General features: G+C 71.9%; 59 protein-coding genes and 2 rRNA genes (1 of these 61 running past the window's edge). 28 read left to right on the top strand and 33 right to left on the bottom strand.

Translation table 11 applies throughout. The features are described 5' to 3' along the window. Both PV364_RS29720 and PV364_RS29715 read right to left on the bottom strand, forming a co-directional pair. Positions 1 to 290: the beginning of an HAD-IA family hydrolase gene (locus PV364_RS29720; RefSeq protein ID WP_319663509.1), read on the bottom strand. 460 nt of this gene lie to the left of the window's left edge; 290 of the gene's 750 nt are visible here — the first part of the coding sequence; its start codon is at positions 288 to 290; its stop codon lies off the left edge, out of view. Between the two features lie 10 nt (positions 291 to 300). Next, positions 301 to 1,158 (bottom strand): winged helix-turn-helix domain-containing protein, encoded by an 858-nt coding sequence (locus PV364_RS29715; RefSeq protein WP_319663508.1) that lies wholly within the window; start codon positions 1,156 to 1,158, stop codon positions 301 to 303. Between the two features lie 335 nt (positions 1,159 to 1,493). On the opposite strand from PV364_RS29715, the gene PV364_RS29710 reads away from it, so the two are divergent. Further along, positions 1,494 to 1,661, top strand: coding sequence for a hypothetical protein (locus tag PV364_RS29710; protein WP_319663506.1), 168 nt, complete (start codon positions 1,494 to 1,496; stop codon positions 1,659 to 1,661). A 56-nt stretch (positions 1,662 to 1,717) separates the two neighbouring features. Further along, positions 1,718 to 1,897: a hypothetical protein gene (locus PV364_RS29705; protein WP_319663505.1), complete on the top strand. Its 180-nt coding sequence runs from the start codon at positions 1,718 to 1,720 to the stop codon at positions 1,895 to 1,897. A gap of 4 nt (positions 1,898 to 1,901) precedes the next feature. Here PV364_RS29705 and PV364_RS29700 read toward each other — a convergent pair whose 3' ends face one another. Together PV364_RS29700 and PV364_RS29695 are read right to left on the bottom strand one after the other, a co-directional pair. After that, positions 1,902 to 3,146 (bottom strand): GNAT family N-acetyltransferase, encoded by a 1,245-nt coding sequence (locus PV364_RS29700; protein WP_319663504.1) that lies wholly within the window; start codon positions 3,144 to 3,146, stop codon positions 1,902 to 1,904. 113 nt (positions 3,147 to 3,259) lie between these two features. Beyond that, positions 3,260 to 3,787 carry an ABC transporter substrate-binding protein gene (locus PV364_RS29695; protein ID WP_319663502.1) on the bottom strand — a complete coding sequence of 176 codons (528 nt, stop codon included), beginning with the start codon at positions 3,785 to 3,787 and terminating at the stop codon, positions 3,260 to 3,262. Between the two features lie 223 nt (positions 3,788 to 4,010). Here PV364_RS29695 and dtd point away from each other — a divergent pair, with 223 nt between their 5' ends. Further along, positions 4,011 to 4,436 (top strand): D-aminoacyl-tRNA deacylase, encoded by a 426-nt coding sequence (gene dtd / locus PV364_RS29690; RefSeq protein WP_319663501.1) that lies wholly within the window; start codon positions 4,011 to 4,013, stop codon positions 4,434 to 4,436. A 40-nt stretch (positions 4,437 to 4,476) separates the two neighbouring features. On the opposite strand, the gene PV364_RS29685 is transcribed toward dtd, so the two are convergent. The 7 genes from PV364_RS29685 to PV364_RS29655 all read right to left on the bottom strand — a co-directional run bounded on the left by PV364_RS29685 (position 4,477) and on the right by PV364_RS29655 (position 10,230). Beyond that, on the bottom strand, positions 4,477 to 5,457 hold the full coding sequence (locus PV364_RS29685) for a folate-binding protein (RefSeq protein ID WP_319663500.1): 981 nt from the start codon (positions 5,455 to 5,457) through the stop codon (positions 4,477 to 4,479). A 9-nt stretch (positions 5,458 to 5,466) separates the two neighbouring features. After that, positions 5,467 to 5,919: a Fur family transcriptional regulator gene (locus PV364_RS29680; protein ID WP_319663499.1), complete on the bottom strand. Its 453-nt coding sequence runs from the start codon at positions 5,917 to 5,919 to the stop codon at positions 5,467 to 5,469. An 89-nt stretch (positions 5,920 to 6,008) separates the two neighbouring features. Continuing rightward, positions 6,009 to 6,572, bottom strand: coding sequence for an FABP family protein (locus tag PV364_RS29675; protein ID WP_319663497.1), 564 nt, complete (start codon positions 6,570 to 6,572; stop codon positions 6,009 to 6,011). A gap of 239 nt (positions 6,573 to 6,811) precedes the next feature. After that, on the bottom strand, positions 6,812 to 7,786 hold the full coding sequence (locus tag PV364_RS29670) for a hypothetical protein (RefSeq protein WP_319663496.1): 975 nt from the start codon (positions 7,784 to 7,786) through the stop codon (positions 6,812 to 6,814). After that, positions 7,783 to 8,667 (bottom strand): hypothetical protein, encoded by an 885-nt coding sequence (locus PV364_RS29665; protein ID WP_319663495.1) that lies wholly within the window; start codon positions 8,665 to 8,667, stop codon positions 7,783 to 7,785. The genes PV364_RS29670 and PV364_RS29665 overlap by 4 nt, the downstream gene beginning before the upstream one ends. After that, a complete protein-coding gene (locus tag PV364_RS29660; RefSeq protein ID WP_319663494.1) occupies positions 8,664 to 9,497 on the bottom strand; it encodes a hypothetical protein in 834 nt (277 codons plus the stop codon). The genes PV364_RS29665 and PV364_RS29660 overlap by 4 nt, the downstream gene beginning before the upstream one ends. A gap of 28 nt (positions 9,498 to 9,525) precedes the next feature. Then, a complete protein-coding gene (locus PV364_RS29655) occupies positions 9,526 to 10,230 on the bottom strand; it encodes a hypothetical protein (protein WP_319663493.1) in 705 nt (234 codons plus the stop codon). 161 nt (positions 10,231 to 10,391) lie between these two features. Between PV364_RS29655 and PV364_RS29650 the strand changes: the two genes are divergently transcribed. Continuing rightward, the gene (locus PV364_RS29650; protein ID WP_319663492.1) at positions 10,392 to 10,754 is read left to right on the top strand and encodes a DsrE family protein; all 363 of its coding nucleotides are present in this window, start codon (positions 10,392 to 10,394) and stop codon (positions 10,752 to 10,754) included. Positions 10,755 to 10,762: 8 nt separating this feature from the next. On the opposite strand, the gene PV364_RS29645 is transcribed toward PV364_RS29650, so the two are convergent. From PV364_RS29645 to PV364_RS29615, 8 genes are all read right to left on the bottom strand, one after another. After that, on the bottom strand, positions 10,763 to 11,032 hold the full coding sequence (locus PV364_RS29645) for a DUF3099 domain-containing protein (RefSeq protein WP_319663490.1): 270 nt from the start codon (positions 11,030 to 11,032) through the stop codon (positions 10,763 to 10,765). A 76-nt stretch (positions 11,033 to 11,108) separates the two neighbouring features. After that, positions 11,109 to 11,399, bottom strand: coding sequence for a DUF1416 domain-containing protein (locus tag PV364_RS29640; protein WP_319663489.1), 291 nt, complete (start codon positions 11,397 to 11,399; stop codon positions 11,109 to 11,111). A 46-nt stretch (positions 11,400 to 11,445) separates the two neighbouring features. Then, positions 11,446 to 12,291: a sulfurtransferase gene (locus tag PV364_RS29635; protein WP_319663488.1), complete on the bottom strand. Its 846-nt coding sequence runs from the start codon at positions 12,289 to 12,291 to the stop codon at positions 11,446 to 11,448. Between the two features lie 150 nt (positions 12,292 to 12,441). Further along, complete coding sequence (locus PV364_RS41350) at positions 12,442 to 12,522, bottom strand: putative leader peptide (RefSeq protein WP_389255642.1); 81 nt, start codon at positions 12,520 to 12,522, stop codon at positions 12,442 to 12,444. 160 nt (positions 12,523 to 12,682) lie between these two features. After that, a complete protein-coding gene (locus tag PV364_RS29630) occupies positions 12,683 to 13,396 on the bottom strand; it encodes a DUF2993 domain-containing protein (RefSeq protein WP_319663487.1) in 714 nt (237 codons plus the stop codon). Positions 13,397 to 13,492: 96 nt separating this feature from the next. Then, on the bottom strand, positions 13,493 to 14,398 hold the full coding sequence (locus PV364_RS29625; RefSeq protein ID WP_415924620.1) for a hypothetical protein: 906 nt from the start codon (positions 14,396 to 14,398) through the stop codon (positions 13,493 to 13,495). Between the two features lie 4 nt (positions 14,399 to 14,402). Beyond that, entirely contained in the window at positions 14,403 to 14,666 is a 264-nt protein-coding gene (locus tag PV364_RS29620) for a MoaD/ThiS family protein (RefSeq protein ID WP_319663486.1), read from the bottom strand. Between the two features lie 236 nt (positions 14,667 to 14,902). Further along, positions 14,903 to 15,727, bottom strand: a complete 825-nt coding sequence (locus PV364_RS29615; protein WP_319663484.1) for an alpha/beta hydrolase — start codon at positions 15,725 to 15,727, stop codon at positions 14,903 to 14,905. Between the two features lie 191 nt (positions 15,728 to 15,918). Between PV364_RS29615 and PV364_RS29610 the strand changes: the two genes are divergently transcribed. The 6 genes from PV364_RS29610 (at position 15,919) to PV364_RS29585 (ending at position 21,441) form a co-directional block, all read left to right on the top strand. Beyond that, complete coding sequence (locus PV364_RS29610; protein WP_319663483.1) at positions 15,919 to 16,686, top strand: response regulator transcription factor; 768 nt, start codon at positions 15,919 to 15,921, stop codon at positions 16,684 to 16,686. 66 nt (positions 16,687 to 16,752) lie between these two features. After that, positions 16,753 to 17,775, top strand: a complete 1,023-nt coding sequence (locus PV364_RS29605) for a LacI family DNA-binding transcriptional regulator (protein WP_319663482.1) — start codon at positions 16,753 to 16,755, stop codon at positions 17,773 to 17,775. 156 nt (positions 17,776 to 17,931) lie between these two features. Beyond that, positions 17,932 to 18,987: a S1C family serine protease gene (locus PV364_RS29600; RefSeq protein WP_319663481.1), complete on the top strand. Its 1,056-nt coding sequence runs from the start codon at positions 17,932 to 17,934 to the stop codon at positions 18,985 to 18,987. A gap of 28 nt (positions 18,988 to 19,015) precedes the next feature. After that, a complete protein-coding gene (locus PV364_RS29595; protein ID WP_319663480.1) occupies positions 19,016 to 19,201 on the top strand; it encodes a hypothetical protein in 186 nt (61 codons plus the stop codon). An 84-nt stretch (positions 19,202 to 19,285) separates the two neighbouring features. Then, a complete protein-coding gene (locus tag PV364_RS29590) occupies positions 19,286 to 20,023 on the top strand; it encodes a response regulator transcription factor (protein ID WP_319663479.1) in 738 nt (245 codons plus the stop codon). Continuing rightward, positions 20,023 to 21,441, top strand: coding sequence for a HAMP domain-containing sensor histidine kinase (locus PV364_RS29585; RefSeq protein ID WP_319663478.1), 1,419 nt, complete (start codon positions 20,023 to 20,025; stop codon positions 21,439 to 21,441). The genes PV364_RS29590 and PV364_RS29585 overlap by 1 nt, the downstream gene beginning before the upstream one ends. Before the next feature lie 28 nt (positions 21,442 to 21,469). Here the strand turns inward: PV364_RS29585 and PV364_RS29580 are convergent, their stop codons facing one another. The 5 genes from PV364_RS29580 to PV364_RS29560 form a co-directional block, all read right to left on the bottom strand. Beyond that, positions 21,470 to 23,242, bottom strand: coding sequence for an RICIN domain-containing protein (locus tag PV364_RS29580; RefSeq protein ID WP_319663476.1), 1,773 nt, complete (start codon positions 23,240 to 23,242; stop codon positions 21,470 to 21,472). Between the two features lie 149 nt (positions 23,243 to 23,391). Continuing rightward, complete coding sequence (locus PV364_RS29575) at positions 23,392 to 24,318, bottom strand: RimK family alpha-L-glutamate ligase (protein WP_319663475.1); 927 nt, start codon at positions 24,316 to 24,318, stop codon at positions 23,392 to 23,394. Between the two features lie 60 nt (positions 24,319 to 24,378). Beyond that, the gene (locus tag PV364_RS29570; protein ID WP_319663474.1) at positions 24,379 to 25,566 is read right to left on the bottom strand and encodes a glutathionylspermidine synthase family protein; all 1,188 of its coding nucleotides are present in this window, start codon (positions 25,564 to 25,566) and stop codon (positions 24,379 to 24,381) included. Further along, the gene (locus PV364_RS29565) at positions 25,566 to 25,859 is read right to left on the bottom strand and encodes a hypothetical protein (RefSeq protein ID WP_319663473.1); all 294 of its coding nucleotides are present in this window, start codon (positions 25,857 to 25,859) and stop codon (positions 25,566 to 25,568) included. The genes PV364_RS29570 and PV364_RS29565 overlap by 1 nt, the downstream gene beginning before the upstream one ends. A 228-nt stretch (positions 25,860 to 26,087) precedes the next feature. Beyond that, positions 26,088 to 27,881 carry a bifunctional metallophosphatase/5'-nucleotidase gene (locus tag PV364_RS29560; RefSeq protein WP_319663471.1) on the bottom strand — a complete coding sequence of 598 codons (1,794 nt, stop codon included), beginning with the start codon at positions 27,879 to 27,881 and terminating at the stop codon, positions 26,088 to 26,090. Positions 27,882 to 28,072: 191 nt separating this feature from the next. Here PV364_RS29560 and PV364_RS29555 point away from each other — a divergent pair, with 191 nt between their 5' ends. From PV364_RS29555 to pstB, 9 genes are all read left to right on the top strand, one after another. Next, on the top strand, positions 28,073 to 29,305 hold the full coding sequence (locus PV364_RS29555) for an MFS transporter (RefSeq protein ID WP_319663470.1): 1,233 nt from the start codon (positions 28,073 to 28,075) through the stop codon (positions 29,303 to 29,305). Beyond that, positions 29,302 to 30,255: a mycothiol synthase gene (gene mshD / locus PV364_RS29550; protein ID WP_319663469.1), complete on the top strand. Its 954-nt coding sequence runs from the start codon at positions 29,302 to 29,304 to the stop codon at positions 30,253 to 30,255. The genes PV364_RS29555 and mshD overlap by 4 nt, the downstream gene beginning before the upstream one ends. Positions 30,256 to 30,602: 347 nt before the next feature. After that, entirely contained in the window at positions 30,603 to 32,903 is a 2,301-nt protein-coding gene (locus PV364_RS29545; RefSeq protein WP_319663468.1) for an RNA degradosome polyphosphate kinase, read from the top strand. Continuing rightward, positions 32,884 to 34,152, top strand: a complete 1,269-nt coding sequence (locus PV364_RS29540) for a CHAD domain-containing protein (protein ID WP_319663467.1) — start codon at positions 32,884 to 32,886, stop codon at positions 34,150 to 34,152. Before PV364_RS29545 ends, PV364_RS29540 begins: the two co-directional genes overlap by 20 nt. 46 nt (positions 34,153 to 34,198) lie before the next feature. Continuing rightward, positions 34,199 to 34,618: an NUDIX hydrolase gene (locus PV364_RS29535; RefSeq protein ID WP_319663613.1), complete on the top strand. Its 420-nt coding sequence runs from the start codon at positions 34,199 to 34,201 to the stop codon at positions 34,616 to 34,618. A 209-nt stretch (positions 34,619 to 34,827) separates the two neighbouring features. Further along, positions 34,828 to 35,973 (top strand): phosphate ABC transporter substrate-binding protein PstS, encoded by a 1,146-nt coding sequence (pstS, locus tag PV364_RS29530; protein ID WP_319663466.1) that lies wholly within the window; start codon positions 34,828 to 34,830, stop codon positions 35,971 to 35,973. A gap of 106 nt (positions 35,974 to 36,079) precedes the next feature. Continuing rightward, entirely contained in the window at positions 36,080 to 37,069 is a 990-nt protein-coding gene (pstC, locus tag PV364_RS29525) for a phosphate ABC transporter permease subunit PstC (RefSeq protein ID WP_319663464.1), read from the top strand. Continuing rightward, on the top strand, positions 37,066 to 38,139 hold the full coding sequence (gene pstA / locus PV364_RS29520) for a phosphate ABC transporter permease PstA (protein ID WP_319663463.1): 1,074 nt from the start codon (positions 37,066 to 37,068) through the stop codon (positions 38,137 to 38,139). Before pstC ends, pstA begins: the two co-directional genes overlap by 4 nt. A gap of 43 nt (positions 38,140 to 38,182) precedes the next feature. Beyond that, on the top strand, positions 38,183 to 38,959 hold the full coding sequence (pstB, locus tag PV364_RS29515; RefSeq protein ID WP_319663461.1) for a phosphate ABC transporter ATP-binding protein PstB: 777 nt from the start codon (positions 38,183 to 38,185) through the stop codon (positions 38,957 to 38,959). A gap of 109 nt (positions 38,960 to 39,068) precedes the next feature. Here the strand turns inward: pstB and PV364_RS29510 are convergent, their stop codons facing one another. Beyond that, the gene (locus PV364_RS29510) at positions 39,069 to 40,067 is read right to left on the bottom strand and encodes an inorganic phosphate transporter (RefSeq protein WP_319663460.1); all 999 of its coding nucleotides are present in this window, start codon (positions 40,065 to 40,067) and stop codon (positions 39,069 to 39,071) included. A 5-nt stretch (positions 40,068 to 40,072) separates the two neighbouring features. After that, positions 40,073 to 40,693 (bottom strand): DUF47 domain-containing protein, encoded by a 621-nt coding sequence (locus PV364_RS29505; RefSeq protein WP_319663459.1) that lies wholly within the window; start codon positions 40,691 to 40,693, stop codon positions 40,073 to 40,075. 198 nt (positions 40,694 to 40,891) lie between these two features. Between PV364_RS29505 and PV364_RS29500 the strand changes: the two genes are divergently transcribed. After that, complete coding sequence (locus PV364_RS29500) at positions 40,892 to 41,263, top strand: metal-sensitive transcriptional regulator (RefSeq protein WP_319663458.1); 372 nt, start codon at positions 40,892 to 40,894, stop codon at positions 41,261 to 41,263. Here the strand turns inward: PV364_RS29500 and PV364_RS29495 are convergent. Continuing rightward, entirely contained in the window at positions 41,260 to 41,442 is a 183-nt protein-coding gene (locus PV364_RS29495) for a hypothetical protein (protein ID WP_319663623.1), read from the bottom strand. The genes PV364_RS29500 and PV364_RS29495 overlap by 4 nt on opposite strands. A gap of 80 nt (positions 41,443 to 41,522) precedes the next feature. Further along, the gene (locus PV364_RS29490) at positions 41,523 to 42,377 is read right to left on the bottom strand and encodes a hypothetical protein (RefSeq protein ID WP_319663457.1); all 855 of its coding nucleotides are present in this window, start codon (positions 42,375 to 42,377) and stop codon (positions 41,523 to 41,525) included. 92 nt (positions 42,378 to 42,469) lie between these two features. Between PV364_RS29490 and PV364_RS29485 the strand changes: the two genes are divergently transcribed. Together PV364_RS29485 and PV364_RS29480 are read left to right on the top strand one after the other, a co-directional pair. Then, positions 42,470 to 42,622 (top strand): hypothetical protein, encoded by a 153-nt coding sequence (locus tag PV364_RS29485; RefSeq protein ID WP_319663456.1) that lies wholly within the window; start codon positions 42,470 to 42,472, stop codon positions 42,620 to 42,622. 109 nt (positions 42,623 to 42,731) lie between these two features. After that, positions 42,732 to 44,312: an FAD-binding oxidoreductase gene (locus PV364_RS29480; protein WP_319663455.1), complete on the top strand. Its 1,581-nt coding sequence runs from the start codon at positions 42,732 to 42,734 to the stop codon at positions 44,310 to 44,312. A gap of 47 nt (positions 44,313 to 44,359) precedes the next feature. On the opposite strand, the gene PV364_RS29475 is transcribed toward PV364_RS29480, so the two are convergent. Together PV364_RS29475 and PV364_RS29470 are read right to left on the bottom strand one after the other, a co-directional pair. Then, entirely contained in the window at positions 44,360 to 45,058 is a 699-nt protein-coding gene (locus PV364_RS29475; protein WP_319663454.1) for a phosphatase PAP2 family protein, read from the bottom strand. A gap of 170 nt (positions 45,059 to 45,228) precedes the next feature. Continuing rightward, positions 45,229 to 46,170 carry a bifunctional lytic transglycosylase/C40 family peptidase gene (locus tag PV364_RS29470; protein ID WP_319663612.1) on the bottom strand — a complete coding sequence of 314 codons (942 nt, stop codon included), beginning with the start codon at positions 46,168 to 46,170 and terminating at the stop codon, positions 45,229 to 45,231. A 400-nt stretch (positions 46,171 to 46,570) separates the two neighbouring features. Between PV364_RS29470 and PV364_RS29465 the strand changes: the two genes are divergently transcribed. From PV364_RS29465 to PV364_RS29440, 6 genes are all read left to right on the top strand, one after another. Next, positions 46,571 to 46,879, top strand: a complete 309-nt coding sequence (locus PV364_RS29465; protein ID WP_319140882.1) for a hypothetical protein — start codon at positions 46,571 to 46,573, stop codon at positions 46,877 to 46,879. Positions 46,880 to 47,011: 132 nt separating this feature from the next. Then, entirely contained in the window at positions 47,012 to 47,836 is an 825-nt protein-coding gene (locus PV364_RS29460) for a hypothetical protein (RefSeq protein WP_319663452.1), read from the top strand. Further along, positions 47,826 to 49,112, top strand: a complete 1,287-nt coding sequence (locus PV364_RS29455) for a hypothetical protein (protein ID WP_319663451.1) — start codon at positions 47,826 to 47,828, stop codon at positions 49,110 to 49,112. Before PV364_RS29460 ends, PV364_RS29455 begins: the two co-directional genes overlap by 11 nt. After that, positions 49,109 to 50,659, top strand: coding sequence for an SCO6880 family protein (locus PV364_RS29450; RefSeq protein ID WP_319663449.1), 1,551 nt, complete (start codon positions 49,109 to 49,111; stop codon positions 50,657 to 50,659). Before PV364_RS29455 ends, PV364_RS29450 begins: the two co-directional genes overlap by 4 nt. Positions 50,660 to 50,811: 152 nt before the next feature. Continuing rightward, complete coding sequence (locus PV364_RS29445; protein WP_319663611.1) at positions 50,812 to 52,197, top strand: ATP-binding protein; 1,386 nt, start codon at positions 50,812 to 50,814, stop codon at positions 52,195 to 52,197. A gap of 14 nt (positions 52,198 to 52,211) precedes the next feature. After that, positions 52,212 to 53,801, top strand: a complete 1,590-nt coding sequence (locus tag PV364_RS29440; protein ID WP_319663448.1) for a type VI secretion protein — start codon at positions 52,212 to 52,214, stop codon at positions 53,799 to 53,801. Here PV364_RS29440 and PV364_RS29435 read toward each other — a convergent pair. The 3 genes from PV364_RS29435 to PV364_RS29425 all read right to left on the bottom strand — a co-directional run. Then, positions 53,798 to 54,307: a GNAT family N-acetyltransferase gene (locus PV364_RS29435; RefSeq protein WP_319663446.1), complete on the bottom strand. Its 510-nt coding sequence runs from the start codon at positions 54,305 to 54,307 to the stop codon at positions 53,798 to 53,800. The two genes, PV364_RS29440 and PV364_RS29435, sit on opposite strands and share 4 nt — an antisense overlap. A gap of 66 nt (positions 54,308 to 54,373) precedes the next feature. After that, positions 54,374 to 54,490: ribosomal RNA gene (gene rrf / locus PV364_RS29430) — 5S ribosomal RNA — on the bottom strand. An 89-nt stretch (positions 54,491 to 54,579) separates the two neighbouring features. After that, positions 54,580 to 54,782, bottom strand: a 23S ribosomal RNA gene (locus PV364_RS29425); the annotation flags it as partial.

The following is a 54,782-nucleotide window of genomic DNA, read 5'->3' as shown; positions in this document are numbered from 1 at the left end:
ACCATCGCCGCTTGGCGCTCCGCATCGACAAGGACGCCATCGAGTCCCTTGACTATCTCCTCGGGAAAGCCGGCGAACGCCACATCCTGCAGGAGCTGGTGCGTGTCGGTGTACCCCTCGAATTGCGGCAGCAACCAGCCCTTGTCCGCGAGGAACTCCTTCATGTGTCCGGCCACCGACTCGGCGCTGTACCCGGCGAACAAGTCACAAAGCGGCCCATCAAAGTCGAACAGGACGACCTTGACTCCTCGTAGTCGGTTCAGGAGCCGCTCAGGGTCTGTCGAAGCCATTCAGTGAGTGTCACACCGATTCGGCGATTGTGGTCCACAGTGAGTCGAACCACTGCCGGCACTCCTCGAGCTGGGCGGGTCCCTGCGGGTAGAGTTCCGCACCGACACCGAGGACGTCGTAGATGGCCACTCGCGTCCCGTCGTCCAGGACGACGTTGTTGTCCACCACTGAGTAGTACCCCGTGAGACCTTGATCCCCGTTCAACAGATAGATCTTGGTCATGGGTGTGATCGGCACCGTCTTGGTTTCGATCTTCACCGAGGTCAGCTCGCGGTTTTCCAGATCACCCAGCAGGTTCCGCAGGACGCGAGTCTGGAGATCTATCAGGCCGGCCAGACGGTGCCGGGGACGCGCGTCGTCCGGGTCCTCCACGTTCCGCGGGATGGCCAGCAGCGCGTCGGGGCTGGGCAGCAGGAGCCGAACCGCAATCGAAGAAGGACGCAGCTCACCGCGCAGGATTCGGCCGACCGGACGGCTGAGGGCCGCGTTGAGCGACTCGCTCGTCAGGCAGTAGGCGTCGATCGTGATGTGTTCCGCCTCGAACGCCTCCGCGATGGCGTCCTCCAGCTCGACGCTGGCCGAATCCGTGCGGTGAGCCGCGCCGTTGGCATGTGCCGGTGTCGGGTTGCGCCAGTTTCGGGCGAAGACTCCCTTGCCCTGGATTGACTCTACGTAACCCTCGTCCTGGAGCTCCTTGAGTGCCCTCTGGACCGTGGCGCGCGCTACATCGAACGTCTCCACCAGCTCAGCCTGGGTGGGGAGTTGCTCGTCGACCGGGATCTCGCCGGCCTCGATCTGGTGACGCAGCGAATCGGCCACGCGCTCCCATTCGCGCCTGACTCCACCGTTTCCTCGCGAGCCGTTCACGCGAGAAGCCTACATCTTCCGGTCAGGCAAGTGGAGTTGACTGCGACGAGTTTATGGACCTGTAGTCATCGGGAACAACCTAGACATGAGTGCAGTCAACTGCTCCGACCGACAGTCAAGTTGGGGCGGTTGACACCACGGGGACCGCGGCGTCCCGGCCCAACGACGCGCTCGGGACAGCCGCGGGTGACAGTGCAGCGCCATGTCGCATCGCACGCACACATCAGCACCAGGCTTCCGCTCTCGCCACGTGTCGACCTTCGGGTCAACTCTCCCTCCTCCGTGCTCTACGCGCGGAGAGATCGATCCCACGCGCCTCGAAGGAGTGAAACCCCATGCCCGCACTCGCTCTGTGCGCCTTCGCGTTCGAGCAGCTCGTCCAATGGCGGTACGGCGCGGCAGGCGCCTTCGCCGTCGGATTGTTCACGGTGGGCCACAAGGCCCGGAACACGACGTTCACCTGTGTCGGACTCGTGGTGATCGCGCTGCTGCTGACCCGCTAGGGGCAGCGGCAGCGGGGCCCGCGCCGTTCGGCGGCCGCCTTGGGAAGGGGTGGGTCATGCTGTGGAGTCACGTGATGGCGGCGATCCTCGAGGAATACCTCGGCCGGCAGTTCGGCCCGCTGATGGGGCTGGGGATCGTGCTGGTCGCGGTCGGGTCGAAGGCGCGGTCGAGCTACGCGATGTGCGTGGGCGGGGTGCTGGTGGTCCTGGTCCTCGTCTCGTACGGCGGGCGCTGACGCCTCAGAAGCCGTCGATCGCCCACGGCTTGCGCGAGGTGCGGAAGAGCGCGTCCACCCGGGCCGCGGCGCCAGGGTGGGATTCGGTGGCCTGGCCGACCGTGGCGAGGCGGACCGCGGACTCGTCGCCGAGGTAGAGGGTGGCGAGGTCGGCGGCGGTGAGGGTGAGGTCCGGGGCGACGGAGGGGGCGGCTTCGGCGGTGGCGGTGCCGTCGGGTGCGGCTTCGACACGGAAGCGGCCGGCGGCGTAGCCGTACGGGTCGACGACGTCGAGGACGACGGCTCCCGGAGCGGCGTAGGTGCGGGCGGCCAGCGCGCGGGGCACGTCGATGAAGCGCAGCCACAGGAAGTCGGAGCTGTTGTCGATCCGGGCGGCCCGGCGGTCCCCGAGCAGCAGCGGCATGACGTCGTCATGGGCGCGGAAGCCGGTGCGCACGGTGGTGACCCAGTCGATCGACAGCAGGAAGCGCCACAGGGCCCGCTCGGCGGCCGGGGTGGCGGCGATGAGCTGCTTGACCTCCAGGGGGGACTCCGGGTACATGCCGCGCCACTTGTCGTCGACGGTGTACGCGGCCAGACCGTCGATGCGGCCGGCGGAGTCCCGGTAGAAGGCGAAGATCGGTTCCTTCCAGGGGTCGCCGCCCGGCACCTGGACCTTGCCGGTGAACAGCTCCCACCACCGGTCGTTGCGGTTGATGGAGCCGGGGGCCTGGAGCCGTACCCGCTCGTGCAGTTCCGGACCTGACTTGAAGACGTCTGCGGGGTCGACGAGTTCGACGCGGCCGTCCTCGTCGTCGGCGGGCGGGCGCAGGCCCGCGCGGGCGGTGTCGACGTGCCACTCGGTGACGCCGGCGGCGGCGCCGAAGCCGAAGCGGCCGTAGATCGGGAACTCGGCGGCGATGAGGATCGCGAGCGGCTCGCCTCGTTCGGCGGTGGCGGCCAGTTCGTTGGCCATCATGCGGGAGGCGACACCGCGGCGGCGGTGCGTGGCGGAGACGGTGACCTGCGTGATCGCGCTGCTGGGCAGCACCGCCCCGCCGGGCACGGTGACGTCGCGCGGCATGCTGCGGAACGTCGCCACGCAGCGGCCGTCGTCGAACGCGCCCTGGGCGCGAGCGAGGTCCGTGTAGGGCCGCCGGAGCTCGATCTCCTCGTCGCTGACGGTGGCGGAACGGAGGAAGCCGAGTCGCGTGGCGCGCAACCAGCCGGAGTAGTCGGATGCTTCGAGCGTGCGGACCTCAAGGCTCATGTCCCGCACGGTAGGCGCCGGTCAGGCCTTCGCGCATCCCTTTTTCCCGCGGGATTTCCCCGCGGGATTTTCCGCGGGATTTTCCGCGTGGCCCGCCGCGGTCCGCCGAGCCCTCAGTCCCCCGACAGCAGATCCTCGACCCGCGCCTCGCCCGCCCGGTACCGCCGCGCGATCTCGGTGCTGCAGCCGTCGACGGTGCGCTGCAGCGAGTGCCGGCAGCGCGACACCTGCTGCTCGTGGCGGACCAGCCGCCCCATCGCGTCGTGCAGTTCCTGGTCGGTGCGGGCCTCCAGGTCGGACAGCTCGACCTCGGCGAGCATCTCCTCGGCGAGCTGCCGGTACCGCTCGCTGCGCGGGGTGCGCAGGGTGACGTGCCGGGCGGAGGTGCGGTGCCGGGAGGGGGTGTCGGTGAGGATCTCCGAGAGCCGGTCCAGCACGGGCGCGTCGGGGGCGGTGCGCCGGGCGAGCTCGGCGCGCAGGATGTCGATGCGGCCCTGGAGCAGGCGGCGGAGGTAGGACAGGTCGGCCTCCTCCAGCTGGGCTTCGCGGCGCGCGGTGCGCAGGCCGGCGAGGGTGAGTCCGGCGAAGTCGGGCTGCGGCGCGTCGGGGAACGGGGAGCGCGGGCCCGGTGCCTTGAGCATGCGTTCGCCTTCCGCCGTCCCGGTGGTACTCGTCGTACCGGTGTGCTTCATCTCTGTCCGTCCCCTCGTCCCCCGCGTCGGGCAGATCTCGATCGTGCCACCGAGTACCTGCGTCCCGCAGGCACCTGCACCCGAACGGCCGCCCCGGACAGTTGTGCGTGAGCCCAACCGGGCGTACGGCCCCGATGCCGCGCGCCCCTTCACGCCCGGGAGAATGGGGGTCATGCGAGCGGTGGCCCAGCGGGTGAGCGAAGCGAAGGTCGTGGTGGACGGCGAGACGGTCGGCGAAATCGCCGGACCGGGGTTGTGCGTGCTGGTGGGGGTCACGCACGACGACACCGAGGAAAAGGCGGCACAGCTCGCCCGGAAGCTGTGGAGCCTGCGCATCCTGCCCGACGAGAAGTCCTGTTCCGACATCGGCGGGCCGCTGCTGGTGATCTCGCAGTTCACTCTCTACGGTGACGCCCGCAAGGGGCGCAGGCCGACCTGGAACGCCGCCGCGCCCGGCCCGGTGGCCGAGCCGCTGGTGGACGAGGTGGTCGCGCAGCTGCGCGCGCTGGGCGCGGACGTGGCGACGGGCCGCTTCGGAGCGGACATGAAGGTCTCGCTCACGAACGACGGCCCGTTCACCGTGGTCCTCGATCTCTGAGTGGTCCTCGGTCTCCGAGATCCCTGCCGGTCATCGCCCGTCAGGGCTCGACGACGGTCTCCTGGTTCGCGGCCGTCCCGTCCGCCAGCAGCGGGGCGTCCACGGGGGTGTTGCGTTTGATCACCGCGAGGGCGATCGGGCCCAGCTCCCAGTGCCGGGCGGAGGAGGTGACGGTGCCGATCTGGCGGCCGTCCGGCCCGTCGGCGGCGATGCGCACGGGCGTGCCGTGGCCGGGCAGCTTGACCTCGCTGCCGTCGAGGTGGAGGAAGACCAGGCGGCGCGGCGGCCGGCCGAGGTTGTGGACCCGGGCGACGGTCTCCTGGCCGCGGTAGCAGCCCTTGTCGAGGTGGACGGCGGTGTCCAGCCAGCCCAGCTCGTGCGGGATGGTGCGGTGGTCGGTCTCCAAGCCCAGCCGCGGGCGGTGGGCCTCGATGCGCAGCGCCTCCAGGGCCAGCACACCCACCGGGGTGCCCGCCTCCCGGGCGAAGGCCTCCAGCTCGGCACGCGGCACGAGGACGTCGCGGCCGTGCGCGACCTCGCGCACCGGCCAGCCCTCGGGGACGGCGGCGATGCTGCCCGCGGGGAGGTGGACGACGGCGTGCTCGCCGGTCACGTCGGCGACGTCGACCTGGTAGAAGAACTTCATGCTCTCCAGGTACGCGACGAGGTCGCCCTGCGTACCGGGCTCGACGTGCATCCAGGTGGTCGTGCCGTCGTCGACGAGGTAGAGCGCGTGCTCGACGTGGCCGTGCGCGGAGAGGATCAGCGCCTCGGTGGCCTGCCCGGGCGGCAGGTCGGTGACGTGCTGGGTGAGCAGGAGGTGGAGCCAGGCGAGCCGGTCCTGGCCGGTGACGGCGACGACACCGCGGTGGGACAGGTCGACGAAGCCCTTGCCGTCCGCGAGGGTCCGTTGCTCGCGGAAGAGGTCCCCGTAGTGCGCGGCGACTCCCTCGTCGGGGCCTTCTGCGGGGACGGCGCCGGGGAGCGACAGCAGGGGGCTGGTCAGTGTTTGTCGCTGCATGGAACCAGCCTACGTCTCGGTAGTTGAACCCTCAGACGTTCGGGCCTTCCGCGCGCAGTCCGCGCACCGGCCGAAGATCGCGAAGTGCTTCATGTCCGTCTCGAAGCCGTAGGTCGCGCGCAGTCGGTCGGTCAGCGGCGCGGCCTCGGAGATGTCGGCCTCGGTGACCGACTCGCAGTCCCGGCACACCAGGTGCATGTGGTGGTGCCGGTCGGCGAGGTGGTACGTGGGGGCACCGTGGCCCAGGTGGGCGTGGCTGACCAGGCCCAGTTCCTCCAGCAGCTCCAGCGTGCGGTAGACGGTGGAGATGTTCACCCCGGAGGCGGTCCTGCGCACCTCGGTGAGGATGTCGTCCGGAGTGGCGTGCTCCAGGACGTCGACCGCCTCCAGGACAAGCTGTCGCTGCGGCGTCAGCCGGTAGCCGCGCTGCCTGAGATCGCTCTTCCAGTCCGTGGTGACCACAGGGACAGTCTAGGCGGAAGGCCGCCGTCGGCGGCCCGGCGCGGCACGACGGCGCCGCCCCGGGCGGACGGCACCGGCTCGCGGACGGCTCAGCGGAAGAAGGCGATGCCGTCGTCGGGCAGGTCCTTGAGGTCCTTGGCCCACTCGCTGGGGTTGACGACCTTCTTCAGGTGCGCCGACATGTACGGGCGCAGCGGCACCTCGGGGGTGGCCTTCTCGCCCACCCACATCAGGTCGCTCTTGACGTAGCCGTACAGGCGCTTGCCGCCGCTGTAGGCCGGCGCGTCGGCCAGCCGGGCCACGGCGTCGGTGACGAGGTCGATCTGCGGCTTGCTCTCGGCGAGTTCGCCGTACCAGATCTCGATGACGCCGTTGTCGCGCGTCATGGTGATCTCGACCTTGCGGTCCTTGTCGATGCGCCAGAAACCGGACTCGCTCTCCAGCGGCTTCGCCGGCTTGCCCTCGGCGTCCAGGACCCAGGTCTTGGAGGTGTACTCCAGGAAGGGGCGGCCGTCGTGGGTGAACACCACTTCCTGGCCGAAGTTGCACTTCTCGGCGCCGGGGAAGTCGAAGACGCCCGCGCCCTCCCAGGTACCCAGGAGGAAGGCGAGCGGTACGAGCTCCGGGTGGAGGTCGGAGGGGATTTCGATCATGTTCAGCGCTGTCCCTGGTAGAGCTTCTTCACCGCCAGAACGGAGAACGCGAGGACGCCAAGGCAGACCAGGACAAGCATGACGTCGAAGAAGATCTCAATGGCGCTCACGAGCGTGCTCCTCGGGCAGGCGCGGACGGTCGGCGGCCCGGTGGGGCCGTCAACGAGTCTAGTCGGCCGGTACGGGCGCGATGCGCTGAGGTCGGCCCCCGCGCACCGCGCCCGTGGGGCGCAACCCGGTCAGCCGAGCAGCTGCGACTGCAGCAGCACGGTCTGGTGGAACGGGACGGCCGGCTGCGTCCCGGCCTTGCTCATGGCGATGACGGCGATGGTGTCCCCGGAGACGATGAACGCGGATCGCACGTGCTCGCGGCCGCGCGGCTTGTCCTCGGAGTACGTGCTGACACTCATGTCTCCCGGGAAGGTCATCCCGCGCTTCCAGTCCTGGTCCAAGACCTTGATCGGCGCGCCGGAGAGTTCCGCGATCGTCGTCATGTCGAAGCGGCCCTCCTCCGCGTACGGCGCGCTGATGAACTGCAGAAGGTAGATCTCCGTCCTCGTACCGTCCGGCATGTCCCACGCACGGGCGGCGATGTGCCGCAAGCCCGCCTGCGGCAGACGCTCGGCCAGGCCCTTGCGGTCGGCCTCCTCGAACGCGTCGATGAAGCGTGCGGTGGGCAGCCAGCCGTCCTTGCCGTCGAACGACCTGTCGACCTTCGCCCCGCGGGCGGCGGGGAGCAGCAGCGCACGCAGGTCGGCGTAGTGGACGCCCCCGGGATTGCGGTCGCCTGCGTACGCCCGCGGCGCACCCGCGGGCAGCTTGGGCAGCCTGAGCGCGGGGTACGTCCAGCGCCCGTCGTCCGGTGTCTCCAGGCCCGGGACGTCGGTGCGCCGCGGCAGCGTGACCGCGTACGCGGTGGCCCCGCCGAGCACGGCGAACACCAGCACGGCCGAGGTCCAGCGCAGTGCGGCCCGCAACCGGCGCCGGTCCCGCGGTGGCGGGACGGGGGCGGGCGCGCCGGGATCCGCCGAGAGCACGGGGTCCTGAACGGCTACAGGGTGCGCCGGGGCCCCCGGGGCGTCGACCGGCCCAGGGATCGCCTCGACCCCGGTCACAGCGGCCCCGGGCTCCTCCGCCGCCACCGACTCCGCCGTGCCACCCACGCCCGCGAGCGCGGGCGCCGCCGCGGGCGGGGCTGTCTGCTGGTCGCTCATGCTGCCTCTCCGGGGTCCTGGATACGGTCGAGCTGGTGGGCGAGCACCTCGGCCGCGGCCTTCTTGTCGAGGGGGGCCACACCGGAGACCGACATCGTCACCAGGAGGTCCCCCTCCGTGGCCTGGCACTCCATGAAGTCCAGGTCGGCACCCGGCTTCTTGGGCGGCAGGACGCAGCGCGCCTTGTCGTGGCCCGCGATCGACGGACCGTTGCGGAAGACGCCCAGTGCCTTGGTGAAGTCGGTGAAGAACTCGGTACCCGCGCGTGCGGCCTGCTTGTTCTTCATCTGGACGATCCGGATCTCGATGAGCATCTCGTGGTCATCCGTGGCGTAGCTCCGCATGCCGATGCCCTGGATCCGCAAGCGATCGACCGCCTTGAGCGCGGCGTCCCGGCTCTTCTTCGGCAGGTCGCGGTAGCCCTCCGTCATCGCGGACACGGCCTGCTTGTCGGCCAGCTCGACATCGTTGCCGTACGGGGCCATGTCGGGGCCGGGTGCGTAGCCGGCGGGCATGGGCAGCAGGAGCTTGCCCAGCGCGCCGTAGTGGCTGCCGCCGGACTGCACGCCGTAGCTGCCGGTCTTCTGCGGCTCCGGGGCCTTCCACGGCTTCGCCGTGGTCTTGCCGTCGTCGTGCTGCTGGTGCTTGAGCATTGCGAACCCGATGCCGCCGCCTCCGAGCACGGCCACGAGGGCAGCCGCGACGCCGAGTGCGAGCCCCCTTCGGCTCGTGCGGCTCGGGGCCTCGGGAGCGGGCTCCGCGACGGCGGCGGCCCCGGAAACCGGCTCCTCCTGGGGGACCTGCACCGGCTCCTGCTGCCCCTGCACCGCCACGGGCTCCGTTGCGGGCTCCTCGACGGGAGTCGTCTTCTCGTCGCTCACAGCCGCTCCAACTGCCGCTCGGCCAGGGACATGATCGTCGACCCGGGGATCGGGTGCGCCGAGGTGACCCAGATCAGCATCTCGATGTTCGCCTTCCGGGCGACGGCTGCCGACTTGTACAAGGGGAGGTAGCCGGCCTTGCGGATCGGCTTGGAGTAGACGAACGCCTTGCCGTCGACCGAGCCGGGGATCTCTCGGCCGTCGTTGCCCGCCTCGTCCTTGCCGCCCGTGAACGCGATCTGGCCCGTCGCGTTGCTTTCCGTGGCGGTGAACGCCAGGTCGCGGTACTGGACGAGCCGGATCTCCACCGAGCTGTCGCGGGTCTCCCAGGTGGTGGTGGCGGCCCGACGGAAGCCGTCGCCCAAGATGTCGCTGAAGCCGTCCTTCGCGCTCTCGTAGGTGTCCGCGAACTCGGCCGGCGCCAGCCAGCCGTCGATGCCGGGCGGCACACGCCAGTCCTTGGCGCCCTTGGGCCGCTTCAGCAGCAGCTTGCGCAGGTCGCCGTCGTACGTCACGAGGGTGTCCTCGGCCGCGGTGAGTGGCTTCGCCTTCGGCGCGGCGCCCTTGGGCTGCACGAGCGCCCGCTGGGTGAGCGGGGGAAGCGGGGTCTCGGGGCGGTCGTACTGGATCGCGTAGCCGGTGCCGGCGCCCGCGGCGACACCGAGAACGGCGGCGGCGAGGACGAGCAGCGTGGTGCGGCCGCGGCGGCGGGGTGGGCGGGCCGCGGGGAGCGTCTCCGGAACAGCCGCGGCGGGTGTCTCCGCGGCGGCCTCCGGGGGTGCTTCCGGAGCAGGCGGTGCCTGCTCCGGGACAGGGTTGTCCTGGGACAAGGGGTTCTCCACGAAGAGGTCCGAAGGCTCAGCGGCCGGTCGCGAGGCGCTGGTACTGCTGGTCGAGCAGCCGCTTGAGCAGGTCGCGGCCGGGCAGCTTCTCGCCGGTCACGGTGATGCTGATGTGCACGTCCCCCTGGTGGGACAGCGCGGCCACCGCGTCGGTGCTCTCGGCGGAGCCGGAGGACAGGCGGTAGGCCTTGGCGGGGTGGGTGCTGCCGATCGTCAGGGCAGGCGAGTCCAGGGAGAAGTCGTCGTAGTAGCCGGAGGCGCCGGCGGCCGAGCCGAAGCGCAGCAGCTCGACGGAGATCTCGTACTCCCCGTCGGCGGTCAGATAGGTGCGCTGGGCGCCCTTCTTGAAGCCGTAGCGGCTCAGCGCCCGCTTGATGTCGCCGCTGACGCCGACCTCGTCACGCGTGACGGAGGTGCCCGCCTCGTCGCCGTAGATCTCGGCGTCCTTGGGCGGCGTGAGCAGGAACCAGCGCAGGTCTCCGCTGTGCGCACCGTCGTGGACGGAACCGGTGACGGTGCTGGAGGGAGAGGGCGAGGCGCCGGGTCCGGAGGTCCCCGTGGGGTCCGGCGTGGGCGACGGTGCCGCCGGCGCCGAGGTCGTCGGCGCCGTCGTCGACGGCACGGCGGCCGCCGAGGTCCCCGACGACGACGATCCGATGGCGACCACGGCCCCCGCCGTGAGCGTCGCCAGGACGACCAGTCCGACGACCACGACGATCATCGCACCGGTCCGTGCGTTCGTACGCGCTTCCACAAGCCCCCCCGGGCAGACACACAGCGCTCGTGCGCGATCTGCGGGCGAGGCCAACCGCATTATGTCGATCTTCGGCAAGCGCTTCACACTTTTTTCGCTGTGAGACCGGCCACCTTAGGCTGTGGACCATGGCGAAGAAGCTGGTGATCAAGGTGACGGCGGGCGCCGACGCGCCCGAGCGGTGCTCGCAGGCGTTCACGGTGGCGGCGGTGGCCGTGGCGAGCGGCGTGGAGGTCTCGTTGTGGCTGACCGGTGAGTCCGCGTGGTTCGCACTGCCCGGGAAGGCCGCCGAGTTCGAGCTGCCGCACTCCGCGCCGCTGCCCGACCTGATCGAGGGGATCTTGGCCGGCGGGCGGATCACCTTGTGCACGCAGTGCGCGGCCCGGCGGGACATCGCGGAGAAGGACGTGCTGGAGGGCGTGCGGATCGCGGGGGCGCAGGTCTTCGTGAGCGAGGCGATGGCCGACGGGGTGCAGGCGCTCGTGTACTGATCCGGGCGTCAGCGCTGGTCGCGGTGGTCGTCGCGGCGGTCCAGCTCACGCCACCACTCGTCGGACTTGGGGTCGCCGGTCTCGTCCCACCAGTGGTCGTCGGGACCCCTGCGGTTGGCCACGATGGCCGCGACCGGCGGGATCAGCATCGCGACGACGCACATGGCCACGGCCGCCGGGACCGACCACAGGCGCACCACACTCCACGCCAGGACGAAAAGCAGGACACACCCGCTCATCATGGCGAAGTACCAGCGCCGCCGACGCCTTGTGGACACCCTTCCAAAGTACGTCGCGAAGGGCCGCACCCCCACTCGGGTGGTGGTGCGGCCCTTCGCCGATTCCGGCCGTGGGTCAGACGGCGATGGCCACCTCGGTGAGGTTGCCCTGCTGGGCGACGACCGAGCGGTCCACCGTCGCGCCCGGTACGAGGGCGCGCAGCGTCCACGAGCCCGGGGCCGCGAAGAAGCGGAACTGCCCGGTCGCGGAGGTGGGAACCTCGGCGGTGAACTCGCCACCGCCGTCCAGCAGGCGCACGTAGCCGGCGACGGGCTCACCGTCGCGGGTCACGGAACCCTGGATGATCGTCTCCTTCGCCACGTCGACGCCGGCCAGGTCGGGGCCGCCGGCCTTCGCTCCGCACATGGTGTCTTCCTTCGGGTCGGGGGTCGGGCGGGTCGGGGGTCTGGCGTTACTTGGCCGGGCCGAGCTCGATCGGCACGCCCACGAGGGAGCCGTACTCGGTCCAGGAGCCGTCGTAGTTCTTCACGTTCGGCTGGTCGAGCAGCTCGTGCAGGACGAACCAGGTGAGCGAGGAGCGCTCACCGATGCGGCACAGCGCGATGGTGTCCTTCGCGAGGTCGACGCCCTCGTCCTCGTAGAGGGCCTTGAGCTCGTCGTCGGACTTGAAGGTGCCGTCGTCGTTGGCGTTCTTCGACCACGGGATGTTGCGCGAGGTCGGGATGTGGCCCGGCTTCTGCGACTGCTCCTGCGGGAGGTGGGCCGGGGCGAGGAGCTTGCCGGAGAACTCGTCGGGCGAACGGACGTCGACCAGGTTGAGGTTGCCGATCGCGGCGACGACCTCGTCGCGGAAGGCGCGGATCGAGCTGTCCTGGGCCTTGGCCTTGTACTGGGTCGCCGGGCGGGCCGGGACCTCGGAGCCGTCGACCAGGTCGCGGGAGTCCAGCTCCCACTTCTTGCGGCCGCCGTCGAGCAGCTTGACGCCCTCGTGGCCGTAGAGCTTGAAGTACCAGTAGGCGTACGCCGCGAACCAGTTGTTGTTGCCGCCGTAGAGGACGACGGTGTCGTCGTTGGCGATGCCCTTGGCCGACAGCAGCTCCTCGAAGCCCGCCTGGTCGACGAAGTCGCGGCGCACCGGGTCCTGGAGGTCCTTCTTCCAGTCGATGCGGACGGCGTTCTTGATGTGGTTCTTGTCGTAGGCCGACGTGTCCTCGTCGACCTCGACGATGACCACCTTCGGGTCGTCGATGTGGGCCTGGACCCAGTCGGCGTCCACCAGGACGTCACTGCGGCTCATTGCTGATCTCCTCCGGGGCAGTAGCGGATGTCTCGGCACACGGACGGGTGCGCACGGGGGCCGGGCTGCGCTGCACGGGCGCGTCGCGGCGATGCGCGGAGCGGGGAAGGTGGGGCCGGGAGTGCGGCGCCGTCGACGGCGCGAAAGCCCCTACGGCAGGCGACAGAGCATGGCGGCGACACGGCACAGGTCGACTGCCCGCCGCTTCGTGAGATCCGCCTGTCGCTTCATGTGCTCGATCGTAGGGAAGGGAGTGCGCGGTGTCACCGCCGGTCCGTATCACGAGATGAGATTGTCCACATTGCGGGACGGAAACGGGGCGCCCGGTCCCGCCGGACGGAGCCGGGACCCGGCACCCCGCGCGAAGGACTGCGGAGCGGACGCCGTCGTCTCAGTTGGCGAGCACGACCTTGGTGCCGGTCGCCTCGACGGTGATGCCCTCGGGCGTCGCGGTCACCGACTTCAGCTCGATGCCCTGCGGCAGCCCGGCCAGCGCGCGCGTGAAGTCGATCCGCTGGCGGAGCAGGTCGCCCACCTCGGAGGGCAGGGCGTCCAGGCCGGGGATCTCGCCGGCGGTCAGTTTGATGCTGTTCTTGGCGGTGACGCTGATCTCGCTCACCACGCTGCGCTGGATGTCGCCGATCGGCGTCGAGATGTCCGCGCTGACCTTCACCCGGCCCTTGCCGTCGGCGTCGGTGCCGCCGTAGGCGACCTTCACCCCGCTCGGCGCGGCCTTGCTCAGGTCCTCGTAGCTGAGGGTGGCGGATCCGGTCGCGGTGTCGGCCACGGCGCTGGAGAAGCCGTTCGACATGCGCACGCCGTGCAGCTCGGCCTGGAAGCGGTCGACCCGCAGCGTCTGGCCGCCGGTGCCGGTCGCCTCGATGCCGTCCGCCGTCACCTCCACGTCGTCGAGCTTCTCGCCCAGCACCTGCGTCAGGAACGGGAAGCCCTTGATGTCGATCTCGGGCTTCGAGGTCAGGCCCTGGGTCTGCTGGACCCGGTCGGCGGCCTTGGACTCCGCGAGGTGCACCGCGATGCGGTCGACCGCCACGAAGAGGGCGCCGAATATCACGACGAGGATGAGCAGAATCCGTAGTGCACGCATGAGGTGTCCCCCGCAGTGATGTTCACGTTTCCGTCGGTGGCTTCCGGCACTGTCCGGCACTCACGTGTGCCGGTGCCGCCGCCCGACCCTAGCGGGTCAGCCCAGCAGCGCCCTGGCCATCACGTAGACGGCAGGCGCCGCCGCGGTGAGCGGCAGTGCCACGCCGGCGGTGAAGTGCACGAACCGGGACGGGAAGTCGTAGCTCGCCACCCGCAGGCCGATCAGCGCGCACACCCCGGCGACCAGCGCGATCACCGCCCCGTCCGCCGTCTCCAGGCGGCCGAGCGCGATCCCGCTGCCCGTGGCGGCGGCGAGTGCGACCAGCACCGACACCACGGCCGGCAGCGGCAGGGCGCGCGCCAGGGCCGCCACGGCCACCGCGACGACGGCGGTCACCACCGCGTCCTTGCCCGCCGGGACGGCGGTGGCCGCGAGGAAGCCGGTGGCCAGCACGGTGATCAGCGTCGAGGCGGCGGTCGCGGTGAGCGAGGAGAGCCGTTCCTCGGGCGTCCCGTGGTGACGCAGGTGCATGACGAGCACGAACAGCAGCCACACACCGAGCGTGCCGACGATGACGGCGGGGGCGTTCCCGGCCCCGTCCACCAGCACCGCGACCTCGGCCGTCACCCCCGCCAGGAACGCCAGCGCGATGCCCTGCCGGGCGGGCCACATCCCGTTCAGCCGGAACCAGCCGGCCGCGGTCACCGCCTGCAGCAGCACGGCCGCGGCGGCCAGCGCCGGGCGGCCCAGCAGGGCGCCGCCCGCCAGCAGCAGCGCGAGGGCCGCGGTCACGGCGGCGGGCTGCATGCCGGGCGCGATGATCGGGGACCCGGTGCGCTCCACGGGGGTGCGGCCGGCCTGGCGGCGCCGGGCGGCCCGCCCGCCGGGGGCCGGGGCAGCGGCCTCCTCGTCGCCGACCGGCGGGAGGACGGCCGTGCTGTCGTGGGTGTGCGCCGGCATGGGCCCGGGGCCCGGGGCGTACCAGTCGTGGTGGTCGGTCACGCGCTCATCCTCCCGCGAACGGCGGGAGCACCTCGACCGTGCCGCCGTCGGCCAGCTCGATCCCGGAGTGGTCCCGGGTGCCGACGGGGTTCCCGTCGACCAGGAACGAACAGTTGGACAGCACCCGGGCGAACTCGGGGCGCGCCGCGTGGCGTTCGCGCGCGGCGGCCAGCGCCTCGGCGAGCGTGCCCTCGCGGTACGGCTCCTCCGCGGCGCCGGCGGCGGCCTTGGCCGCGGCCCAGTACCGGATCGTGCCGTGTGCCGCCATGGCGGCTCCTTCCCCTTGCCCTCGCGGGTCCTGCCGCCGTCCATGATGACGCAGTGCCGCGCGGCGGCGGCGCCGCGGGTCGCCGCTGGGCCCTTTCGTCACATTGGCGCCGGCCGCCCGGCGGGCGGGCCCCGCTGTCCCCCGGCTGCCGCTGATCAGTGCCCCCAGGTGCGGTGCGTCGCACGACGGAGAGTCGTCCGGGCGCTGCGGGGTGGGGGCACCCCCAGCGACAGGGCCTAGGAGACGCGGGCCGCCGCCCAGGCGGCGATGCGGCGCAGGAGCTCCTCCGGTGCGGCGTTCTCCGCGTGGCCGAAGCCGGGCTCGATCCACAGTTCGGCCGCGTCGCCTGCCGCCTCCGCCAGCGAGCGGGGGTGGTCGAGCGGGAAGTAGCCGTCGCGGTCGCCGTGGACGACCAGGAGCGGGGTGGGCGGGATGAAGGGCACCGCCTCCACCGGGGGGACGGGGACGGGGTTCCAGTCCCGGTGGTGGATGCGGGTGCCGAGCAGGCCGCGGGAGAGCAGCCGTCCGGCGGGCCGGGTGATGGCCCAGTGCACCCGCCGCATGGGCGCCGTGCCGCGGTAGTACCAGCGCGCGGGCGAGCTCACCGAGACGACGGCATCAATGTGCGCCCCCTCGTGCGCCGTTGTGCGCCCCGCGTGTCGCAGTACCACCGAGCCGCCCATGGAGAAGCCGACCGACACGACGCGCCGGTGCCCCGCACGGCGCGCCCAGCGCACGGCCGCGTCGAGGTCGAGGACCTCGCGGTCGCCCACCGTGGAGCGGCCGCCGGAGCGCCCGTGGCCGCGGAAGGAGAAGGTGACGACGCCGCCGACCCCGTCCACCTGTCCGAAGATCTCCGCCGCGCGGCGCACCGCGGGCCGCTCCAGCGCGCCGGTGAAGCCGTGCGCCACGACGATCGCGAAGCCGTCACGGGTCCCTCCCGGCGCGTACGCGGCGTCGATGCGCACGCCGTCCTCGGTCAACAGCACCGCACGCCGGCCACCGCGAGCGATCGGCGGGACACACGAACGCACAGCAGGGGGCTCACTTACCGACTCCATGTGGGCTATTCTCTTAGGTCAAGAGGATCCGGGCAGCGTCGCCCCCGGGTCCTTTCGTGCTTTCCGGACCGGCCCCGGCCGTTCCGGACGGCGCGTGTCGGCGCACGCACACGTCCTCGCCGGGACCGAGGAGGGTTCGCAATGGGCAAGCGGTACACGCATGACCGGACGATGAACGACGGGAGCGGCCGGTGAGCTCACTCCTCCTTCTGACCAACGCGCTCCAGCCGAGCACCGAAGTGCTCCCGGCACTGGGGCTGCTGCTGCACAGCGTCCGGGTGGCCCCCGCTGAGGGGCCGGCGCTGGTGGACACCCCCGGCGCCGACGTGATCCTGATCGACGGCCGGCGCGACCTCCCGCAGGTCCGCTCGCTGTGCCAGCTGCTGCGCTCCACCGGGCCGGGCTGCCCCCTGGTCCTGGTGGTCACCGAGGGCGGGCTGGCCGCCGTGACGGCCGACTGGGGCATCGACGACGTCCTGCTGGACACCGCGGGCCCCGCCGAGGTCGAGGCCCGGCTGCGGCTGGCGATGGGCCGCCAGCAGATCACCGTCGACGACGGCCCGGCGGAGATCCGCAACGGCGACCTGTCGGTCGACGAGGCCACCTACAGCGCCAAGCTCAAGGGCCGGGTCCTGGACCTGACCTTCAAGGAGTTCGAGCTGCTGAAGTACCTCGCCCAGCACCCCGGCCGGGTCTTCACCCGGGCCCAGCTCCTGCAGGAGGTCTGGGGCTACGACTACTTCGGCGGCACGCGCACGGTCGACGTCCATGTCCGGCGGCTGCGGGCGAAGCTCGGCCCCGAGCACGACGCGCTGATCGGCACGGTCCGCAACGTCGGCTACCGCTTCGTCACCCCCGAGAAGGGCGACCGGCCGGCGGACGAACCGTCCGCTGCCCAGGCCCCGCACGGGGAACCCGAGTCCGCCGAGGCGGCCGCCGTGGCCGCTCGCAACGCCTGATCACACGCGGGTCACGGCTGTGAGCAGACAGTGGGATGCGCGGGTGTACCCGCGTAGACTCGGCCCGTGGCAAAGGTGACGCGGGACGATGTGGCCAGGCTTGCGGGGACGTCGACCGCGGTCGTCAGCTACGTCATCAACAACGGACCACGGCCGGTGGCACCGGCCACGCGCGAGCGTGTGCAGGCGGCCATCAAACAGCTCGGTTACCGCCCGGACCGGGTGGCCCAGGCGATGGCCAGCCGCCGGACCGACCTGATAGGCCTCATCGTGCCGGACGCCCGGCAGCCGTTCTTCGCGGAGATGGCGCACGCCGTGGAACGGGCGGCCGCCGAGCGCGGCAAGATGGTGCTGGTCGGCAACTCCGACTACCTGGACGAGCGCGAGGTCCACTACCTGCGGGCCTTCCTCGGCATGCGGGTGTCCGGGCTGATCCTGATCTCGCAGGGACCGAGCGAGCACGCCGCCATCGAGATAGACGCCTGGGACGCGCGGGTCGTGCTGCTCCACCGGCGGCCGGAGGCGATCGACGACGTCGCGGTCGTGACGGACGACGTCGGCGGGGCCCAGCTGGCGACACGGCACCTGCTGGAGCACGGCCACGAGTATGTCGCCTGCCTCGGCGGCACCGAGATCACCCCGAAGTCCGGCGACCCCGTCACCGACCACGTCGAGGGCTGGCGGCGCGCGATGCAGGAGGCCGGGCGGAGCGTCGAGGGCCGGCTGTTCTCGGCCCCGTACAACCGCTACGACGCCTACAAGGTCGGCCTGGAGCTGCTGGCCAGGCCGGGCAGGCCGACGGCGATCATCTGCGCGACGGACGACCAGGCCATCGGGCTGCTGCGGGCCGCGCGCGAGCTGCGGATCGACGTGCCCGGCGAGCTGGCCGTGGCCGGCTTCGACGACGTCAAGGAGGCCGGGCTGACCGATCCGCCGCTGACCACGGTCGCCTCGGACCGCGAGGCGATGGCGCGGGCGGCGGTGGACCTGGTGCTGGACGACGGGCTGCGGGTCTCCGGATCGCGGCGGGAGCGGCTGCGGCAGTTCCCCTCCCGGCTGGTCGTGCGGCGCAGCTGCGGCTGCCACTGACGCGTTCCCGCAGGTCGGCGCGCACACAGCCGGGTCGGTTCCCGGCGGACGGCGCTGACCTGCGGGTTCCTTTCTTATATCGGGCATACCGAACTCTGCCCCGGTTCTCAGGGCACGCTCAGGGAGCTCTCATGTTCGGGGCGCACAGTCGTTGTCATGAACGAGAACTCCTCCCGCGACAGCGGCGCAGACGAGCACCGGAACGGTCCCGCGGCCTACCCGCCGCCCCCGCCCTATGAGCCGCAGGCGCCCGCGTACGGGACGCACCAGCCCCCGTACGGCGCGCCCGCACCGGCGGAGCCCGCCGCCCGGCGCGAGTCCCGGCGGACGGTGCCGCTGGTGGCCACCGTGGCCCTGGTCTCGGCGCTGGTCGGGGGTGGGACGGCGGCCCTGATCGGTAACGCGACGGCCTCGCAGACCGCCACGACCTCGACCCGGGTGGTCGGCGCCAGCGCGACGGGCACCAGCAGCGTCGCCTCCGTCGCCGCGGCCGTGAGCCCGAGCATCGTGGAGGTCAGCGCCACCTCCTCCGGCGGCCGGTCGACCGGCTCTGGCGTGATCGTCACCAGTGGCGGCGAGATCGTCACCAACAACCACGTCATCTCCGGCGCGGACACCGTCAAGGTCCGCTTCAGCTCCGGGAAGACCGCCACCGCGAAGGTGGTCGGCACCGACAGCGCCAAGGACCTGGCCCTGCTCAGGGCCGAGGACGTCAGCGGCCTGACCCCGGCGTCGCTCGGCGACTCCCGCCAGGTCGCGGTCGGCGACGAGGTCGTGGCCATCGGTTCCCCGGAGGGTCTGACCGGCACGGTCACCAGCGGCATCGTCTCCGCGCTCGACCGCAACGTCACGGTCGCCGCCGACGAGGGCCAGGGCCAGAGCCGAGGCCAGCGGCAGGGCCGCGGCTACGGCGGCGGCGACAGCCCGTGGCCGTTCCAGTTCGGCGGCGGCCAGTACAACGGCGACGTCGGCTCGTCCACGACCACCTACAAGGCGATCCAGACCGACGCCTCGCTCAACCCCGGCAACTCCGGTGGCGCCCTGATCAACATGAACGGCGAGATCATCGGCATCAACTCGGCCATGTACTCGGCCAGTTCGTCCTCGGCCGGCGACAGCACCGCCGGCAGCATCGGCCTCGGGTTCGCGATCCCGGTCAACACCGTCAAGGCCGACCTCGACACCCTGCGCAACGGCGGCAGCGACAGCTGACCGCTCCCTCCCGAAGGGACGGACCGTCATGAACGTCATCCTCAGCACCGCCCTGCACCCCGCCGGTGTCCCCGCCGGCCCCGCGGACCTCGCGCTGATCCACTTCCCGGCCCAGGCGCCGCGGGAGCCCGAGATCGCCGCCAACCGCCGGTACGCCCGCCGGTACGCCCGCCGCTCGCGCGCCGCGCACCGTCTGGCCCTCGTGCAAGGCTAGGAAGGCAGCAGCACCGCCGCACCGCATCCCCCGTCCCCGACGACCCCCCGTCCCCGACGACTCCCTGCACGAGGTGGAAGACCCATGAGCCCCGGCGAGAACGGCGAGGCCCCGGCCCGCATCCTGATCGTGGACGACGAGCCCGCGGTCCGTGAGGCGCTGAAGCGGAGCCTCGCCTTCGAGGGCTACGAGACCGCCCTCGCCGAGGACGGCCTGGCCGCACTCGACCAGGTGGACGTCTACCGGCCGGACGCGATCGTCCTGGACGTGCTGATGCCGCGCATGGACGGCCTCACCACCGCCCGCCGCCTGCGGTCCAGCGGCACCACCACCCCGATCCTCATGCTCACCGCCCGCGACACGGTCGGCGACCGCGTCACCGGGCTGGACGCCGGGGCCGACGACTACCTCGTCAAGCCCTTCGAGCTCGACGAACTCCTCGCCCGGCTGCGGGCGCTGCTGCGGCGCAGCTCGTACGCCTCCGGACTGTCCGGCGGCGGCGCCGAGGAGAGCGGGCTGGCCTTCGGCGACCTGCGGATGGACACCGCCACCCGCGAGGTCACCCGGGCCGGGCAGCCGGTGGAGCTGACCCGCACCGAGTACACGCTGCTGGAGATGTTCCTCACCCACCCGCGGCAGGTGCTCACCCGGGAGCAGATCCTCAAGGCCGTGTGGGGCTTCGACTTCGAGCCGAGCTCCAACTCCCTGGACGTGTACGTCATGTACCTGCGCCGCAAGACCGAGGCCGGCGGCCTCCCCCGGCTCGTCCACACCGTCCGGGGTGTCGGTTACGTGCTGCGCAACGCGGAGGGCAAGGCCTGATGCGCCGGCTGGTGCGCTTCCGTTCCCTGCCGCTGCGGTCACGGCTGGCGATCCTGACGGCGGTGGCGGTCGCGGCGGCGGTGACCGCGAGTGCGCTGCTGTGCTGGTTCTTCGTGCGCGGGACCCTCATGAACTCGCTGGACAACTCGCTGCGCGACAACCGGATGCCCCCGCAGAGGGTCGTCGACCAGCTGCGCGCGGGGCTGTGCACGACCGAGCCGCCCGCCTCGGACGACCAGGCCCCCAACCCCTTCAACTCCACCGTCCAGGTCGTCTCGCGGACCGGCGCCAGCTGTGTCATCCAGGGCTCCCAGTCGCTGCACGTCACCTCGGCGGACACCGACGTGGCCAAGGGCACGCTGCGCGAGGCCCTGCACACGGTGACCGGCTCGGACGGCAACCAGTACCGCGCCGTGACGTTGCCGCTGCTCAACACCGACGGGGCCTACACGGTGGCCCGCCCGCTGGACGAGGTCACCCAGTCGCTCAACACCCTGGGCCTGGTCCTGCTGGCCGTCGGCGGCCTGGGGGTGATCGGCGCCAGCGTCGCCGGCCTCGCGGTCGCCCGCGCGGGACTGAAGCCGGTGGACCGGCTCACCCGGACCGTCGAGCACATCGCGCGCACCGAGGACCTCACCGTCCGCATCCCGGTGCACGGCGACGACGAGATCGCGCGCCTGTCGGCGTCCTTCAACGCGATGACGGCCGCCCTGTCCTCCTCCCAGGAGCTGCAGCAGCAGCTGATCGCCGACGCCGGCCACGAGCTGCGCACCCCGCTCACCTCGCTGCGCACCAACATCGAGCTGCTGGAACGCAGCGAGATGACCGGCAGGGCGCTGCCGCCGCAGGACCGGAAGGAGCTGCTGAGTTCGGTGAAGGCCCAGATGGGCGAGCTGGCGGCGCTCATCGGGGACCTCCAGGAGCTGTCCCGTCCGCAGGCGGTGCAGGGTGGCGGGCCGCTGCAGACCGTGGCCTTCCACGAGGCGGTGGAAGCCGCCCTGGAGCGGGCCCGGCTGCGCACCGGCCCGGACCTGAAGATCACCTCGGAGCTGGCGCCGTGGTACGTACGGGCCGAACCCGGCGCACTGGAGCGGGCCGTGATCAATCTGCTCGACAACGCGGTGAAGTTCAGCCCGCCGGCCGGGACGGTGGAAGTGGCCCTGCACGGCGGTGAGCTGACCGTCCGCGACCACGGCCCGGGCGTGCCGCCCGAGGACCTGCCGCACGTCTTCGAGCGCTTCTGGCGCTCCACGTCCGCGCGCAGCCTGCCGGGTTCGGGCCTCGGCCTGTCCATCGTGGCCCGCACCGTGGAGCAGGCGGACGGCACCGTGCGCCTGCAGCCCGCGAGCGGCGGCGGCACCACGGCGGTGGTCTACCTTCCGGGCGGGCCGATCCCGCCCGCCGGGGACGACGCCTGACCGGTCCTCGCCGGCCGGCGGGCCGTCGCTAGCCGGCCAGCCAGCGCTGGTCGGCGGCGTTGCCCGCCGGGACGAACGACAGTGTGGAGCCCGGCGCGTCACCGTCGGGGGCGGCGGCGACGCCGAGGTCGATCTGCGGGCGGATGCGGCCGAGACCGTCGACGAGGAAGAACAGGTTCTCGGCGTGCCGGCCGTCGGCGGACGAGCAGTTCCAGACGCCGAGCCCGCGGTCGGTGTCGCCGCGGGAGTCGAGGCAGTAGTCGGAGTCACCGCCGTTGCGCAGCACGCCCTGGGGCTCCACCCGCCACCGCTGCGCGGCCGAGTCGGGGTCGCAGCCGGCGAGGATGACATCCGAGCCGTTGGAGAAGTCCTCGTCGCGCACGTCCAGGCACAGACCGGAGTCGCCGTTCACGACCTGGGCGAAGCCGCTGCCGGGCGGCTTCGGCGCGGGCGTCTTCGTGGGCACGGCCGGGATGCGGTACGACGCGGCCCCGCTCGGCGTCCGCGACGGGGACGGCGGCGCGGTGGTCCCGGTCGCGCCGGCCGTGGGCGGGCCGGTGACCGTGGCGGTCGCCGTGGCCGTCGCGGTCGCCGTCACGGTGACGGAGGCCGACGGGAGGACCGGCGGCGCCTGGCCGGCCTGACTGCCCGCCGGGGCGTCGTCGCCGGCGGCGTACACCAGGCCGGTGACGGCCGCGACGGCGGCGGAGGCCAGCACCAGCGTGATCAGCGGCGTCGGGTAGCGGCTGCGCAGCCGCACGAGCCGGGCGGGCCCGGCGAACCGGGTGAACCGGGTGAACCGGGAGAGGGGGCCGGGTCGCGGCCTGCGGCGGGAGACCGGCGCGGGTGCGGCCGGCCGCACGAGCCGGGTGAGCCAGGTGAGCGGGCCCGGTCGCGGCTTGCGGCGGGAGACCGGCGCGGGCGCGGCCGGCGGGGCGGGGGGCGGCGCGGGCGCGGCGAGCGCCGCGAGGTAGGCGGGCCCGGCCCAGGCCACCAGGGCCGTGCCGAGCAGGGGGCGCGGGTCGCGCTCCAGCACGATCAGGAACTCCAGGGCCTTGGCGCAGTCGGCGCACCCGGCGAGGTGCCGCTCCAGGTCCTCGTTCTGCCGCGCGTCGTCGCGGCGGGCGGCGGCGTCCAGGATGCGGCCGAAGCCCCGGCACGCCGGGTCCTCGCTGCGATCCAGATAGGTGCGCAGGTAGGACTCGCGGTACGCGTCCAGCGCCCGGGCCCCGAGGTCGGCCATCTCGGAGCGCCTCTCCCCGGTCCACAGCGCCGCGTCGGCCTCCGGCGTCCGCTCGACGACGGTGTGCCAGAGGATGCCCTGTGTGCTCTGCCGCAGGGCGGCGAAGGCGCCGAACAGGGCGGAGCCCTCGGCCAGTCGGTGCCGCGGGTGGACGGGCATGCCCGGCAGGCCGGGCGGGGCCGTCATGCCGTTGTCGCGGGCGCGGATCACGTCGATGAAGGCCGCGTACTCCTCGTTCAGCCGAACCCGCCGGCTGCCCGCGGCCCACACCGCGCCCGCCTGGTGGACGAGCATGAGCAGCCGGTGCCGCCACGCGCCGCGCGGGTCGACCCCTCGGTGCACCTCCTGCCAGGCCAACGCGAACGCCTGGGCCGCCAGTTGGCCGGCGGACTCCTCGTCACGGGCGCACAGCCGGGCGTAGCAGACCACGGCGGGCAGGTGACGGCGGCGCAGTTCCTCGGTCGCCGGGTAGGCGGTCGGCGCACCGGCCCGCACGCGCTCGGTGAGAGCGGCGTCGGACAACTCGTCGTAGACGGGCGCCTTGTGCGGTTGGGACACGGATGACCACCCGGACGCATTGATGGGCCTGGAGGGACGGGGGTGCCCATGGTGCGCCACAAGTTACTGTCGAGGAAAGTGTTTCCGGCGGTAACCGCCCGCCGCGGGACGGGCGAACGGGAAATCTCGTACGCACCGCTGCCGGGGTGTCACCCTGCGCTCGGCGCGCCGCCCGGCAGCCGCGCGGCGCACGCGGCGACGACGGCCGGCGCCACCTCGGCCATCGCCTCTCCCCAGCCCACGTTGGCGTTGACCTCGCACAGGACGAACTCCCCGTCCGGCGCGAAGAGCAGGTCCACTCCGGCCACGGCGAGCCCCAGCACCCCGGCGGCGCGCACGGCCAGCGCCTCGGCCCGGGGGTGGCGCCCGGGGCAGGGCGTCGCGGTGCCGCCCCGGGCGAGGTTGGAGGTGAGGCCGGTGCCGTCGCCGGTGCGGGTCTGGGCGGCCACGGCCCGGCCGTCGACGACGACCACGCGCAGGTCGCGGCCGTGGGAGTGCGCCACGTACTCCTGGAAGAGGTACGGCGTCTCGTGCCGCAGGCTGCCCTGGACGTCCCGCAGCATCGCGGTGTCCGGGGCGAGGAAGACCCGTCGTCCGCGGTGCCCGCGCACCGCCTTGACCACGCACGGCTGCGGCACCATGCCCGGGGCGTCGAGCACGGCCTCCAGCGGGGCGTCGGCGTAGCTGAGGGTGTCCGGCACCGGCAGCCCGGCGAGGGCGAGTTGCTGCAGCTGCCACACCTTGTTGACGCAGGCCATGACGGAGTCGATGGGGTTGACCAGGACCGCGCCCAACGCCTCCAGATGGCGCAGCAGCGTGATCTCGCGATCGGCGCCCAGGCCCGGCGACATCATGCGGGCGAACACGACCCGGGGGGCCGCGACGGGCCGGCCGTCCAGACCGTGCAGCGACAGCCGGCCCGTACGGACGCCGAGCAGCAGGTCGGCGGTGCGGACGACGGCGCAGCGCGGCCCGAACTCCTCGGCGAAGGCGGCCCGGAGGCGCCTGACGACCGGGCTCTCCTCGACGCCGTGGCCGAGCAGCAGCCACACGTCCGCGCGGGGTGCTCCGGTCACGGTGTCAGCATCCCCGCGCCGGGGCCCTCCCCGTCGGGGGCGCGCCGTCCGTGGTGCGGGTCAGCGGATGACATGCGGCACGAAGCGGGCGTACTCGTCGGTGACCGGGCCCGCCGACTCGCGGATGCCGAGTCCGGCCGGCTCGCCGTCCACGACCCAGGCGCCCAGCACGACGTGGTTGCCGTCGAAGACGGGCAGCGGGGCCAGTTCCTGGTAGCAGCAGGCCTCGTCGTCCCGTACGGCCGCGGGCTCCCCGGCGCGGTGGACGGTGACGCCCGCGCCCTCGCGGCCCAGCAGCGGTTTGGCGACCCAGCCGGTCGTGGCGGCCAGCGCGCGCGGGCCGTCGAGGTGGGCGGCGAGCAGGTTGGGGTGGCCGGGGTAGAGCTCCCACAGCACCGCCAGGAGCGCCTTGTTGGACAGCAGCATCTTCCAGGCGGGCTCGATCCAGCAGGTGCTGCCGGTGCCGCCGCCGTTGTCGAGGGTGTCCAGGACGTGGCCGCCGAAGGGGTCGTCGGCCAGCCACTCCCAGGGGTAGAGCTTGAAGCAGCTGCGGATGAACCCCAGCCGGTCGTCGACGAAGCGCCGCGACAGCCCGTCCCAGCCGATCGACTCCACCGACAGGGCGCGGGTCTCGAGACCCGCCTGCTCGGCGGTCTCGCGCAGGTAGGCCACCGTCATCAGGTCCTCGCCGAGCTCGTCGCCCTCGGAGTGCGCGAAGTGCACGGGCCCGGGCGGCAGCAGGGGGGCCTGCCGCTTCCACGCGGCGACCAGGCGTTCGTGGAGCGAGTTCCACTGGTCGGCGCCGGGGAACCGGTCCTCCATCCAGAACCACTGGGCGCTGGCCGCCTCCACCAGGGAGGTGGGGGTGTCGGCGTTGTACTCCAGCAGCTTGGCCGGGCCCCCGGCGCCGTCGTGACGCAGGTCGAAGCGCCCGTAGAGGCTGGGCAGTTCGGTCCTGCGCCGCCAGGACTCGGCGATCCGGGCGGCGAGCCGGGGGTCGTGGATGCCGAGGTCGGCGAAGCGGTCCCGCTCGACGATGTGCGCGGCCGCGGCCAGGCACATCGCGTGCAGGTCGGCGACGGTCCGCTCCAGCTCCTCGACCTCGGGCAGCGAGAACTCGTAGTAGGCGCTCTCGTCCCAGTAGGGGCGCAGCGTCCCGTCCGGGTGGCGGGTCAGCGGGTAGACGACGCCCTGGTCCTCGACGATCCGCTGCCAGTCGGGGCGCGGTTCCGCGGTGCGGCGCCGCATCAGCCGCCGCCGGAGCGGTGACCCGAGCCGTGGCCGCCGAAGCCGCCGGTCTTCACGGACGACTCGTCGAAGCTGCCGCCCCGGGCCTTCCCGCCGCGGACGCTGCCGCCGTAGTAGTAGTGCCCGCTGCCGCCGCTCTCGCACCTCGACTCCGGCAGGGTCTTGTACGTGTCGGGGTCCACGCAGCGCTTGTCGGGCTCCGAGCCGCAGGCGGCCAGGGCCGCGGCGAGCACACCCATGCCCCCGAGGATCACCGTGCCCGACCTGAACCGCCGTCGCTCCGTCGTCGTCATGCGCACAGGGTATGGAGATGCGCCGTGCCCCCGGCGACCGGGGTCGGTGCCGCGGCACCGCGGCCGCCGGTGCGGGCGGGGTGCCGGCGAGGGCCTACCCGGTCCTCCGGCGTGATCCGGGGCCCCGCCCGCTGTCACCCGCACGGTCGAGGCGGCGGCGAGCCGAAGGGGCGGCCGTCCCGGTGGACGGCCGCCCCTTCATGGCAACCGGCTGTGCCGCGGTGCCGGTTACTGGACGACGGTGATCCGGTTCGCCGCCGGGGCCGCCAGCGGCGCGGAGGCCGAGGAGTTGGCGGTCAGGTAGGCGTTGAAGGCCGCCAGGTCGTCGCCGCCGACGACCTGGTTGGTGCCGTTGGCCAGCTCGCCGAAGCCGTCGCCGCCGCCCGCGAGGAAGTTGTTCATCGCGACGCGGTAGGTGGCCGCGGGGTCGACCGGGACGCCGCCGAGCTTCACCGAACCGGCCACGACGCGGTCGGCGCCGGTCTTGGTGAGGTCCAGCGTGTAGGTGAGGCCCGCGGAGATCTGCAGGATCTTCGGCGCCGCGGCGTTGGCGCCGCTCACCTGCTGCTGCAGCACGGTGATCAGCTGGGCGCCGGTCAGGTCCTTGAGGTTGACCGTGTTGCTGAACGGCTGCACGGCGAAGCCCTCGGCGTAGGTGACCACGCCGTCGCCCTCGGAGCCGGAGGCCTTGTGCACCAGGTCGGTGCGGATGCCGCCGGGGTTCATCAGGGCCAGGTCGGTGCCCGGGTCCAGGGTCCTGCCGTAGGCCAGCTGCGCGTCGGCGATGAGGTCGCCGAGCGGCGACTCGTTGCCGTTGCGGGTGATGTCCTGGGAGATCCAGCCGACGGTCCGGTTGGCGACCGGGGCGGCCAGCGTCTGCCAGTGGCCGACGAGCTGGGTCATGTCCGCGGCCTTGGTCTGCGTGCGGTCCACGACGTGGTTGGAGCCGACGACGGAGGCGCGGACGATGTCGTCCGTGCGCTTGTCGAACTTCATGTTCAGCTCGGTGTAGAGCCGGCCGAAGGAGGCGGCGCTGGTGACCAGGCGGTCGTTGCCCTCGGGGTCGGGGATGGTGCACACGTACGCGTTGTGGGTGTGCCCCGTGATCAGCGCGTCGACGTCGGGCGAGGTGTTCTTGGCGATGTCGACGATCGGGCCGGACAGGCCCTTGCCGTCACCGCCCGCGTCGCAGTCGTAGTTGTAGGAGCCGGAGGCCGGGAAGCCGCCCTCGTGGACCAGGGCGACGATCGCGTTGACACCCTTGGACTTGAGCTCCTTGGAGTACTTGTTGATCGTCTCGACCTCGTCGAGGAACTTCAGGCCCTTGACGCCCTCGGCCGTGACGATGTCCGGCGTGCTCTCCAGGGTGACGCCGATGAAGCCGACCTTGATGCCCTTGATGTGCTCGATGGTGTACGGCGCGAGCAGTGGCTTGCCGGTCTTCTCGTTGACGACGTTCGCCGACAGGATCGGGTAGTCGGCGCCCTTGAACTTGCGGCCCTTCTCGTAGCAGCCGTCCGTCGGGTGGCAGCCGCCCTTCTGCAGGCGGAGCAGTTCGTCCTTGCCCTCGTCGAACTCGTGGTTGCCCACGCCCGTGACGTCCAGGCCCAGCTTGTTCATGGCCTCGACGGTCGGCTCGTCGTGGAACAGGCCCGACAGCAGCGGGCTGGCGCCGACGATGTCACCGGCCGCGACCGTCACGGTGCGCTTGTGGCCCTGCCGGGCGCTGCGCAGGCTGGAGGCCAGGTACTCCACACCGCCGGCGTCGACGGTCTTGGTGGTGCCGTCCGCCTGGAGTTCGGTGACACGGCCGGAGGAGCCGGCCGGGGGCTCCAGGTTGCCGTGGAAGTCGTTGATCGCGAGCATCTGGAGGTCCACGGTGCGGTCGCGCTCCGCACTGTGCCGGGATTCGTGCGCCTGGGCCGTCGGCATCGCGATGGCGAGCGCGCCGAGCGCCGCGAGGCCCGTGGCCGCCGCGGCGGCCTTGCGGGCGGCGTGACGCCGGGGATGGTTCGCAGACATGGGTGGATCCCCTTAGACGTGAGCGAAGGGTTAAGAGGAGAGGACCTGCCGCAGCCTAGGGTCAACGCGCGTAGTTGTCAGTGCCTTTGCGGTTACGGGGAGGTTGCCACTGTCCGGGACATGCCGGACGGCCCGCCCCGGTGTCTCGCATGCCGAAATCATCTGTCTCGCCATTCAGTCGAGGAGCATAGTTGCGCCCACCACCGACCGAGGAGGTGCACACCATGCGCCGCCGCTGGCTGATGCTGGCCCTGGGCACCGCGGCACAGACCGCCGCCTGCGCGTTCGTCTATGGAATCCCCTATCTGGCCGCCGAGTTGCGCGACTCCGGGCATCTGTCGCTGCCCCGGATCGGCCTGCTCATCGCCTGTCCCACGGTAGGCCTGGTCACCGCCCTCGTCGCCTGGGGAGCCCTCGCCGACCGCCACGGCGAGCGCGTCGTCATCGCCACCGGACTGGGCGGCGCCGGCGCGCTGTTGGCCGTCACCGCGGCCGTGACGGCCAACGGGGGCGGCACCGCGGCGCTCGGGGCGCTGCTCTTCCTCGCCGGAGCGGCGGCCGCCTCCGTGTACTCCGCGAGCGGGCGCCTGGTCATGGGCTGGTTCACCGCGCGGGAACGCGGACTGGCCATGGGCATCCGGCAGACCTCCACCCCGTTGGGCATGGGTGTGGCCGCGCTGACCATGCCGCCGCTGGCCACCGCGTACGGCATCGGGGGCGCCTTCGCCTTCCTGGCCGCGGTGTGCGCGCTCATCGCCGCGGCCGTCGCCGTACTGGCCGCCGACCCGGCACGCCCCGAATCGGCCGGAGCGGCGGCCGAACCGGCCGCCAACCCCTACCGCGGCTCGTCGGCGCTGTGGCGGATCCACGGCGCGGGCGCGCTGCTGGTCGTACCGCAGTTCACGGCGGGTGCCTTCGCCCTGGTGCTGCTCGTCGACACCCGCGGCTGGACCGCGGTGGACGCCGGCCGGCTGATCGCCGTCGCGCAGGTGCTGGGCGCCGCCGCCCGCATCGCCGCGGGCCGCTGGTCGGACCGGGCCGGCAGCCGGCTGCGCCCGATGCGGCAGCTGGCCGTGGCCACCGCCGCCGTGGTCGCCGTGACCGCGTTCACCGCGGCCTTCCCCTCCCCCGCCACCGCCGCCGCCCTGGTGCTGTCGGTCGGCATCACCGCCAGCACCAACGGCCTGTCCTTCACCGCCACCGCGGAGCGCGCCGGGCCCGCCTGGTCCGGCCGCGCCCTCGGCGTGCACAACACCGGCCAGAACCTCACCGCCGCCGTCGTCCCGCCGCTGAGCGCGGCCGCGATCTCCGCGACCGGCTACTGGCCCGCCCTGGCCGCCGCGGCGGCCGTGGCCTGCGGGGCCGCGATGGTGGTTCCGGTGGACTCCCCGCGGCGCCGAGCGGTCGTAAGCTCAGTTCCATGACCGACGCAGCAGCGCAGCAGACCGCGGTGGGCCCCCGCCGGATCGAGACGGTGAACGAGCTCACCCCGCAGACCGCCGACGCGGTACTGGCGCTGATCGAGGACGCGGCGGCGGCCGACGGCCAGGCGGCGGTGTCCGAGCAGGGCCGCATCCACCTGCGCGGCGGCGCCCGCGAGGGCGTCCGCCACCTGCTGGTCGAGGCCGACGGCACCCTGGTCGGCTACGCCCAGCTGGAGGACACCGACCCCGTCGAGGCCCCGGCCGCCGAGATGGTCATCCACCCCGACCACCGCATCCAGGGCCACGGCCGCGCCCTCGGGCACGCGCTGCTCGCGGCCTCCGGCAAGCGGCTGCGGGTGTGGGCGCACGGCGGCCACCCGGCCGCGCGGCACCTGGCCGGGCTGCTCGGCCTCGCCCTCTTCCGCGAGCTGCGCCAGATGCGCCGCCCCCTGGACGGCGCGGTGGAGGGGGCGGGCGGCCCGCCGCTGGCCGAGCCGGTGCTCCCGGAGGGCGTCACCGTGCGCCCCTTCGTCCCCGGCCAGGACGACGCGGCGTGGCTCGCGGTGAACGCCGCCGCCTTCGCCCACCACCCCGAGCAGGGCAGCCTCACCCAGCGCGACCTCGACGACCGCATGGCCGAGCCCTGGTTCGACCCCGCCGGCTTCTTCCTGGCGTTCCGCGGCGACCGCCTCGCCGGCTTCCACTGGACCAAGGTCCACGCCCAGCAGGGCCTGGGCGAGGTCTACGTCCTCGGCATCCGTCCCGAGGAGCAGGGCGGCGGCCTCGGCCGCGCCCTCACCCTGATCGGCCTGCGCCACCTCGCGCGGGACCGTGCGCTGCCGACCGCGATGCTCTACGTGGACGCCGACAACGCCCCCGCGGTCGCCGTCTACGAACGCCTCGGTTTCACCACCCACGAGGTCGACCTGATGTACCGCACGGAGAGCTGAACGGCCGGACGCCACAGCGGGCGCGCCGGTGCCCCGGCGGCCCGCCGCGCGGGACGTGACGGACGGGAACCGGACCCTCCGCGGGGCCCGTGGGCGCCCTCCGGGGCGATCACACGGTCACGGCCGGTACGCGCGGCGCTTCCCTGACCGCCACCTGACCGTTACCGGCGATTCAAAATCGCTTGCGAGCATCACTGAATGCAGCCGCCCGCCACCTCCTGCCCGACCCTCCCCGACCTGCCGGTATCCGCCGGGTCCGGGGACAATGGGGGCATGGCAGGCGGCCGGGTTCCGTGCGCCGCCGTCCACGTGAACGTCGTGCCGGATCCTGAGGAGGGCTCGCACCCATGGCCTCGATGAAACACCCCACCGACGCGGGGACCGACCGGTCGGATTCCGAGCGCGACACCCATGCGTCCTCCGAGTCCGACGCCTCTCCCGGGTACGGCCGGCCGCACGTGGTGCCCCCGCTGCACCCCGAGATCACCCGCATGGACGCCCGGCAGCGGACGTCCGACGAGGACGGCACGGCCGTCGCGGTGGGGACCGTCCTGGAGAAGACCGTGCCGGAGGGCCTCGAGCTGCCCGCCGATCGCTTCCTGGACCGGGAGCAGAGCTGGCTGGCCTTCAACGAGCGGGTGCTGGAACTCGCCGAGGACCCGGCGACCCCGCTGCTGGAGCGCGCCAACTTCCTGGCGATCTTCGCGAGCAACCTGGACGAGTTCTTCATGGTCCGGGTCGCCGGACTGAAGCGCCGCATCACCACCGGCGTGGCCCAGCGCTCGGCCTCCGGGCTGTCCCCGAGCCGGGTGCTGGACAACATCCTCACCCGCTCCCGCGAGCTCATGGCCCGGCACGCCGCCTGCTTCCAGAACGAGGTGGCCCCGCAACTGGCCGCGGAGGACATCCACATCATCCGGTGGGGCGACCTCACCGAGCAGGAGCAGGCCCGGCTGTTCACGCTGTTCCGGAACAAGATCTTCCCGGTGCTGACCCCGCTGGCCGTCGACCCGGCGCACCCGTTCCCGTACATCTCCGGCCTGTCCCTGAACCTGGCCGTCACCGTGCGCAACCCGGTCTCCGGCCACGACCACTTCGCCCGTGTGAAGGTCCCGCCGATCCTGTCGCGCTTCCTGGAGGCCGGCCCGCAGCGCTTCGTCCCGCTCGAGGACGTCATCGCCGCGCACCTGGAGGAGCTCTTCCCGGGCATGGAGGTGCTCGACAGCCACATGTTCCGGGTGACCCGGAACGAGGACCTGGAGGTGGAGGAGGACGACACCGAGAACCTCCTCCAGGCCCTGGAGAAGGAACTGCTGCGCCGCCGCTTCGGCCCGCCGGTCCGGCTGGAGGTCGAGGAGTCGATCTCCGCCAAGGCGCTGGACACCCTGGTCCAGGAGCTGAACATCGCGGACGCGGAGGTCTACCCGCTGCCCGGCCCGCTCGACCTGACCGGGCTGTTCGCCGTCGCGGGCCAGGACCGGCCGGAGCTGAAGTACCCCAAGTTCGTCGGCGGCACCCACCCGGACCTCGCCGAAGTCGAGTCCGCGCACGCCACCGACGTCTTCGCGGCGCTGCGCGAGCGCGACGTGCTGCTGCACCACCCGTACAACTCCTTCTCCACCTCCGTGCAGCGCTTCCTGGAGCAGGCCGCACAGGACCCCGACGTGCTGGCGATCAAGCAGACGCTGTACCGCACCTCCGGCGACTCGCCGATCGTGGACGCGCTGATCGACGCCGCCGAGGCCGGCAAGCAGGTGCTGGTGCTGGTCGAGATCAAGGCGCGCTTCGACGAGCAGGCCAACATCAAGTGGGCCCGCAAGCTGGAGGAGGCCGGCTGCCACGTGGTCTACGGCCTGGTCGGGCTGAAGACGCACTGCAAGCTGTCGCTGGTGGTCCGCCAGGAGGGCGAGAACCTGCGGCGCTACAGCCACGTCGGCACCGGCAACTACCACCCCAAGACGGCGCGGCTGTACGAGGACCTGGGGCTGCTCACCGCCGACCCGCAGGTCGGCGCCGATCTCTCCCACCTGTTCAACCGGCTGTCCGGCTACTCGCGCCGCGAGTCCTACAACCGGCTGCTGGTGGCTCCGCGCAGCCTGCGCCACGGGCTGATAGAGCGCATCCTCGGGGAGATCGCCAAGCACCGCGAGGGCCGCCCCGCCTACATCCGCATCAAGGTCAACTCGATGGTCGACGAGGCGATCATCGACGCTCTCTACCAGGCCTCCATGGCGGGCGTGCCCGTCGACATCTGGGTCCGCGGCATCTGCGCGCTGCGCCCCGGCGTCCCGGGCCTGTCGGAGAACATCCGCGTGCGCAGCGTGCTCGGCCGCTTCCTCGAGCACTCCCGGGTCTTCATCTTCGCCAACGGCGGCGACCCGCAAGTGTGGCTCGGCAGCGCCGACATGATGCACCGCAACCTCGACCGCCGGATCGAGGCGCTGGTACGGGTCTCCGACGCCGCCCACTGCGCCTCCCTGAACCGCCTGCTGGAGACCGGCACATCGGACGAGACCTCGTCCTGGTGGCTCGGCTCCGACGGGGACTGGACCCGGCACAGCACCGACGCCGAAGGGCGTCCGCTGCCCCATATCCAGGAGATGCTCATCGACGCGCGGAGGCGCCGGCGTGGCCCAGCGACACCCTGACACGGCGGCAGAGACGCCCGCCGGCCTCACCGCCGGCGGGCTTCCCGGCCGTGACGCCGGCACCGTGCTCGAACAGTACTTGCGCGACCAGGCCACCGGCTTCCTGCGTGCCCTGGCTCCCCGCGAGGGCGAGCCCGGCCGTCCGCAGGACGAGAGCGCCGAGGCGGGCCGCCTCATGCGCCGCTCGGCGCGCCGCATCGCCGGCGCCCTGCACACGTACGGGTCCTTGACCGACCCCGCCTGGGCGGAGCCCCTGCGGGCCGAACTCGGCTGGCTGTCCGGCACCCTGGGCCGCGAGCACCAGTACGCGGCGCGCCTGACCCGGCTGATCACCGCGCTGCAGCGACTCGCCTCCGCCGAGGAGGCCGCCGGCACGGCCGCGGCGTCGCAGGCCGACGACGAGCTGTGGCTCCCGGCGGCCGGCGGGGGCGACGTCCCCGCCGCGGACCGCCCGGAGGCGGCCGAGCCGTTGCGCACCGACCGCAGGATCGGCGCCGGCACCGCCGAGACCCTCCGCGAGGGCCCGGCGCGCACGGCCGAGGGCACCGAGGCCCTGGTCGGCGCGGCCCGGGCGGCCACCGGCCGGCGCACCCCCGCCCCCTCTCCGGCCGCCGCCGAGCGCGGGACCGGCACGGGCCCCCTGGCCGTGGGCGCCGCCCGGGCCGGCGCCCTGCTGGAGCGCCAGCTCACCCTGGCCCGGACCCGCGCGCACTCCGCCGCCCTGCAGGCGGTGGGCTCCTCCCGTTTCCACGCCGTGGTCGACGCGGTGGCGCTGCTCGCCTCCGAGGTGCCGCTGACCCCCGCGGCGCACGAACCCGCCGAGGCCGTGCTGCCCCCGCTCGCCGAGAAGGCGCACGCCCGGCTGAACGAGGCCGCCGGGCATCTGGCCCTGGCCCGCGCCCGGCACCCGTACAACGCCGACGCGCTCTACGCCGCCCTGGCCACCGAACTGGTGGCCGAGCGCCAGGACGTGCCGTGGAACCGGGTCCGCGTCCTGCTGCGCCTGCGCCGCTACGCGCAGGAGGTCTTCTCGTACGACGAAGGCGACCCCACCGCCCGGCTCACCGCCGCGGCCCGGGTGCTGGAGCAGCACCGGGAGGCGGCGGAGGCGGCGGCGGCGGTCACGGCCGCGGCACGCACCCCGCGGATCGCCCCGGCCACGGCCTACGCGCTGGGCGTCCTCCACGCGGACCAGCGCCTGGAGGTGGAGGCCGCCCGCTACGCCTTCGCCCACCTGTGGGGCCGCTAGCGACGGCCCCCGCACCGCAGTCCCGCAGCACGAAGGGAGCGCCGCCATCCCCGCCACCGCCGACACCCCGATCCTGGCCGCGGGAGCGGTCCTGTGGCGCCGCTCCCCGATCGACGGCGGCCTGGAGATCGCACTGGTCCACCGTCCCAAGTACGACGACTGGTCACTGCCCAAGGGCAAGCTCAAGCGCGGTGAGACCGCGGTCGACGGCGCCCGCCGCGAGGTCAAGGAGGAGACGGGCCTCGACTGCGTGCTCGGCGTGCCGCTGCCGTCGTCAATGTACGTGGTCGCGGGGCGCCCCAAAGTCGTCCGCTACTGGGCGGCGAAGGCCGCCCTGGGGGCGTTCGTCCCGAATCGCGAGGTGGACCGCATGGTCTGGCTGCCGCCGGTCGCGGCACGCCATCGCCTCACCCACGAGCGTGACCGACCCGTGGTCGATGCCTTTCTGCGGACCCCTGCCGAGTGACAATGGCCCGGCTTGGACGTGTCCCCGGTCACAGGGGCACACCGCACTGATATGCGAGGTTCACCTTGCGTTCACGCAGCCCCTTCGGCCGTGTCATCTCATCTGCCTAATTTCGGCCGTACCGGTGAGCGAACGCCGCCGGGTGGATGCAGAAATCCATACCTCTGCTTCGCCGTCCACCGGCGGGCTTCAGGAAGGAATCACCGAAGGTGAAGCTTCAGCGTAAGAGCGGGCTCCGCGCCCTGGCCGTCGGCGCGGTCGCGGTTTCGGGCGCCCTCGTCCTCACTGCTTGCGGCTCGGACAACAACAACGAGGCCAGCGGCGACAGCACCGCGTCGCCGGCGGCCTCGTCCTCCAGCAGCATCAAGTGCGCTGACAAGGGCGGCCAGCTCCTCGCTTCCGGCTCCTCGGCGCAGCAGAACGCCATGGACGCCTGGGTCAAGAACTACATGCAGGCCTGCAACGGCGCGCAGGTCAACTACAAGGCGTCCTCCTCCGGTGAGGGCATCATCGACTTCAACAACGGCACGGACAGCTTCGCGGGCTCCGACTCGCCGCTGAAGCCGGAAGAGATCGACGCGTCGAAGAAGGTCTGCAAGACCGGCACCGGCATCAGCATCCCGATGGTCGGCGGCCCCATCGCCATCGGTTACAACGTGTCCGGCGTGGACAACCTGGTCCTGGACGCCCCGACCCTGGCGAAGATCTTCGACTCGAAGATCACCAACTGGGACGACGCGGCCATCAAGAAGCTGAACCCGGACGCCAAGCTTCCCAGCACCAAGATCCAGACGTTCCACCGTCAGGACGAGTCCGGCACCACGGACAACCTCACCAAGTACTTCAACGGTGCCGCCAAGGACGCGTGGCCGTACGAGCACGCCAAGGCGTGGGCGGGCAAGGGTGGCCAGTCGGCCGCCAAGTCCTCGGGTGTCGCCGCCCAGGTCAAGCAGGTCAACGGCTCGATCGGTTACTTCGAGCTCTCCTACGCGACCGCCAACGACATCAAGACGGTCAAGATCGACACCGGCGCCTCCGCCCCCGTCGAGGCCACCGCGGCCAACGCCTCCGCCGGCATCGCCGAGGCGAAGGTCGTCGGCACCGGTGCCGACCTGTCCCTGGACATGGGCAACGCGTACGTCACCAAGGCCGACAACGCCTACCCGATCGTCCTGGTGACCTACGAGATCGCCTGCGACAAGGGCAACAAGGCCGAGACCCTGCCGCTGGTGAAGTCCTTCCTGGGCTACACCGCCAGCGAGGAGGGCCAGGCCATCCTGTCGGACGCCGGCTACGCGCCGCTGCCCGCCGAGATCGCCACCAAGGTGCGCGCCACCGTGGCCGCCCTCGCCTGATCCCCGCGCGGACTGGCCCCGTGACCGCGGTCGCGGGGCCCGTCCGCACTTCCGGTGCACCGCCGCCGGGGGAGCCATCCCCCACCCAGACCGGAGAAAACAACCGATGGCCATAACCGCACAGACCCCTACCCCGCCACCGGCAGCCAAGAAGGCCGGGGGCACTGTCACGCGCCTGGGTGACAAGATCTTCTCAGGCCTCTCCCGTGGTTCCGGCATCCTGCTGCTGGTGATCATGGCAGCGATCGCGATCTTCCTGACGATCCGCGCGATCAACGCGATCTCCAAGGACCACGGCAACTTCCTGACCACCTTCGAGTGGAACGCCAGCGCGACCCCGCCGGTCTTCGGCATCGCGGTCCTGGCCTACGGCACGATCGTCAGCTCGATCATCGCGATGATCATCGCGGTCCCGGTCGCGGTCGGCATCGCGCTGTTCATCTCGCACTACGCGCCGCGCCGCCTCGCCTCGCCGCTCTCGTACATCATCGACCTGCTCGCCGCCGTGCCCAGCATCATCTACGGCCTGTGGGGCGCCCTGTTCCTGGTGCCGCACCTGACCGGGCTGAACATGTGGCTGGACGACTACCTGGGCTGGACGGTGATCTTCGAGAAGGAGGACCCGCAGGGCGCGGCCCGCTCGATCTTCACCGTCGGCATCCTGCTGGCGATCATGATCCTCCCGATCATCACCAACGTCAGCCGCGAGGTCTTCCGCCAGGTCCCGCGGATGCACGAGGAGGCCGCCCTGGCCCTCGGCGCGACGCGCTGGGAGACCATCCGGATGTCGGTGCTGCCCTTCGCCCGCTCCGGCATCATCAGCGCCTCGATGCTCGGCCTCGGCCGCGCGCTCGGTGAGACCATGGCCGTGGCCACCGTGCTGTCCGCCGCCCCGATCCTGTCGGTGCACATCCTCGACCCGGTCGGCGGCACGTTCTCGCAGAACATCGTCGCCAAGTTCGGTGAGGCCAACGAGTTCGGCCGCGACGCCCTGATCGCCTCCGGTCTCGTGCTCTTCCTCATCACCCTGCTGGTCAACGGCGCCGCCCGCGCGATCATCGCCCGGCGCAAGGAATACTCGGGGGCCAACGCATGAGCCACGCGATAACGGACAAGCGGCCGGCCTCCTCCGTGCCGCGCCGCCCCCTGGCCCAGCGCCGGCTGCCCCGTTGGGCCCCGGCGGGCATCGCCGTGGGCGCGCTGGTCCTCGGCGTCCTCATCGGTGTCCTCGGTGACCTGCACAGCAAGATCCAGTGGGGCCTGATCGCCGTCCTGCTGTTCATCCTGGGCACCTATGTGATCACCGCGCAGGTCGAGGGCCGCCGCCAGGCCAAGGACCGCGTCGCGACCAGCATGGTCTGGGCCTCGTTCGTCGTGGCCGCGCTGCCGCTGTACTCGCTGCTGGCCACCACGATCGGCAAGGGCGTCAAGGTCCTCGACGGCAACTTCCTGTCGCACTCGATGAACGGCGTCCTGACCATCGGCGCCGGCGGCGGCGTGTACCACGCCATCATCGGCACGCTGGAGCAGGTCGGCATCGCCACCGCGATCGCCGCCCCGATCGGCATGCTGACCGCGATCTACCTGGTGGAGTACGGCAAGGGCCGGCTGGCCACCGCCGTCACCTTCTTCGTCGACGTCATGACGGGCATCCCGTCGATCGTCGCCGGTCTGTTCATCCTCTCGACCTGGAACCTGCTGCTGGGCTTCGGCCCCTCGGGCTTCGCCGGCTCCATGGCGCTCGCCATCCTGATGATGCCGGTCGTCGTCCGGTCCACCGAGGAGATGCTCAAGCTCGTCCCGAACGAGCTCCGCGAGGCCTCCCTCGCCCTCGGTGTGCCGAAGTGGCGCACCATTGTGAAGGTGGTCGTCCCCACCGCGATCGGCGGCATCACGACGGGCGTCATGCTCGCCGTCGCCCGCATCGCCGGTGAGAGCGCCCCCATCGCGCTGTTGGTCTTCGGAAACAATCTGATCAACAACGACCCGTTCAACGGCCCGCAGGCCTCGCTCCCGTTCTACATCTTCCAGCAGTACCAGAACGGCAACGAGCCCAGCTACGACCGGGCGTGGGCCGCGGCACTCGTGCTGATCGCCTTCATCATGATCCTGAACATTGTGGCCCGCGGCATCGCCCGCTGGAAGGCCCCGAAGACCGGTCGCTGACGCGGCCAACATCAGCGACCCAAGGATTGCGAGCAACACCACCATGGCCAAGCGAATCGACGTCAGCGGCCTCTCCGCCTACTACGGCGGATTCAAGGCGATCGACGACATCTCGATGAACATCGAGCCGCGCACGGTGACGGCCTTCATCGGCCCCTCCGGCTGCGGCAAGTCCACCTTCCTGCGCACCCTGAACCGCATGCACGAGGTCACCCCCGGCGGCCGCGTCGAGGGCAAGGTGCTGCTGGACGACGAGAACCTCTACGGCGCGGGCGTGGACCCGGTCTCCGTGCGCCGCACGGTCGGCATGGTCTTCCAGCGCCCGAACCCCTTCCCGACGATGTCGGTCTACGACAACGTCGCGGCGGGCCTCAAGCTCAACGGCGTCAAGCGCAAGAGCGACCTCGACACCATCGTCGAGAAGTCGCTGCGCGGCGCCAACCTGTGGAACGAGGTCAAGGACCGCCTGAACAAGCCGGGTTCCGGCCTCTCCGGCGGTCAGCAGCAGCGTCTGTGCATCGCCCGCGCGATCGCGGTCGAGCCCGAGGTGCTGCTGATGGACGAGCCGTGCTCCGCGCTCGACCCGATCTCCACCCTCGCCATCGAGGACCTGATCGGTGAGCTCAAGGAGCGCTTCACCATCGTCATCGTCACCCACAACATGCAGCAGGCCGCGCGCGTCTCGGACCGCACCGCCTTCTTCAACCTGTCGGCGGTCGGCCAGCCCGGCAAGCTCATCGAGATCGACGACACCGAGCGCATCTTCTCCAACCCCTCCGTCCAGGCGACCGAGGACTACATCTCCGGCCGTTTCGGCTGAGCCGAAACCGCCGCCCCTGACCGTCCTGCGGTGCTGCATGGCGGTGCCACCGCAAGGCGAAGGGCCCGCCCCCTCCGGGGGGCGGGCCCTGTTGCTTTCCCCGAGCGGCTCAGGCGAAGGCGAAGTGCACCACGCCGTAGGTGGCCGCGGCCACCAGCGCCGCGGCCGGCATGGTGATGAACCAGCCGGCGACGATGTTCTTGGCGACGCCCCAGCGGACCGCGTTGACCCGCTTCGTCGCACCGACGCCCATGATGGCCGAGGTGATGACGTGGGTCGTGGAGATCGGCGCCTTGAAGATGTAGGCCGTGGTGTAGAGGATCGACGCCGCCGTGGTCTCCGCGGCGAAGCCCTGCGGCGGGTCCAGCTCGATGATCTTCCGGCCCAGGGTCCGCATGATGCGCCAGCCGCCCGCGTACGTACCGAGCGAGAGCATGGCCGCGCAGACGAGCTTGACCCAGACCGGGATCCCGTCGCCCGCCTTCTGCACGTCGGCGATGGTCAGGGCGAGCACCACCACACCCATGGTCTTCTGGGCGTCCTGCAGGCCGTGGCCGAGCGCCATGCCCGCCGCCGAGACGGTCTGCGCGATCCGGAAGCCGCGCTTGGCCTTGTTCGGGTTGGCCCTGCGGAAGATCCACAGGATGGCCAGCATGACCAGGTAGCCGACCAGCAGGCCGACGATCGGCGACAGGAACATCGGCAGGACGACCTTGTCGATCACACCGGACCAGATGACCCCGGTGCCGCCGGCCAGCGCCGCGCCCACCAGACCGCCGAACAGGGCGTGGCTGCTGGAGGAGGGCAGGCCGTAGTACCAGGTGACCAGGTTCCAGACGATCGCCCCGATCAGCGCGGCGAACAGGATGCCCATCCCCGACCGGCCGGACGGGGTCTCGATGAGGCCCTCGCTGACGGTCTTGGCGACCCCGGTGCCGAGGAAGGCGCCCGCGAGGTTCATCACGGCGGCCATGGCCAGCGCGGCCCGCGGGGTCAGCGCCCGGGTGGACACCGAGGTGGCGATGGCGTTCGCCGAGTCGTGGAAGCCATTGGTGTACGTGAAGAAGAGCGCGACCCCGACGGTCACGACCAGAGCGAAGGTCTCCACCTGGGTCAGGACTCCTTGACCGCGATGGTCTCCACGGTGTTGGCCACGTGCTCGAAGGCGTCCGCCGCCTCTTCCAGGACGTCCACGATCTGCTTGAGCTTGAGCACCTCGATGGCGTCGTACTTGCCGCTGAAGAGGTGGGCCAGCAGCTTGCGGTGGATCTGGTCGGCCTGGTTCTCCAGGCGGTTGACCTCGATCCAGTACTCGGTGAGGTTGTCCATCGTGCGCAGGTGCGGCATCGCCTCGGCGGTCAGCTCGGCGGCCCGGGCCAGCACCTCGATCTGCTGCTCGACCCCGCGCGGCAGTTCCTCGATCTGGTAGAGGACGACCAGGTCGACGGCCTCCTCCATGAAGTCCATGATGTCGTCGAGGGAGGAGGCGAGGGAGTAGATGTCCTCCCGGTCGAAGGGCGTGATGAAGGAGGAGTTCAGCTGGTGGAAGATCGCGTGGGTCGCGTCGTCCCCCGCGTGCTCCGCCGCCCGCATCCGCTCGGCGATCTCCGCGCGCGTGGCGGAGTCGGCTCCGAGGAGTTCCATCAGGAGCTTCGATCCTGTGACGATGTTGTCCGCGGACGCGGCGAACATGTCGTAGAAGCTCGTCTCCCTTGGGGTCAGACGAAAGCGCACGTGAAGTCCTCGGAATACATCGGTTTCGGTCGCATTGATGCTAGGCGCATCGCACGGCCAGGGCTAACCGGCGTCTTACAGTGTCGCTCATGGTCGCAAACGGTCCCCATCGGGGCTCCTCCCCGTGCACGCTCGCACAATGAGGCGAATTCGGTACGATATACCCGGCAGGGGTATATCGGGGGCAGGAGGGACGCCATGACGGTCACCGAGACCGGCGACACGGCTCCGCACGGCGAACAGCCGGGGGCCGACGGAGCCGACGGGTCCGCGGAGCATCCGCCGCATCAGCACGGGTACGCCGAACAGAGGGACCAGCACCTGAAGCGGCTGCGCCGTATCGAGGGGCAGATCCGGGGCCTCCAGCGGATGGTCGAGCAGGACGTGTACTGCATCGACATCCTTACCCAGGTGTCCGCCGGCACAAAGGCCCTGCAGTCCTTCGCCCTGCAACTGCTCGAGGAGCACCTGCGGCACTGCGTCGCCGACGCGGCCGCCAAGGGTGGCCCCGAAGCGGACGACAAGGTCGCCGAGGCCACCGCCGCCATAGCCCGGCTGCTGCGGAGCTAGCCGCGCCGGCGCCCCTGCGCGGGGACGCGTGGTTCCACCTTGAGCACCTCATCGATGCGCTCGGAGCTCAGCCGTTCCTCGGCGGTCGCCGAGGCGGCGATCATCAGCTCGCAGCACAACTCGATCTCCGCGAGGGCCACGTGGACCTGATCGTCCTGGTCCAGGAGCCACATCGCCACGTGCACCACCTCCTCCCCGCCCAGCGTAGGGACCGGCGCACGGTCCGTGCATGACACGGACGGGCCATTTCCGCAAGGTTCTAGGGACCGGCCGCAGAAACGATCTTCCCGGTGTAGATGTCGGTCGCGTGCGGCAGGACGACCCGTACCGGCGCCCCGAAAGAGTACATCCCGGTGGTCGAGACCACCGTGACCGCGGTCGGGGCACTCTGGCCGCCCGCGACCCCGGCGTTGGCGAAGGTGAAACGCTGCCGGACCTTGCGCAGCAGACCGGCGTCGTCCAGGTAGGCGTCGAAAGGCACCCGCGTCACGGAGAACCCGCCCGCCGCCGCCCGCAACGAGCCGCGGGCCGGCGCCGAGGACGTCTCCGCGGCCCGCGCGATGTCCGTCACACCCCGGTAGTGCCGCACCCGGGCGCCGTCCACCGTCTCCACGCCCACCAGCCGCACGTCGCGGGCGCCGCGCAGCAGCTCCGCCGCGACCAGCGGGTCGGTCGCGCCGCCGGTGACGAGATTGCCGTCCGGCAGCCGGGTGGTGTCGACCCACACCCACTTGTCGGCCGGGACGCCCTCGCCCCGGTTCTTCATGTAGAGCGCCCCGGGGGTCAGCAGCTCCGTGACCGGCGCGTGCTCCGCGGCACCCGCGGCGTCGGGCGGCAGTACGAGCCGGAGGCTGCCGCGCCGCGCGGCGTAGTCGAAGCTCCCGGTGCCGGTGATGGTGAGCTTGGTACCGCCGCTGGCGGTCTCCATCGACGTGCGGACCTTCGAGCTGCCGGCCCGGACCAGCGCGTCGGCCGCCTGCCGCACCGCGCGATCCGCGTCACGGGGAGCGGTACCCACCTCCACGGCCTCGCCGCTGCCGGAGCATCCCGCGAGTGCGGTCGCGCACATCCCGAGTCCCACGGCCGCGGCGGTCGCCCGACTGACCTGCCCCATCTGCGCCTACCCCCTGCACCGTGCCGCCGTCCAGGCCCTCACGCGGCATAACGAGGGTCAGGGCACCGCGTCACGGCCGGTAGCTTTGACGCGTGCGCCCCAGTGATCCCCCTCCCCCGCACCACGCCACCACCAAGGAGAAGGGCTCCTTCTCCTTCGCGACCTGCTCGTGCGGATGGCGCGGCCCTTCGCGCCGGGCCCGCGAACGCGCCCGGCGCGACGCCGCCGAGCACGCCGGGTCCTGACCGCCGGCGCGCGTCCCGCCGGTGTGGCGTACGCCTCACAACCGACGCACCCCTCCCGCCGTCATCACCAGAGGAAGCACAGGGTTTCCAGAGCGAGAGGGCGCCCACGTTGAACCGACGAGCACTCATCCGCGGGGGCGCCGGCATCACCGCCGCGACCTGGCTGACCGCGGCCTGCGGCCCGGCCGGGTCCGGGAACCCGGCAGCCACCGGGAGCCGCATACCCAGTGACGCGCCCACCGTGACCGGTACGCCCACCGCCGCGAGCGGACCCCCCGCGGGCGCCACCAGCGCCGCCGCGACCGTCCCGCCCGACTGGAAGGCCCTCGGCCACTCCCTCGGCGGCCGGCTCGTCCGCCCCGGCGACGCGGACTACGCCACCGCCAGGCTGCTGTACAACACGCGCTTCGACGGCCAGCGGCCGGCCGCGGTCGCCTACGTCTCCGGCACCGAGGACATCCGCGAGTGCCTGGACTTCGCCCGCCGCACCGGCGTCCCCGTCTCGATCCGCAACGGCGGCCACTCCTACGCCGGCTACTCGGGCGGCAAGGGCAGACTCGTCCTGGACGTCTCGTCCCTCGCGAAGATCACCCGCTCCGGCTCCTCGGCCACCATCGGCGCCGGCGCCAAACTGATCGACGTCTACACCCGGCTCGGCGCCGCGGGCCGCACCCTGCCGGCCGGCTCCTGCCCGACCGTCGGCATCTCCGGACTCACCCTCGGCGGCGGCCACGGTGTGATCAGCCGGGCCTACGGGCTGACCTGCGACAGCCTCACCGCTGCCGAGATCGTCACCGCGGGCGGGCGGGTGCTGCGCTGCAGCGCCGACGAGAACCCCGAGCTGTTCTGGGCGCTGCGCGGCGCGGGCGGCGGCCAGTTCGGCGTCGTCACGAGCCTGACGTTCACCACCCAGGCCGCGCCGCAGGTCGTCACCGGCTACCTGACCTGGCCGTGGAGCAAGGCCGCGGCGGTCATCCGCGCCTGGCAGGAGTGGGGCCCCACGCAGCCGGACCAGATCTGGTCCGCGCTGCACCTGGACAAGTCGGGCTCCGGTTCCCCGCAGATCAGCATCGCCACCGTCGGCATCACCTCCCGCACGGAGCTCGCCAACGCCGTCGACCGGCTCGCCGACACCATCGGCTCCCCCGCGAGCAGCGTCTCGCTGCACCCGCGGCCCTACCTCGACGCGACGCTCGCCTACGCGGGCTGCTCGGACAAGAGCACCGCCGAGTGCCATCTGCCCGGGACGACCCCGGGCCGCAGCCCGTCCGGCCGCCTCGGCCGCGAGACGTACACCGCGCGGTCCGACTTCTACGACCGCTCCCTGTCCGAGGCCGGCATCCAGACCCTGCTCTCCCAGGTCGGCGCGCTGCGCTCGGGCGCCGGCAGCGTCTCGCTCACCGCCCTCGGCGGCGCCGTCAACCGGGTCTCCCCGACCGCCACGGCCTTCGTCCACCGCCGCTCGCGCTTCCTCGCGCAGTACATAGAGACCCCGGGCACCACCCAGTGGCTCGACGGGCTGCACAGCGCGATGCGCCGGTACGCCTCGGGCGCCGCCTACCAGAACTACACCGACCCGACGCTGACCGACTGGCGCGCCGCCTACTACGGCTCCGCCGCGGACAAGCTCACCCGCCTGAAGGCCCGCTACGACCCCACCCGGCTGTTCGCCTTCCAGCAGGCCCTGTAGGGCCGCCTGCGGGCCCGCGGCAGGCGCGGGGAACGGGAGGGAGCCCCTCAGGCCGCCAGGTCCTTGTCGACGGCCGTGGGCTCCGGGTACGGCTCCCCGCGCCGCGCCGCCGGCGTCCCGGCCGCCCGGGGCGCCCGTACCAGCAGCCCCGCCCGGGAGGCGGCCACCGCCGTCATGAGCGGCGTCAACAGGGCCAGCGCGAAGGGTGCCAGGAGCAGCGCGACGGCCGTGCCGAGGGCGAAGCCGCCCAGTACGTCGGTGGGGTAGTGCACGCCCATGTAGACCCGGCAGAAGCCCTCGGCGAGCGCGACCGCGACGGCGGTCAGCCCCCACTTGCGGCTGACCAGGAAGAGGCCGACGGCCACCGCCATCGTCACGGTCGCGTGGTCGCTGACGAACGAGTAGCGGCCCGTACTCGTGACCAGCACGTCCAGGCCCTGGTGTTCGGCGAACGGCCGCGGCCGGTCCACGAAGTTGCGCAACGGGACGTTCAGCAGCACCGCGACGCCGCCCGCGAGCCCGGCCCAGACCACGCCGGCGACCGCCGCCGGGGCCTCGGAACCGCCGCGGCGCGCCACTCGCCACCAGCACCATCCGGCGAGCAGCACCATGAGCAGGATCAGCCCGTACTCGGCCATGCCCTCCACGGCGCGGTCCAGCCAGCGCGGTGCGAGCTTCGCGAGCCCGTTGATGTCACGGAGCAGACTGACATCCGGGTTGGAGCCGTCCAGTGAAAGCGCTGCCACCGGTGCACCCCTAACTGTCTCCGCGGCATCCCCGCGCACGAACGACACGAGGCCGGAGGAGCCATTGTCACCCGTCCAACGAGCCGCACGGTACGCGGCGTTCCGGTCTCCACCGGATGATCACCAGGACGTTACCGAAGGGAGACCCGCGGCGCCGCGACGGCGGGCGCTCAGACCGCCGCCGCGCCCGCCGCCGTCACCCGCGTCGCGCCGATGTAGTCCGGGCTGTCGATCCTGTCGAAGCGGATGACCGCGCCCGTGTAGGGGGCGTTGATCATGTACCCGCCGCCGACGTAGATCCCGACGTGGTGGATCGTGCGCGGGTCGGTCAGGTCGTTGGCGAAGAAGACCAGGTCCCCCGGGAGCAGCTCGTCGCGCTTGGGATGCGGCCCGGCGTTCCACTGGTCGTTGGCCACGCGCGGCAGCTCGATGCCGACCGACTCGTACGCCGCCTTCGTCAGCCCCGAGCAGTCGAAGCGCCCGCCCTGGTCCGCCGTGCCGTTGCCGCCCCACAGGTACGGGGTGCCCAGCTTCTCCTGTGCGTAGTAGATGGCGCCCGCCGCCTGCCGGGAGGGCGCGACCGCGCCGACCGGCGCCGCGAAGCTCTTCTCCAGCGTGGTGATGATCCGGACGTAGTTCTGCGTCTCGCGGATGCGCGGCACCCCGCCGGCCTGAATCACCCGGTACGCGCCCGCGTTGTACGCGGCGAGCATGTTCTCCGTCGGATCGCCCGGGACGTCCTTCACGTACTGCGCGAGCTCGCAGTCGTACGACGCCGCGGACGGAATCGCGTCCCGCGGGTCCCAGACGTCGCGGTCGCCGTCACCGTCGCCGTCCACACCGTGCGTGGCCCACGTCCCGGGGATGAACTGCGCGATGCCCTGCGCCTGCGCCTGGCTGCGCGCCTGCGGGTTCCAGCCGCTCTCCTGGTACAGCTGGGCCGCCAGCAGCGCCGGGTTGATGGCGTCGCACAGGTTCCCCCACTTCTGCACGATGCTCTGGTACGCCGCGGGCACGGCCCCCTTGGCGAGCGCCACCGCGCCACCTCCGCCGCCCGCCAGGCTTGCCGCCACCAGGTACGTGCCGACGACGAGCAGCGTGACGAACGACATGAACAGTCCGCCGACCACCCCCGCCAGCCACCAGGCCTTGCGCGCCGAACGACCCGCCGCCGCCACCCGCCCCACCCTCCTCGTGTGCCTGCCCGCTCACCCTGCCCGGCACGGAACGTGACGGTACGCCAGGCCCCGGGAAGCATCCCCGGCCAGCGCGCCGCCAATCGTTGCCCTCCGCTCACCACCGTGATACACAGAGTAGTCAACTAAGTCCCATCGAACACCGGCTCGCACGCCGCTGCGACCATTTTGACGGCTGCGGCCCGGATCACACGGGGGAATCGGCTGAGAAAGTCGCTGAGTCGACATACGACGGCGACATCCTCCGCCAAGATAGACCTTGGCTCCTTGCGCCCCGGCGAGGATGCCAACTGATCTAGCGTGGTGGTGAGTTCTCATGTTCCTGGCGGCCGACAAGGGCGACATCAACACCATCATTGGTGGTATCGCCCCGGACTGGGGGCCGTTCGGCTCCTTGGGGAACGAAGCGCGCGTGATGATCGAGGTGGTGATGGCAGTAGCGATTCTGCTCTGTCTCGCCATCGCGATCTGGGGCGCCGCGAAACAGCGCATCGGAGCGACGGCGCTCCGTGACACCTTCAGTGCCGAACAGGGCAAGGGCCTGATCATCGCCGGACTGACCGGCGTGTTCATCATCGGCTCCCTCGGCACCCTGTTCACCATCGTCTACGGGATGGCGGTCTAGCGACCGCGCTCCGGGCACCCCGCCCCGTCCCCTGCGCACTGTCCCCAAGGGGCCCGTCCCGGCCCCGTCCCCCACCCGAGGCTGCGTACTGATGCCCACTCAACCGACGATCCCCAAGGGGGCGAGCCCCCGATGAGCCTCGGCCAGGACGGCCCGCCCACGCGCACCCGGCTGCCCGAGTCCCCGGGCGGCAGCGGCGTCCCGGCGCGCCGCCCCGCGCGCTCCAGCCGCAGCCTCGTCACGGTCGTCGGCGTCGTCGTCCTCCTCATCGCCGCCATCGCCTTCGTCAACCGCGGCGGCGACCACGGCGGGGGGACCGCGGGCTCCGGCAACGGCGACCGCGCCGCGGGCGGCGGCACCGCCCCCCAGCCCACCGCCGCCACCGGCACCCGCCCGGTCGACGGCAAGTCCGCGGGCATCCCCACGGGGTACTCCCGCACGGACCAGGGCGCGCAGTCCGCCGCGGCCAACTACGCGGTGGCCCTGGGCTCGGACGGCATGTTCGCCCCGGACCGGCGGGCCACTATCGTCGACACCGTGTACGCGCCCGACGTGGCAGCCGCTCAACGCCGTGACCTCGACGGCGTCTACTCCGACCCCGCCTTCCTCGGTCGGATCGGCCTCGGCGACAACGGCGCCCCGCCGGACGGAATGACGTTCGTCTCCCGGACGACCCCGGTCGGCACGAAGCTCGACTCCCTGTCGGGTGACTCCGCCGTCGTGGAGGTCTGGTACTCGTCCCTGTTCGGACTGGCGGGCGAGGGCTCCACCAACCCCGTGTCGGAGAGCTGGTACACCAACACGTTCCGCCTCAAGTGGGTCGGCGGGGACTGGAAGATCGTCGACTTCGAGCAGAAGGACGGCCCGACGCCGGTCGGCCGCGACCAAACCGCCTCGTCCGCCGACGAGATGTCCGATGCCGTGAACGGGTTCGGGGGGTTCACCTATGCCCGGTAGCCGCCGTGCCGTCAGCTTCGCCGCCGCGTTCGCGGGCGTGCAGGCCACGGCCGTCCTCCTCGCCTCGCGGGCGTTCGCCGCCCCCTCCCCCACGCCCGCACCGAGCTCGAGCAGCAACGCCTGCGACCTCATCCGCGGGCCCGCACGGGCCTACTGCGAAGGCGGCGACGGCTCCGGCGGTCACACGCCCTCCGTCGCTGACCCCCTCGACCCCCTGTCCTCGCTCGCCAAGGGCTGCGCCGAAGCCGCCGCCTGGGTCATCAAGGGCCTGTCGGAGGCGGTCACGAAGACCGCCGCTGTGGACTTCACCAACGGGGCGTTCCGCACCCAGTACGCCATCGTCTTCGCCGCCTCCACGTTCCTCACCCTGCTCCTGTGGCTGCTGGCCGTGGCCAAGCGCGCCGTGCGCGGCGTGCCGCTGACCGAGGCGCTGACGGAGGCTGTCGGCTTCCTGTGGCTGACCGTCATCGCCTCCGCCTTCACCCCACTGATCCTGTACACCGTGGTGTCCGCGACCGACGCCATCACCGACGTCATCGCATCCGGCACGGCCGCCAACACAGACGTGTTCTTCGGGTCGTTCACGGACGCCCTCACCAAGGGCTCCGACATCGGCGGCGGCCCGATCATGCTGATCGTGGTCTCCCTGGTCTCCGTGCTCGCCGCCGGCGTCCTGTGGCTGGAACTGGTGATCCGGGCCGCCCTGCTGTACGTCGGCGCGCTGCTCGGCACCGCGGTGTACTCCGGCCTGGTCGACAAGAACATGTGGCACCACGTGCGCCGCTGGGCCGGGATCATGATCGCGGTGATCCTGGTGAAGCCGGTCATCGTGATCGTGCTGGGGCTGGCGGGCGCGCTCAGCGGCTCCGACGGGCCCACCGCCTTCGGCGCCGTCGTGTCGGGCCTGGCCATCATCCTGCTGGCCATCTTCGCCAGCGCGATGATCTACCGCTTCGTCCCCGGCTTCGGCGACGACGTGGCCAGCCTGCGCAGCAACCGCAAGGCGAGCGCCCAGTCCCAGGCCGCCGCCGTCGTCTCCTCGCCGGCCGCCCTCGTCAAGCAGGGCATCAACACGCACAGCTCCCGCGGCGGGGGCCAGGAGCAGCCCACGGGCGGCGGCGGAGGCCAGCCCGCCAACACCGTGCCCAGCGGCATCGCCGCCCACAGCAGCCGGAACGGCGGCTCCACTGCCCCGGCCCCCGCACCGGCCCCGCGCACCAATCCCGACCGCGGCAACGGCGGGAAGAGCACCACAGCAGGAGGCGAAAGCCGGTGACGTCCCAGCCCTACGCCGCCCCGCAGCAGCGCCGTACGTATCTGATCGGCAAGGCCCGCCCCAACGCCATCGTGGGCAAGAACCGCGAGACGGGCGAGATCGCCCTGATCATCGCGGGCGCCTTCCTCGGCATGATGTCCGGTCTGCTCATCCCGATCCTGCCGCTGCGCATCCTGGGTCTGACCGGCTGGCCGCTGCTCGCCTTCGCCGCCGTCTACATGCCGTACCGGCGCCGCACCTTCTACCGCTGGTTCGAGATCAACCGCACCTACCGCAGGACGCTGCGCTCCACGCCGACGTACCGCTCGGCGGCCCTCGAGGCGGGCACCCGGCTCGACGGCCGGGAGATCGAGATCGGCCCGCCGCCTGGCATCGGGCGCATCACCTGGCTGTCGGCGCCCTTCGGGCCGGACGAGATCGCGGTCCTGCTGCACGTCGACCGCCGCACGGTCACTGCGGCCATCGAGATCGAGGGCCCCGGTGTCGGCCTGCGCGACAGCGAGGACCAGGAGGCCCTGGTCGACCGGTTCGGCACCCTGCTGAAGCACGTGGCAAACGGCGACGGCTTCGTCACCCGGCTGCAGATGCTGGCCCGCACCCTCCCCGCCGACCCCGACGCCCACGCCAAGGACGTCGCCCAGCGCGGCGACGACCGCGCCGACCAGTGGCTCAAGGACTCGTACGAACAGCTGCAGTCCATGGTGTCGACCTCCTCCGAGCAGCACCGCGCCTACCTCGTCGCCTGCATGCACTACAGCCGCGAACTCGCCGCCGAGGGCAACGCCATCGCCCGGGCCGCCGGCGCCGGCCGCAAGGCCCTCGACAAGGACGCGGGCATCGCCGCGGTCATGGCCCGCGAGCTGACCGACATCTGCGCCCGGCTCACCGAGGCCGACATCCGTGTCCGCCAGCCCCTCGGGCAGGCCCGGCTGGCGTCCCTCATCCACTCGATGTACGACCCGGACCACCCGATCGACCACATCCAGGCGATGACCCGCCGCAACGCCTGGCCGGCCGAACTGGACGCCACCGAGCCGACGTACCTCCAGGCCAAGACCCGCGAGTCGGCCACCCGCGCCCCCTGGTGCCACTCCACGGCGTGGGTCAAGGAGTGGCCGCTCACCCCGGTCGGGGTCAACTTCCTGGCGCCGCTGCTCGTCCACACCCCGGACGTGATCCGCACGGTCGCCGTCTGCATGGACCTGGAACCCACCGACGTCGCCATCGAGCGCATGCTCACCGAGAAGACCAACGACGACGCCGACGCCAGCCGGGCCGCCAAGATGAACCGCGTGGTCGACCCCCGCGACATCGCCCACCACAGCCGTATCGACCAGCGCGGCGAAGACCTCGCCTCCGGCGCCGCGGGCGTCAACCTGGTCGGCTACATCACGGTGTCCTCCCGCTCCCCCGAGGCACTCGCCCGCGACAAGCGCACGATCCGCGCCTCCGCGGGCAAGTCGTACCTCAAGCTGGAGTGGTGCGACCGCGAGCACCACCGGGCGTTCGTCAACACGCTTCCGTTCGCGACCGGCATCCGCCGGTAGCCGGGAGGACGAGCATGCGCCCATGCGCACGTGACGCCCCGCCCGCAGGGGCGGCGCTGATGGGAAGGACGACAGGGACAACGATGCCGAGCCGAGGCCCGCGCCGCAGGCGCGCCGACCGCTGACGCCGAGGAGGCGCTCCCCCCATGGCCATGCTGGACCCCCTCGCAGCGATCACCGACGCCTTCACCGGCTTCCTCTTCGGCAAGGTGGAGAGCACCCGCCTCCCCGTCCGCACCTCCACGGGCCAGGCCCAGGCCGTCTACCTGCCGACCGCGGCTCCCGGCCTCGGCGACTCGGGCGTGATCATCGGCCGAGAGGTCTATTCCGGCAAGGGGTACATCTACGACCCCTTCCAGCTGTACGGGCAGCAACTGCCCGCACCGCACTGGCTGGTGCTCGGCGAGTCCGGCAACGGCAAGTCCGCCCTGGAGAAGACCTACGTGCTGCGGCAGCTGCGCTTCCGCGACCGCCAGGTCGTCGTCCTGGACGCGCAGGGCGAGGACGGCGTCGGCGAGTGGAACCTCATCGCCAAGGCGCTCGGAATAACTCCCATCCGGCTCGACCCGATGGCCGCCCTCGACGGCGGCATCAAGCTCAACCCGCTCGACCCCGCGATCACCACGACGGGCCAGCTGGCGCTGCTCCGCACGATCATCGAGGTCGCCATGGGCCACGGCCTGGACGAGCGGTCCGGCTTCGCGCTCAAGGTCGCCCACGCCTACGTGCACGAGACCGTGACGGACCGGCAGCCGATCCTGACCGACATCGTGGAGCGGCTGCGCCACCCCATGGAGGACTCCGCCGAGTCGATGAACGTCGACCTGGAGGACGTCCGCGCCTGGGGCCTGGACGTCGCGCTCGTGCTGGACCGGCTCGTCGACGGCGACCTGCGCGGCATGTTCGACGGCCCGACCACCGCCGGCATCGACCTGGACGCGCCGCTCATCGTCTTCGACCTGTCCCACATCGACCGCAACTCCATCGCCATGCCGATCCTCATGGCGATCGTCGGCGTCTGGCTGGAGCACACCTGGATCCGCCCCGACCGGAAGAAGCGCATCTTCCTGGTCGAGGAGGCCTGGCACATCATCAACAGCCCCTTCGTGGCCCAGCTCTTCCAGCGCCTGCTGAAGTTCGGCCGCCGGCTCGGACTGTCCTTCGTCGCCGTCGTCCACCACCTCTCCGACGTCGTGGACGGCGCCGCCGCCAAGGAGGCCGCGGCCATCCTCAAGATGGCCTCCACCCGCACCATCTACGCCCAGAAGGCCGACGAGGCCCGCTCCACCGGGCGGGTGCTGGGCCTGCCCCGGTGGGCGGTGGAGATCATCCCCACGCTCACCCCCGGCATCGCCGTCTGGGACGTCAACGGCAACGTCCAGGTCGTCAAGCACCTCATCACCGAGACCGAACGCCCCCTCGTCTACACCGACCGCGCCATGACCGAGGGCTCCGTCAACGACTACGACGAGGATCCGGCCCAGGGCGAACCCCCGGTCTCCCTCGACAAACACATGGCCGACGACGCGGTGGCCTGAACGGTGGCCTGACCATGGCGAGACAGCAGCACAGCAGCCAGGAGCGTGAGGGCGGCATCCCCGACGGCCTCATCCTGGGCGTGATCGGCTTCCTGCTCGGCATGACGATCCTGGTGTGGACGGGCACCGGGATAGCCGGGCTCCTCTCCCACCGCGCCTGGCCGGCCGACGTCCACTTCACCCGGACGCCCCTGGCCATGCGCCACCTCATCGCCCAGCCCCACGACATCGCGGGGGCCTGGGCTCCCGCCCCGCCGGCGGGACTGCCCGGGTCGGGTCTCTTCTGGGGCGTCTTCATCGGGCAGCTGATGGTGCTGTTCGTCCTCACCGTCTTCGTCATGGGAACCATCGCCCGCACCAGGCTGCGCCGGGCCGCCCGCCGCGCGGCGGCCAAGGCGGCGGCAGAGACCGCGGCGGAGACGGCGCCCGGCCAAGGCTCCGCGCCGCTGGTCCCGCGCCCCGCCAGACAGAGCCCCACGGCCACGGCGCCGGTGCCGGCTCCGTCTCCCGCGGTGGATCCCGCCGCGGACACCGACCCCGCCCCCGTGCGCGCCGAGCCCCCGGCGGCCGCCGAGGTCTCCGTCGACCGCGAGCTCACCCGCACCTACGCCGTGTTCGCCCCGCAGCGCGGCGACAAGGGCAAGCGCCTGGTCCAGCCGGCCGTCCTCAACGCCGCGGGCCCGGTCGTCGTCACCACCGCCGACCCCGACACGTTCCACCAGACCGTCGGCAACCGCGCCAAGCTCGGACCGGTCCACGTCTTTGACCCTGCCCACCTCGTCGACACCCCGGCCCGGCTGCGCTGGGCGCCCCACACGGGCTGCGAGGACGTCCCCACGGCCATCACCCGATCCCGGGCCCTGCTGTTCCCCGTACGGCCCCGCGCGAGCCTCGACGCGGCCCTCTACGACGCCGCCGAGACCCTGCTGCGCTGCTGGCTGCACGCCGCCGCGGTGGACGGCCAGCCGTTCCGCCAGGTCCACCGCTGGGCGGGCGGCAGCAAGGGCCAGGACGCCGTACGCATCCTGCGCACCCACACCCGCGCCGCCCCCGGCTGGAGCGGCGAGCTGGAGTCGGTCCTGCACGCCCACGCCGACCGCCGCGACGCCGCCCAGGCCCTCGTCCACCGGGCCCTGGAATCGCTCAACTCCGTCCACATCAGGGACGCCTGCAACCCCGGCCGCGCCGACTCGCTCGACCTGGAGTCATTCCTGACGGATCTGGGCACGCTGTACGTGGTGGGCGAACTCAACGAGGACCCGCGAACCCACCCGGGTGCGATGCCGCTGCTCACCGCACTCGTCTCCAGCGTGGTCGAGCACGGCCGGCGCATGGCCGCCAGGTCACCCGCCGGTCGGCTCGACCCACCACTCACCCTCGTCCTCGACGACGTCGCGGCCCTGGCGCCGGTCCCGGAACTCCCGGACCTCCTCGCCACGGGTTCGAGCACCGGGCTCCCCACCCTGGCCGTGCTCCGGTCCCCCGAACAGGCCCGGGACCCCTGGCGCTCCCCGGTCTGGCAACGCGCCGACAAGCGCCTCGTCCTCGGCACCCAGCCCCCGGCTCTCCTCGCCGAGATCCCCGACGCGGTGCAGATGCCCTAGGAACGTTCCAGGGCCATCTCGTACTCGGTCTGCGACTCGTCCAGCGGGAACGCCATCGTCCGGCCCGTCCTGACGAAGCCGAGGCGCTTGTAGAACGCCTGCGCACGGTGGTTGTCCTCGTGCACCCACAGCCGCACCCGCCGCACGTTCTCCGGCAGCTGCCAGGACCATGCGACGGCCGCTCCGAGCAATTCCGAGGCCAGCGCGCCACCGCGGAATTCGGGCCGCACGTACACCCCGACCAGATGCGTCTGCGGCACGTCGTGCTGCTCACCGGTCTCGACGAGCACAGCGACATTGGCCACCCGATCGCCGGACTCGGTCTCCGCGACGAACGACTGCGTGCGCGCCCGCTCTTGCCACACCTCGTCCGGGAAAGCCGCCTCCGTGTCGTAGGTGTTGACGAAGGCCACACCACTCGCGGGGTCCTTGAGGGCTTCCAGCCGCAGTGCCCGCTGAGCACGCCACTCGTCGGGACGGGAGGCACGTATCGCATAGGTCGTCATGGCGCGATGGTACGCAAAAAAGCCTCAACCCCCGAACCGGAGTTCGGGGGTTGAGGCTGAAGAATTGTTCGGCGGCGTCCTACTCTCCCACAGGGTCCCCCCTGCAGTACCATCGGCGCTGAAAGGCTTAGCTTCCGGGTTCGAAATGTAACCGGGCGTTTCCCTAACGCTATGACCACCGAAACACTATGAAACTATCGAACCGGCACCAGCACACAAAAAATATGCCGGGGTTCGTTGTTTCAGAACTACACAGTGGACGCGAGCAACCTATGGACAAGCCCTCGGCTTATTAGTACCGGTCAGCTCCACCCATTACTGGGCTTCCACATCCGGCCTATCAACCCAGTCGTCTACTGGGAGCCTTAACCCCTCAAAGGGGGTGGGAGTCCTCATCTCGAAGCAGGCTTCCCGCTTAGATGCTTTCAGCGGTTATCCCTCCCGAACGTAGCCAACCAGCCATGCCCTTGGCAGG

The sequence above is a fragment of the Streptomyces sp. MI02-7b genome, from assembly GCF_033793585.1.
Taxonomy (GTDB): Bacteria; Actinomycetota; Actinomycetes; order Streptomycetales; family Streptomycetaceae; genus Actinacidiphila.
Note: the sequence above shows the minus strand (reverse complement) of the source record. Positions and strands in the feature narration are given on the sequence as shown.

What these genes read in the sequence shown, in the direction of transcription:
- PV364_RS29615 (WP_319663484.1), bottom strand. Translation starts at nt 15,727, where the DNA reads ATGGAGTCGGTAAGTGAGCCCCCTGCTGTGCGTTCGTGTGTCCCGCCG.
- PV364_RS29650 (WP_319663492.1), top strand. Translation starts at nt 10,392, where the DNA reads ATGGCGAAGAAGCTGGTGATCAAGGTGACGGCGGGCGCCGACGCGCCC.
- PV364_RS29435 (WP_319663446.1), bottom strand. Translation starts at nt 54,307, where the DNA reads ATGACGACCTATGCGATACGTGCCTCCCGTCCCGACGAGTGGCGTGCT.
- PV364_RS29630 (WP_319663487.1), bottom strand. Translation starts at nt 13,396, where the DNA reads ATGCGTGCACTACGGATTCTGCTCATCCTCGTCGTGATATTCGGCGCC.
- PV364_RS29600 (WP_319663481.1), top strand. Translation starts at nt 17,932, where the DNA reads ATGAACGAGAACTCCTCCCGCGACAGCGGCGCAGACGAGCACCGGAAC.
- PV364_RS29590 (WP_319663479.1), top strand. Translation starts at nt 19,286, where the DNA reads ATGAGCCCCGGCGAGAACGGCGAGGCCCCGGCCCGCATCCTGATCGTG.
- PV364_RS29585 (WP_319663478.1), top strand. Translation starts at nt 20,023, where the DNA reads ATGCGCCGGCTGGTGCGCTTCCGTTCCCTGCCGCTGCGGTCACGGCTG.
- PV364_RS29490 (WP_319663457.1), bottom strand. Translation starts at nt 42,377, where the DNA reads ATGGGGCAGGTCAGTCGGGCGACCGCCGCGGCCGTGGGACTCGGGATG.
- PV364_RS29640 (WP_319663489.1), bottom strand. Translation starts at nt 11,399, where the DNA reads ATGTGCGGAGCGAAGGCCGGCGGCCCCGACCTGGCCGGCGTCGACGTG.
- PV364_RS29685 (WP_319663500.1), bottom strand. Translation starts at nt 5,457, where the DNA reads ATGCAGCGACAAACACTGACCAGCCCCCTGCTGTCGCTCCCCGGCGCC.
- PV364_RS29620 (WP_319663486.1), bottom strand. Translation starts at nt 14,666, where the DNA reads ATGGCGGCACACGGCACGATCCGGTACTGGGCCGCGGCCAAGGCCGCC.
- PV364_RS29655 (WP_319663493.1), bottom strand. Translation starts at nt 10,230, where the DNA reads ATGATCGTCGTGGTCGTCGGACTGGTCGTCCTGGCGACGCTCACGGCG.
- PV364_RS29500 (WP_319663458.1), top strand. Translation starts at nt 40,892, where the DNA reads ATGACGGTCACCGAGACCGGCGACACGGCTCCGCACGGCGAACAGCCG.
- dtd (WP_319663501.1), top strand. Translation starts at nt 4,011, where the DNA reads ATGCGAGCGGTGGCCCAGCGGGTGAGCGAAGCGAAGGTCGTGGTGGAC.
- PV364_RS29465 (WP_319140882.1), top strand. Translation starts at nt 46,571, where the DNA reads ATGTTCCTGGCGGCCGACAAGGGCGACATCAACACCATCATTGGTGGT.
- PV364_RS29440 (WP_319663448.1), top strand. Translation starts at nt 52,212, where the DNA reads ATGGCGAGACAGCAGCACAGCAGCCAGGAGCGTGAGGGCGGCATCCCC.
- mshD (WP_319663469.1), top strand. Translation starts at nt 29,302, where the DNA reads ATGACCGACGCAGCAGCGCAGCAGACCGCGGTGGGCCCCCGCCGGATC.
- PV364_RS29560 (WP_319663471.1), bottom strand. Translation starts at nt 27,881, where the DNA reads ATGTCTGCGAACCATCCCCGGCGTCACGCCGCCCGCAAGGCCGCCGCG.
- PV364_RS29595 (WP_319663480.1), top strand. Translation starts at nt 19,016, where the DNA reads ATGAACGTCATCCTCAGCACCGCCCTGCACCCCGCCGGTGTCCCCGCC.
- PV364_RS29470 (WP_319663612.1), bottom strand. Translation starts at nt 46,170, where the DNA reads ATGTCGTTCGTCACGCTGCTCGTCGTCGGCACGTACCTGGTGGCGGCA.
- PV364_RS29565 (WP_319663473.1), bottom strand. Translation starts at nt 25,859, where the DNA reads ATGACGACGACGGAGCGACGGCGGTTCAGGTCGGGCACGGTGATCCTC.
- PV364_RS29705 (WP_319663505.1), top strand. Translation starts at nt 1,718, where the DNA reads ATGCTGTGGAGTCACGTGATGGCGGCGATCCTCGAGGAATACCTCGGC.
- PV364_RS29695 (WP_319663502.1), bottom strand. Translation starts at nt 3,787, where the DNA reads ATGCTCAAGGCACCGGGCCCGCGCTCCCCGTTCCCCGACGCGCCGCAG.
- PV364_RS29635 (WP_319663488.1), bottom strand. Translation starts at nt 12,291, where the DNA reads ATGAGCCGCAGTGACGTCCTGGTGGACGCCGACTGGGTCCAGGCCCAC.
- PV364_RS41350 (WP_389255642.1), bottom strand. Translation starts at nt 12,522, where the DNA reads ATGAAGCGACAGGCGGATCTCACGAAGCGGCGGGCAGTCGACCTGTGC.
- PV364_RS29710 (WP_319663506.1), top strand. Translation starts at nt 1,494, where the DNA reads ATGCCCGCACTCGCTCTGTGCGCCTTCGCGTTCGAGCAGCTCGTCCAA.
- PV364_RS29545 (WP_319663468.1), top strand. Translation starts at nt 30,603, where the DNA reads ATGGCCTCGATGAAACACCCCACCGACGCGGGGACCGACCGGTCGGAT.
- PV364_RS29460 (WP_319663452.1), top strand. Translation starts at nt 47,012, where the DNA reads ATGAGCCTCGGCCAGGACGGCCCGCCCACGCGCACCCGGCTGCCCGAG.
- PV364_RS29445 (WP_319663611.1), top strand. Translation starts at nt 50,812, where the DNA reads ATGCTGGACCCCCTCGCAGCGATCACCGACGCCTTCACCGGCTTCCTC.
- PV364_RS29570 (WP_319663474.1), bottom strand. Translation starts at nt 25,566, where the DNA reads ATGCGGCGCCGCACCGCGGAACCGCGCCCCGACTGGCAGCGGATCGTC.
- pstA (WP_319663463.1), top strand. Translation starts at nt 37,066, where the DNA reads ATGAGCCACGCGATAACGGACAAGCGGCCGGCCTCCTCCGTGCCGCGC.
- pstC (WP_319663464.1), top strand. Translation starts at nt 36,080, where the DNA reads ATGGCCATAACCGCACAGACCCCTACCCCGCCACCGGCAGCCAAGAAG.
- PV364_RS29675 (WP_319663497.1), bottom strand. Translation starts at nt 6,572, where the DNA reads ATGATCGAAATCCCCTCCGACCTCCACCCGGAGCTCGTACCGCTCGCC.
- pstB (WP_319663461.1), top strand. Translation starts at nt 38,183, where the DNA reads ATGGCCAAGCGAATCGACGTCAGCGGCCTCTCCGCCTACTACGGCGGA.
- PV364_RS29670 (WP_319663496.1), bottom strand. Translation starts at nt 7,786, where the DNA reads ATGAGCGACCAGCAGACAGCCCCGCCCGCGGCGGCGCCCGCGCTCGCG.
- PV364_RS29700 (WP_319663504.1), bottom strand. Translation starts at nt 3,146, where the DNA reads ATGAGCCTTGAGGTCCGCACGCTCGAAGCATCCGACTACTCCGGCTGG.
- PV364_RS29455 (WP_319663451.1), top strand. Translation starts at nt 47,826, where the DNA reads ATGCCCGGTAGCCGCCGTGCCGTCAGCTTCGCCGCCGCGTTCGCGGGC.